General features: G+C 71.0%; 48 protein-coding genes and 1 pseudogene (2 of these 49 cut by a window edge). 23 read left to right on the forward strand and 26 right to left on the reverse strand.

Features of this window, described 5'->3' with window-relative positions; genetic code table 11:
• Window positions 1-12, forward strand: partial view of a GntR family transcriptional regulator gene (locus A3IC_RS0116670; protein ID WP_040876740.1) — the end only. Its footprint begins 675 nt before the window's first position; only the last 12 of its 687 coding nucleotides appear in the window; its start codon lies beyond the left edge, outside the window; the stop codon is at window positions 10-12.
• A gap of 64 nt (window positions 13-76) precedes the next feature.
• Here the strand turns inward: A3IC_RS0116670 and A3IC_RS0116675 are convergent, their stop codons facing one another.
• Window positions 77-1,348, reverse strand: a complete 1,272-nt coding sequence (locus A3IC_RS0116675) for an alpha/beta fold hydrolase (protein WP_020551186.1) — start codon at window positions 1,346-1,348, stop codon at window positions 77-79.
• A 301-nt stretch (window positions 1,349-1,649) separates the two neighbouring features.
• On the opposite strand from A3IC_RS0116675, the gene A3IC_RS0116680 reads away from it, so the two are divergent.
• Window positions 1,650-2,834, forward strand: a complete 1,185-nt coding sequence (locus A3IC_RS0116680) for a lactate 2-monooxygenase (RefSeq protein ID WP_020551187.1) — start codon at window positions 1,650-1,652, stop codon at window positions 2,832-2,834.
• 149 nt (window positions 2,835-2,983) lie between these two features.
• Window positions 2,984-4,162, forward strand: a complete 1,179-nt coding sequence (locus tag A3IC_RS0116685; protein ID WP_020551188.1) for a low temperature requirement protein A — start codon at window positions 2,984-2,986, stop codon at window positions 4,160-4,162.
• Between the two features lie 97 nt (window positions 4,163-4,259).
• Here the strand turns inward: A3IC_RS0116685 and A3IC_RS0116690 are convergent, their stop codons facing one another.
• Window positions 4,260-4,766 carry an Lrp/AsnC family transcriptional regulator gene (locus A3IC_RS0116690; RefSeq protein WP_020551189.1) on the reverse strand — a complete coding sequence of 169 codons (507 nt, stop codon included), beginning with the start codon at window positions 4,764-4,766 and terminating at the stop codon, window positions 4,260-4,262.
• A gap of 198 nt (window positions 4,767-4,964) precedes the next feature.
• Here A3IC_RS0116690 and A3IC_RS54875 point away from each other — a divergent pair, with 198 nt between their 5' ends.
• Window positions 4,965-6,233, forward strand: a complete 1,269-nt coding sequence (locus tag A3IC_RS54875; protein WP_040876741.1) for a trans-sulfuration enzyme family protein — start codon at window positions 4,965-4,967, stop codon at window positions 6,231-6,233.
• Window positions 6,234-6,388: 155 nt separating this feature from the next.
• On the opposite strand, the gene A3IC_RS0116700 is transcribed toward A3IC_RS54875, so the two are convergent.
• Together A3IC_RS0116700 and A3IC_RS0116705 are read right to left on the reverse strand one after the other, a co-directional pair.
• Complete coding sequence (locus A3IC_RS0116700; RefSeq protein WP_020551191.1) at window positions 6,389-7,681, reverse strand: M48 family metalloprotease; 1,293 nt, start codon at window positions 7,679-7,681, stop codon at window positions 6,389-6,391.
• Between the two features lie 224 nt (window positions 7,682-7,905).
• Window positions 7,906-9,060, reverse strand: a complete 1,155-nt coding sequence (locus A3IC_RS0116705; protein ID WP_026218354.1) for an FAD-dependent oxidoreductase — start codon at window positions 9,058-9,060, stop codon at window positions 7,906-7,908.
• A 182-nt stretch (window positions 9,061-9,242) separates the two neighbouring features.
• Between A3IC_RS0116705 and A3IC_RS0116710 the strand changes: the two genes are divergently transcribed.
• The gene (locus A3IC_RS0116710; protein WP_020551193.1) at window positions 9,243-9,827 is read left to right on the forward strand and encodes a TetR/AcrR family transcriptional regulator; all 585 of its coding nucleotides are present in this window, start codon (window positions 9,243-9,245) and stop codon (window positions 9,825-9,827) included.
• A 203-nt stretch (window positions 9,828-10,030) separates the two neighbouring features.
• Window positions 10,031-11,155, forward strand: a complete 1,125-nt coding sequence (locus A3IC_RS0116715) for a glutamate ABC transporter substrate-binding protein (RefSeq protein WP_079026483.1) — start codon at window positions 10,031-10,033, stop codon at window positions 11,153-11,155.
• A gap of 69 nt (window positions 11,156-11,224) precedes the next feature.
• Here A3IC_RS0116715 and A3IC_RS0116720 read toward each other — a convergent pair whose 3' ends face one another.
• The 5 genes from A3IC_RS0116720 to A3IC_RS67455 form a co-directional block, all read right to left on the reverse strand.
• A complete protein-coding gene (locus A3IC_RS0116720) occupies window positions 11,225-11,941 on the reverse strand; it encodes a response regulator transcription factor (protein WP_281174489.1) in 717 nt (238 codons plus the stop codon).
• A gap of 89 nt (window positions 11,942-12,030) precedes the next feature.
• Window positions 12,031-13,260, reverse strand: a complete 1,230-nt coding sequence (locus A3IC_RS54880; RefSeq protein ID WP_063744843.1) for a sensor histidine kinase — start codon at window positions 13,258-13,260, stop codon at window positions 12,031-12,033.
• Window positions 13,257-15,374 (reverse strand): MMPL family transporter, encoded by a 2,118-nt coding sequence (locus A3IC_RS0116730; protein ID WP_020551197.1) that lies wholly within the window; start codon window positions 15,372-15,374, stop codon window positions 13,257-13,259. The genes A3IC_RS54880 and A3IC_RS0116730 overlap by 4 nt, the downstream gene beginning before the upstream one ends.
• Window positions 15,375-15,684: 310 nt before the next feature.
• Window positions 15,685-16,395: a hypothetical protein gene (locus A3IC_RS0116735; protein ID WP_026218355.1), complete on the reverse strand. Its 711-nt coding sequence runs from the start codon at window positions 16,393-16,395 to the stop codon at window positions 15,685-15,687.
• 294 nt (window positions 16,396-16,689) lie between these two features.
• A complete protein-coding gene (locus A3IC_RS67455; protein WP_158695974.1) occupies window positions 16,690-17,670 on the reverse strand; it encodes an ADP-ribosylglycohydrolase family protein in 981 nt (326 codons plus the stop codon).
• Between the two features lie 102 nt (window positions 17,671-17,772).
• Here A3IC_RS67455 and A3IC_RS67460 point away from each other — a divergent pair, with 102 nt between their 5' ends.
• From A3IC_RS67460 to A3IC_RS0116770, 5 genes are all read left to right on the forward strand, one after another.
• On the forward strand, window positions 17,773-18,153 hold the full coding sequence (locus A3IC_RS67460; protein WP_158695975.1) for a hypothetical protein: 381 nt from the start codon (window positions 17,773-17,775) through the stop codon (window positions 18,151-18,153).
• 1,080 nt (window positions 18,154-19,233) lie between these two features.
• Window positions 19,234-19,749 carry a DUF6643 family protein gene (locus A3IC_RS54890; RefSeq protein ID WP_020551202.1) on the forward strand — a complete coding sequence of 172 codons (516 nt, stop codon included), beginning with the start codon at window positions 19,234-19,236 and terminating at the stop codon, window positions 19,747-19,749.
• Window positions 19,750-19,901: 152 nt separating this feature from the next.
• Window positions 19,902-20,714, forward strand: a complete 813-nt coding sequence (locus tag A3IC_RS0116760; protein WP_020551203.1) for an MOSC domain-containing protein — start codon at window positions 19,902-19,904, stop codon at window positions 20,712-20,714.
• Between the two features lie 342 nt (window positions 20,715-21,056).
• Window positions 21,057-22,154 carry an ABC transporter ATP-binding protein gene (locus A3IC_RS0116765; RefSeq protein ID WP_020551204.1) on the forward strand — a complete coding sequence of 366 codons (1,098 nt, stop codon included), beginning with the start codon at window positions 21,057-21,059 and terminating at the stop codon, window positions 22,152-22,154.
• Between the two features lie 91 nt (window positions 22,155-22,245).
• Complete coding sequence (locus A3IC_RS0116770) at window positions 22,246-22,836, forward strand: SUKH-4 family immunity protein (protein WP_020551205.1); 591 nt, start codon at window positions 22,246-22,248, stop codon at window positions 22,834-22,836.
• 191 nt (window positions 22,837-23,027) lie between these two features.
• Here the strand turns inward: A3IC_RS0116770 and A3IC_RS54895 are convergent, their stop codons facing one another.
• Window positions 23,028-24,857: a helix-hairpin-helix domain-containing protein gene (locus A3IC_RS54895; RefSeq protein WP_020551206.1), complete on the reverse strand. Its 1,830-nt coding sequence runs from the start codon at window positions 24,855-24,857 to the stop codon at window positions 23,028-23,030.
• A gap of 1,159 nt (window positions 24,858-26,016) precedes the next feature.
• Window positions 26,017-26,997: an aldo/keto reductase gene (locus A3IC_RS0116780; protein WP_020551207.1), complete on the reverse strand. Its 981-nt coding sequence runs from the start codon at window positions 26,995-26,997 to the stop codon at window positions 26,017-26,019.
• A gap of 316 nt (window positions 26,998-27,313) precedes the next feature.
• Between A3IC_RS0116780 and A3IC_RS0116785 the strand changes: the two genes are divergently transcribed.
• Window positions 27,314-28,363 (forward strand): LLM class F420-dependent oxidoreductase, encoded by a 1,050-nt coding sequence (locus A3IC_RS0116785; RefSeq protein ID WP_020551209.1) that lies wholly within the window; start codon window positions 27,314-27,316, stop codon window positions 28,361-28,363.
• A gap of 110 nt (window positions 28,364-28,473) precedes the next feature.
• Here A3IC_RS0116785 and A3IC_RS0116790 read toward each other — a convergent pair whose 3' ends face one another.
• Window positions 28,474-29,097, reverse strand: coding sequence for a hypothetical protein (locus tag A3IC_RS0116790; protein ID WP_040876742.1), 624 nt, complete (start codon window positions 29,095-29,097; stop codon window positions 28,474-28,476).
• Between the two features lie 222 nt (window positions 29,098-29,319).
• Window positions 29,320-30,294 (reverse strand): magnesium/cobalt transporter CorA, encoded by a 975-nt coding sequence (corA, locus tag A3IC_RS0116795; protein WP_020551211.1) that lies wholly within the window; start codon window positions 30,292-30,294, stop codon window positions 29,320-29,322.
• Window positions 30,295-30,520: 226 nt separating this feature from the next.
• On the opposite strand from corA, the gene A3IC_RS0116800 reads away from it, so the two are divergent.
• The 4 genes from A3IC_RS0116800 to mshC all read left to right on the forward strand — a co-directional run bounded on the left by A3IC_RS0116800 (window position 30,521) and on the right by mshC (window position 34,483).
• Window positions 30,521-31,246, forward strand: coding sequence for a histidine phosphatase family protein (locus A3IC_RS0116800; RefSeq protein ID WP_026218356.1), 726 nt, complete (start codon window positions 30,521-30,523; stop codon window positions 31,244-31,246).
• A gap of 352 nt (window positions 31,247-31,598) precedes the next feature.
• Window positions 31,599-32,168 (forward strand): DUF3090 domain-containing protein, encoded by a 570-nt coding sequence (locus A3IC_RS0116805; RefSeq protein WP_020551213.1) that lies wholly within the window; start codon window positions 31,599-31,601, stop codon window positions 32,166-32,168.
• Window positions 32,138-32,989: an SCO1664 family protein gene (locus tag A3IC_RS0116810; RefSeq protein ID WP_079026487.1), complete on the forward strand. Its 852-nt coding sequence runs from the start codon at window positions 32,138-32,140 to the stop codon at window positions 32,987-32,989. The genes A3IC_RS0116805 and A3IC_RS0116810 overlap by 31 nt, the downstream gene beginning before the upstream one ends.
• 267 nt (window positions 32,990-33,256) lie before the next feature.
• A complete protein-coding gene (gene mshC / locus A3IC_RS0116815; RefSeq protein ID WP_026218357.1) occupies window positions 33,257-34,483 on the forward strand; it encodes a cysteine--1-D-myo-inosityl 2-amino-2-deoxy-alpha-D-glucopyranoside ligase in 1,227 nt (408 codons plus the stop codon).
• Between the two features lie 314 nt (window positions 34,484-34,797).
• On the opposite strand, the pseudogene A3IC_RS70115 reads toward mshC, so the two are convergent.
• Window positions 34,798-34,917: pseudogene (locus A3IC_RS70115) on the reverse strand (class I SAM-dependent methyltransferase); the annotation flags it as partial.
• 436 nt (window positions 34,918-35,353) lie between these two features.
• Window positions 35,354-36,229, reverse strand: coding sequence for a TIGR04222 domain-containing membrane protein (locus A3IC_RS62350; RefSeq protein WP_020551217.1), 876 nt, complete (start codon window positions 36,227-36,229; stop codon window positions 35,354-35,356).
• Window positions 36,230-36,584: 355 nt separating this feature from the next.
• On the opposite strand from A3IC_RS62350, the gene A3IC_RS0116830 reads away from it, so the two are divergent.
• From A3IC_RS0116830 to A3IC_RS0116840, 3 genes are all read left to right on the forward strand, one after another.
• Window positions 36,585-37,913, forward strand: coding sequence for a M20/M25/M40 family metallo-hydrolase (locus A3IC_RS0116830; RefSeq protein ID WP_020551218.1), 1,329 nt, complete (start codon window positions 36,585-36,587; stop codon window positions 37,911-37,913).
• Between the two features lie 269 nt (window positions 37,914-38,182).
• Window positions 38,183-38,422, forward strand: coding sequence for a chaplin (locus A3IC_RS0116835; RefSeq protein ID WP_020551219.1), 240 nt, complete (start codon window positions 38,183-38,185; stop codon window positions 38,420-38,422).
• A 339-nt stretch (window positions 38,423-38,761) separates the two neighbouring features.
• Window positions 38,762-39,337 (forward strand): chaplin, encoded by a 576-nt coding sequence (locus A3IC_RS0116840; protein ID WP_020551220.1) that lies wholly within the window; start codon window positions 38,762-38,764, stop codon window positions 39,335-39,337.
• A gap of 84 nt (window positions 39,338-39,421) precedes the next feature.
• Here A3IC_RS0116840 and A3IC_RS0116845 read toward each other — a convergent pair whose 3' ends face one another.
• Window positions 39,422-39,607 (reverse strand): DUF5703 family protein, encoded by a 186-nt coding sequence (locus A3IC_RS0116845; protein ID WP_020551221.1) that lies wholly within the window; start codon window positions 39,605-39,607, stop codon window positions 39,422-39,424.
• Between the two features lie 117 nt (window positions 39,608-39,724).
• Between A3IC_RS0116845 and A3IC_RS0116850 the strand changes: the two genes are divergently transcribed.
• Entirely contained in the window at window positions 39,725-40,366 is a 642-nt protein-coding gene (locus A3IC_RS0116850) for a hypothetical protein (RefSeq protein WP_020551222.1), read from the forward strand.
• Between the two features lie 163 nt (window positions 40,367-40,529).
• Here the strand turns inward: A3IC_RS0116850 and A3IC_RS0116855 are convergent, their stop codons facing one another.
• Window positions 40,530-41,663 carry a baeRF3 domain-containing protein gene (locus A3IC_RS0116855; RefSeq protein WP_020551223.1) on the reverse strand — a complete coding sequence of 378 codons (1,134 nt, stop codon included), beginning with the start codon at window positions 41,661-41,663 and terminating at the stop codon, window positions 40,530-40,532.
• A gap of 271 nt (window positions 41,664-41,934) precedes the next feature.
• Between A3IC_RS0116855 and A3IC_RS0116860 the strand changes: the two genes are divergently transcribed.
• Window positions 41,935-43,488 (forward strand): ABC transporter substrate-binding protein, encoded by a 1,554-nt coding sequence (locus A3IC_RS0116860; protein ID WP_245599322.1) that lies wholly within the window; start codon window positions 41,935-41,937, stop codon window positions 43,486-43,488.
• Here A3IC_RS0116860 and A3IC_RS54905 read toward each other — a convergent pair.
• The 3 genes from A3IC_RS54905 to A3IC_RS0116875 form a co-directional block, all read right to left on the reverse strand.
• Complete coding sequence (locus A3IC_RS54905; protein ID WP_020551225.1) at window positions 43,460-44,869, reverse strand: MFS transporter; 1,410 nt, start codon at window positions 44,867-44,869, stop codon at window positions 43,460-43,462. The genes A3IC_RS0116860 and A3IC_RS54905 overlap by 29 nt on opposite strands.
• 196 nt (window positions 44,870-45,065) lie before the next feature.
• On the reverse strand, window positions 45,066-46,166 hold the full coding sequence (locus tag A3IC_RS0116870) for a fatty acid desaturase family protein (protein ID WP_020551226.1): 1,101 nt from the start codon (window positions 46,164-46,166) through the stop codon (window positions 45,066-45,068).
• Window positions 46,167-46,528: 362 nt separating this feature from the next.
• Entirely contained in the window at window positions 46,529-47,476 is a 948-nt protein-coding gene (locus A3IC_RS0116875) for a LysR substrate-binding domain-containing protein (RefSeq protein ID WP_020551227.1), read from the reverse strand.
• A 505-nt stretch (window positions 47,477-47,981) separates the two neighbouring features.
• On the opposite strand from A3IC_RS0116875, the gene A3IC_RS0116880 reads away from it, so the two are divergent.
• The gene (locus A3IC_RS0116880; RefSeq protein ID WP_026218358.1) at window positions 47,982-49,853 is read left to right on the forward strand and encodes an LVIVD repeat-containing protein; all 1,872 of its coding nucleotides are present in this window, start codon (window positions 47,982-47,984) and stop codon (window positions 49,851-49,853) included.
• 91 nt (window positions 49,854-49,944) lie between these two features.
• On the opposite strand, the gene A3IC_RS0116885 is transcribed toward A3IC_RS0116880, so the two are convergent.
• The 4 genes from A3IC_RS0116885 to A3IC_RS0116900 form a co-directional block, all read right to left on the reverse strand.
• Window positions 49,945-50,661: a hypothetical protein gene (locus A3IC_RS0116885; RefSeq protein ID WP_020551229.1), complete on the reverse strand. Its 717-nt coding sequence runs from the start codon at window positions 50,659-50,661 to the stop codon at window positions 49,945-49,947.
• A gap of 47 nt (window positions 50,662-50,708) precedes the next feature.
• A complete protein-coding gene (locus A3IC_RS0116890; RefSeq protein WP_079026490.1) occupies window positions 50,709-52,202 on the reverse strand; it encodes an MFS transporter in 1,494 nt (497 codons plus the stop codon).
• A 201-nt stretch (window positions 52,203-52,403) separates the two neighbouring features.
• Entirely contained in the window at window positions 52,404-54,533 is a 2,130-nt protein-coding gene (locus A3IC_RS0116895; protein ID WP_158695976.1) for an endonuclease/exonuclease/phosphatase family protein, read from the reverse strand.
• A gap of 165 nt (window positions 54,534-54,698) precedes the next feature.
• On the reverse strand, window positions 54,699-55,253 hold the full coding sequence (locus A3IC_RS0116900; protein ID WP_040876743.1) for an NADPH-dependent FMN reductase: 555 nt from the start codon (window positions 55,251-55,253) through the stop codon (window positions 54,699-54,701).
• Window positions 55,254-55,294: 41 nt separating this feature from the next.
• Here A3IC_RS0116900 and A3IC_RS0116905 point away from each other — a divergent pair, with 41 nt between their 5' ends.
• Entirely contained in the window at window positions 55,295-55,762 is a 468-nt protein-coding gene (locus A3IC_RS0116905) for a YbaK/EbsC family protein (RefSeq protein ID WP_020551233.1), read from the forward strand.
• Between the two features lie 242 nt (window positions 55,763-56,004).
• Here A3IC_RS0116905 and A3IC_RS0116910 read toward each other — a convergent pair whose 3' ends face one another.
• Together A3IC_RS0116910 and A3IC_RS0116915 are read right to left on the reverse strand one after the other, a co-directional pair.
• Window positions 56,005-56,667: a class I SAM-dependent methyltransferase gene (locus A3IC_RS0116910; RefSeq protein WP_020551234.1), complete on the reverse strand. Its 663-nt coding sequence runs from the start codon at window positions 56,665-56,667 to the stop codon at window positions 56,005-56,007.
• 137 nt (window positions 56,668-56,804) lie between these two features.
• Window positions 56,805-57,671 carry the 3' portion of a vWA domain-containing protein gene (locus tag A3IC_RS0116915; protein ID WP_020551235.1) on the reverse strand. 537 nt of this gene lie beyond the right edge of the window, so the window shows 867 of its 1,404 coding nt (coding positions 538-1,404); its start codon lies beyond the right edge, outside the window; its stop codon occupies window positions 56,805-56,807.

Genomic DNA, 57,671 nt, shown 5'->3' on the forward strand with positions numbered 1-57,671 from the left:
CGGCCGAGCTGAATCCGACCCGGCGGCCCGATCCGAGGGACTCGGATCGGGCCGCCGGTGCGATCGGTGGGGCCGGTCAGACCCGGCCGGCGACCATGTCCATCAGGCGGTCCAGGATCGCGCCGCCGGAGGCGTTGGAGCCGTCGTGCTCCCACTCGTTGGTGACCCACGCACGCACGTTGGCCACCCTGCGGGCGGTGTCCAGGGACAGGTCCGCGTCCACGTACATGTCGTCGAAGAACACCGCCGCCGCGACCGGGACCGGGTTGGTCCGCAGCCGCTCGACGTCGTACAGGACCGGCCAGTCGTCGTGGTGCGCGAGCAGGTCGGCGGCCTCGCGGAACGGGCGCAGCGCGGCTATCTCCTCGAACATCCAGGGGTACATCATCTCGCCGGTGAACAGCAGCGGATCGGCGGTCTCGGCGAACTCCGGCAGCCCCGCGTGCACCTTCTCCGCCGCCCAGCCGGTGGCGACCTTGCCCTGCCCGTAGATCGGCTCCTGGAGCACGGCCCACAGGGGCTGGTCGGTGAGCGCGGTGGCGTGCATCGCGGCGGCGCGGAAGGTGTCCGAGACCCGGTCCCCGTCCCACGCCTCGTCCAGCATCCAGTGCACCCGCTCGAATCCGTCACCCATGCCGAACACCTGGCCGATGAATCGGAGCCGGCGCGCGGTGAGCCGATCGCCGTCGGGCAACCGCACGTCGTTGGCGGCGAGGTGGTCGGCCAACCGCCTGACCGCCTCGACGTCGTCCGGATACCGGGCGTAGTACTCGGCGTTCTTGGCCCGCACCCGGGGATAGGTGCGGTGGTAGACGTCCTCCGCGGTGCAGTCCAGGCCGATCAGCCCACCGGTGACGTAACAGGACTTCAGACCCTCGGGCGCCCGCGAGAGGTAGGCGAGCGTGATGAAGCCGCCGTAGCTCTGCCCGAGCGTCTCCCACGGCTCGTCGCCGCACAACCGACGGCGGATGAACTCGGCGTCGGCCACGATCGCGTCCGCGCGCATGTGCCGCAGCAGGCCGGCGAGTGCCTCGGGCGCGGTGCGGGCCGCCAGGCTCGGCGTGATCGGCGTGCTGCGACCGGTGCCGCGCTGGTCGAGGAGAAGGACGCGGTGGGTGCGCAGCGCCCGCTGGAGCCAGCCGACGGCGCGATTGGGCCGTCCGGCCTTGCCGCCCGGGCCGCCCTGGAGGAAGCACAGCCACGGCCGTTGCTTGTCCGACGCCGTGGGGTCCACCACCTCGCGCGCGAACACTTCGATGGTCGGCCCGTCCGGACGGGAGTGGTCGAGCGGAACGGTGAACGTGTGGTCGATGAGAGCCATCCCCGGTATCCGGGTGATGCGGGTCATGCGGATTCTCCCCAGGCTGGTCGTGCGGTGGTCGGTTCCGGGTGACGGTTGTGTGTCGTGTGGCGTGTGTCGTGTGTCGTGTGTCGTGTGACATTTCATCGGAGAAATGGGGTTCCTGTCGCGCTTCCCGCGGAAGCGATATCCGCCGTCCGACGGGCGTTTCCGCCGGCCGGGCGGTAGAGGGGGCATGGGAACAGGTCTGCCCCGACGTGCGGGTGTCGACTCGTTCGGCCCTTCCGTACGCCCGACGGGTGCGAAAGGGTCGGGGATCCGGATTCCGCTCGGCGAAAGGTGTGCGGTCGTGGTCGATGGTGCCGACGCTGCCGGTCCCTATTCCGCGTTCCAGGACTCGATCTACCTGGACGGTCTGCTGACCGGAGCGACCCCCGCGTATCCCACGGACGCCGCCGCCCTGGAGGTGGCCGCCGGCGAACGGCTCGATCCGGGTCCGCGCGGCTACGTCCTGGGCGGCGCGGGCGGTGGGGCGACGATGCGGGCCAATCGGGCGGCATTCGAGCGGCGCCGGATCGTTCCGCGCATGCTGCGCGACGTGGGTACGCGCGACCTGTCCTGCTCCGTACTGGGCACCGAGTCGCCCGCGCCGGTGCTGCTCGGGCCGGTCGGGGTGCAGTCCATCGTGCATCCCGAGGGGGAGTTGGCGACCGCGCGCGCCGCGGCCGCGCTGGGATTGCCGATGGTGTTGAGCACGGCGTCGTCCCATTCGCTGGAGGAGGTCGCCGCCGCGTCCGGTTCGGGTCCGCGCTGGTTCCAGCTCTACTGGCCGAGCGACGACGACGTGACGATCAGCCTGCTCGCCCGGGCCCGGGCGGCGGGGTACACCACGCTCGTGGTCACCCTGGACACCTGGTTCCTGGGGTGGCGCCCCGACGACCTGGATCGGGCGTACCTGCCCTTCCTGCGCCGGGTCGGCATCGCGAACTATCTGAGCGATCCGGCCTTCCTGGCCGGGCTGAGCAAACCGGTCGCGGAGGACCCGACGGCGGCGATCGCGCACTGGGCGGGGATGTTCTCCGATCCGACCAAGACCTGGGGCGACCTGGCGTTCCTGCGCGAGAACTGGATCGGGCCGATCGTACTCAAGGGCATCCTGCATCCGGACGACGCGCGCCGGGCCCGCGACGCCGGTCTGGACGCAGTCGTGGTGAGCAATCACGGCGGGCGCCAACTCGACGGCGCCGTGGCCGCGTTGGACGCGCTGCCGGCCGTGGTGGAAGCGGTTGGCGAGAGCCTGACGGTGCTCTTCGACAGCGGCGTACGCACCGGGACGGACCTGCTCAAGGCGCTGGCCCTCGGCGCCCGGGCGGTCCTGGTGGGCCGGCCGTACGTCTACGGCCTGGCGCTGGGTGGCGAGGCCGGCGTCAGGCACGTACTGCGGTGCCTGTTGGCCGAGTTCGACCTGTCCATGGCCCTGTCCGGGCACACTCGCCCGGACGAGTTGCATCCCTCGGTTCTGACGTCGGACTGAGCGGCGCGGGCCCGAATGCCCGCTCGAAATTGGCCTATTTGCTGCGGGTGATTCCGATATTCTCCGCGCATGATCACGCCCGTGACGAGAGGAACCGCTCCGTGAGCGACTCCGCACGCCCTGTCGCTCCACACGCCATTCTGCGGCGCATGACCTCCCGCGACACCGCCGAAGAGCATCGCGCGTCCACCCCGCTGGAACTTTTCTTCGACCTGACCTTCGTGGTCGCGGTGGCCCAGGCCGGCAGCCGACTGGTGCACTCGCTGGCGGAGGGGCACCCCGGGCACGGGCTCACGGGCTATCTGTTGGTGTTCTTCGCGATCTGGTGGGCGTGGGTCAACTTCACCTGGTTCGCGTCCGCGTACGACAGCGACGACCCGCTGTACCGGGTCGCGACGCTCGTCCAGATCACCGGTGTCCTGGTGTTGGCCGCCGGGGTACCGCGCGCGTTCGAGAACAACGACTACGCGGTCGCCATCGTCGGCTACCTGATCATGCGCCTCGCGCTGACCTTCCAGTGGCTGCGGGCGGCCCACGACGAGACCGACGCCGCGGCCCGGCGCACCGCGCTGCGCTACGCGGCCGGGCTGGTGCTGGTGCAACTCGGCTGGGTGTTGCTGCTGCTCCTGCCGGACGCCGCGTGGACAGCGGGATTCCTGCTTCTGGTGGTCGCCGAACTCGCGGTACCGGCGATCGCCGAACGCGACCACCCCACCACCTGGCACCCGCGTCACATCGCCGAGCGGTACGGACTGTTCACCATCATCATGCTCGGCGAGAGCGTGTCCGCCGCGACCATCGCGATCCAGACCGCGCTCGACGACGAGGCCGCGTTGGACGAGCTGTTGCCGATCGCCGCGGGTGGGCTGCTGATCGTGTTCGCGGCGTACTGGATCTACTTCGCGGTGCCGATCCACGACTACCTCGCGTCCAACCGTCAAGCCTTCCTCTGGGGTTACGGCCACTACGTGGTCTTCGGTTCGGCGGCGGCGATCGGCGCGGGCCTGGAGGTCGCCGTCGAACAGGCCGTGGGCGAGGCGCACATCTCCCGGACGGCCGCGTCGGCGAGCGTGACGATCCCCGCGGCGCTGTTCCTGCTGAGCACGTTCGCGCTGCACTCCCGGCACCACAAGGTCGGCCCGGCCCAGAAGGCGACCCTGCCGACCGCGGGTGTGTTGATCCTCCTGTGCACGTTCCTGGGCGCGGCGGCGGTGCCGGCGGCGGGTGCGGTGGCGGCGCTGACGGTCGCGGTGGGCACGGTGTTGTCGGCCCGGCAGGGCGAGGGGGACGTGCGGCCGGGGCGCCGGCGGGCGACGGCGGATGGGTGAGGGTCGCTCGGGCTGGAGTGGGGGCCGGGTGTGGGTGTGGGTGTGGGTGCGGCGCTGCGGATGTGAGGCCGCGGGTGCCGGGCCGGGCTGGGCTGGGCTATCCCGCCGTCAGGCGTCGGGCCGGGCCCTGGGGCTCGGGTGGGAGCAGGGGGCCGCCCTGCCATTGCTGGAATATCAGCATGGTGTGTACCTGGGTCACCTCGGTGCGCGCCGTGAAGCCGTCCACCACCAGCCGTTGCAGCCCTGTCGCGTCGGCGACCGCGACGTGCACGAGGAAGTCGTCGGGACCGGCCAGGTGGTAGAGCGCACGGGTCTCCGGCAGCTTGAGCACGTGCCCCACGAACGGGTTGAGCACGACGCGGTGGTGCGGCCGCACCCGAACCGCGAGCATCGCCTGGAGCGGTCGGCCCAGCGCCGCCGCGTCGACCTCGACCGTCGCCCCCTTGACCACCCCGGCCGAGCGCAGTCGGGCGACTCGATCCAGGCATGTCGAGGGCGCGATCCCGACCTCGGCGGCGAGCGCCTTGTTGCTGATCCGGGCATCGTTCTGGAGGGCGCGGAGAATTCCGAGATCGATCGGATCAAGGGCGATGGATTGGCTCATCGGGCGATGATAGTTCGGCGGGCGGCCGGATTCTCCGGGGATCGGCGGACCATGACGGGCATGGATGACCTCCGAGTGGATCTTGACGGGCGTGCCGGGTCGACCGCCGTGGGTGGCGCGAGTGGTGCGAGTGGTGCGGGTGGTTTGGCTGCTTCGGCCGGCTCAGGTGGTGCAGGTGGTTGTGGTGGCGGGCGGCACATGTTCGAGACTCGTGCGGTGCATGCCGGCCGGGACGACCTCGCCGCGCTGGGTACGCACGCCGTGCCGATCGATCTGTCCACCACCTACCCGCTGCCGGACCTGCCGGCCGCGGCGCTCGCGCTCGACGCGTACGCGGAGGGGGAACTCCCCGACGGCTCGCCGATCTACGGCCGATTGACCAATCCGACGGTGCGCCGCTTCGAGACCGCGCTCGCGGAGTTGGAGGGGTGCGCCGACGCGGTCGCGTTCGCCAGCGGCATGGCGGCGGTCACCGCGTGCCTGCTGGCCGCCGCCGCACGCGGCAGGCGGCATGTGGTCGCGGTACGGCCGCTGTACGGCACCACGGACCACCTGCTCACGAGCGGGCTGCTCGGCACCGAGGTCACCTGGGTCGATCCGGACGGGGTGGCCGGGGCGCTGCGGCCGGACACCGGGCTGGTCATGGTCGAGACACCGGCCAATCCGACGCTGGCCGAACTGGACCTGGCCGAGTTGGCCGCCCGGGCCGGGGACGTACCGCTCCTGGTGGACAACACGTTCGCGACACCGGTGTTGCAGCAACCCGCTCGGTCCGGCGCGCGGATGGTCCTGCACAGCGCGACCAAGTTCCTCGGCGGACACGGGGACGTGATGGGCGGCGTGGTGGCCTGCGACCGGGAGACGGCCCAGGTGCTGCGGCAGATCCGGTTCGCGACGGGGGCGTTGCTGCATCCGCTCGCGGGCTACCTGCTGCTGCGCGGCCTCGCGACGCTGCCCATCCGGGTCGCGAAGGCGTCCGCGTCGGCGGCGACGCTGGCCGGACGACTGGCCGCCCACCCCGCGGTCGAGCGGGTGCGCTACCCGAGCATCGGCGGCGCCCTGGTGGCCTTCGAGCCGACGGGTGACCCGATGGAGCTGGTCGGCGCGCTGCGCTTGATCACGCCTGCGGTCAGCCTCGGCGGCACCGACACGCTGATCCAGCATCCGGCCTCGCTGACCCACCGCGTGATCGACGACGCGGCGCGTGACGAGGGCGCCATCGGGCCGAAACTGCTGCGCCTTTCGGTGGGGCTGGAACACGAGGACGACTTGTGGGACGACCTGTCGACGGCCTTGGAGCACGCTTCGGGGCAGGGTGCCGGGTCGGCGCGGGATGTCGGATCGACGCAGGGGGCAGGGGCGGCGTCGCCTGCCGGGTCGGCAGTCGAGTGGGTGGAGGCGACGGATGCGCAGGCGTCGCCTTCGGTGGTGACGCTTCGTCAGGAGCAGCCCGCGGCTCACGTTTGATGTGAGCGGGTGGTACTCGGTGAGGCTGGGCCGGTCCTCCTCGGGCTCGGCGGGGCTTGGTCGGGCATGGCGAGGCGTGGTCGGGCGCGGGGAGGCTCGCCGGGTGGCCCCGGCCGGGTCTCCGCAAGGATCCGGCCGGGTCACGCCGAGGCTGGTCAGCGGAAGTGATCGCGGATGACCTCACCGGCCAGGCGGCGTCGCGCCTCGGCGAGTTCGACCTCGATGGCGGCATTGCCGACGGCGTCGAGGCGGACTCGGCCCGGGTACCGTTCATCGGTCACCACGCGACGCCGGCGCAGATGGGTCGGCGGGTGCGTACTGTCCACGCTGTGTCCGCGCAACGCGCTGACCCGACGCAACCGTTCGTACTCACGCTCCGGGACGGCCTCGATGTGTGCCGCGAGGCTCGCCCACAGGCCCACCCCGGCGTCGTTGCGCGGCGCCGCCCGTCCGACCCGGGTGTTCGCCGCCACGGCCTGCCGACGAAGTTCGGTCTCGACGGACGCGCCGATCAGCAAACGATCCATCAGTTCGACGGCCGCCGCACTGGACCCGGCCTGGGCGGCGGTCCGGTCCGCGAGGTATTCGGCGTGCTGCGCGGCACCCAGCGTCAGCTGGTCGAGCAGCACCAGCATCCCGTACACAGCCCATCTCGGCACGAAGGTCAACCAGTTGACCACCAGCGCACCCGGGCCCGGGTGCGGGGTCGGTGCGAGCAGGTAGTACCAGACCCGCAGCGAGTGCAACGCGTTCCCGACGACGGCGCCGTGCCGGGTGTCGCCATGGGCGTAGTGTCCGAGTTCGTGACCCAGCAGGGCCACCCGCTGCTGCGGCGTCAGCACCTCCCACATGCCCAGGCCCAGGCGCAACATCCGACGCCGACGCAAGCCGTACGTGGTCACGCTCGCGTTGAACCGCGCGTCGATCACGATCACGTGCACGCCGGTGGTCCCGACCACCGCCGCGATCTCGTCGACCAGGGCGAACAGGGCCGGGGCCGCAGCCCGTTCCAGGACGGGCGCGTCCTTGGGCAGTGCTCCCCACCGCGGCCGGAGGATGTAGGCCACGGCCAACGACAGGGCGCCGACCACCGGTCCGAGCATCGTGCCCCAGCCGAGCACCACCAGCAGCACGCCCAGGACGAAGAGCGCGACCGTGACCCCGTGCACCGTCAGGGCCAGTACGTAGGTGAGCGCCCGGTACGAACTCCGAGGCGGTGGACGGTCCCGGCTCTGCTCGATGTCGGCGAGCAGTTGTTCACCGTAGCGATGTGCGAGACGACGCCGGGCAGCCTCGATCCGCCCCGGCTGCGGCTCCACCGCGCCGCTGGGATCCACGTTCCAGCCGCACTCCGCGCACCACGCGACGAACCGCTCCTCCTCGGGCACATCCGCACCACACTCCGGACACACCCGGAGCCGCTCCGAGCCGATCGCCGGAACTTCCATGATCCCTCCCCCGGTCGCCCCTCCCCCGGGGCCACCTCGATCACGCCGACACGAACGCGCCGACCAGGCAGGCAGGTTAGCCCCGGGGCCGGCAACAGGAACCACCGGCCGAACGGATGGTTGCGGCAGGGCAGTCGGGATGTGCGGTGTGATCGACGGTGGCGGCGGGCGGGCATGTGCCGAAGTGGCGCTTCCTGCTCGGGTGATGAGCCGGGTGGTCGGGGTCAGCGGTAGAGAAGGCCGGAGAGGCGCAGGGCAAGAGCGCGGCGTACGGCGGGGATTCGGGTGATCGTGCGCAGGATCGTGTTGCGCAGCGGGCGGAGCGCCGGGGTGATGGTGGCGATGCGGGTCATCCGGTCGGCGAGCTTGACGATCTGCTCGGCGATCGGGCGGCGGGTGGCGCCGTACGCGTCGAGCGCCGAGGTGGGGCCGCCGTCGAGGACCGAACCGAGTGCCTCGGCCAGCGTCACGGCGTCGAGGATGCCGGCGTTCATGCCCTGGCCGCCGGCCGGGCTGTGGACGTGCGCGGCGTCGCCGGCCAGCAGGACGCGTCCGGCGCGATAGGTGTCGGCGATGCGGTGATGGACCCGGAAGCGCGAGCCCCAGACGACCTCCTCGACCACCACGCGGCCGGCCGACGGGCCGCGCTCGTCCACGAGTTCCTGAACGAACGCGAGCGACGGCTCGTGCGGCGCCTCGGCCACCGGCGCGACGATCCGGTGCCGACCGCCCGGCAGCGGGGCGACCACGGCGAGCCCGGCGGGCGCGAAGTACAGGACCACCTCGTCCGCCGAGACGGCGCCGCCGAGCCGTACGTCGGCGAGTACGAACGATTCGCCGTAGGTGCCGCCCTGGAAGCCGATGCCGGCCTGCTCGCGAACGGTGCTGTGCATGCCGTCGGCGCCGACCACCCACGCGGCACGGATTCGTTCGCCGTGCTCGAAGGTCGCGATCACGCCGTCGGCCTGCTGGTCGAGGGTGGTCACCGTGTACGGGCGCAGCACGGTGCCGCCGAGCTCGGTGAGCCGATCGAGCAGGACCTCCTCGGTGGTGGCCTGGGACACCATCAGCGAGTACGGGTATCGGGTGGGGAGGCCGCCGAAGTCGATGCGGACGACCACGCGGTCACGGTCGCGGATGGTGAACGTCGGCGATCGCACGCCCTGCTCGACGAGCGGCCCGGCCACACCGAGCGGCGCGAGCACCTCCAGGGTGCGGGCGTGGACGACCGCGGCCCGCGAGGTGTGTTCGGCGACCGCGTGTGCGTCGACGACGGTGACATCACGGCCCTGGGCGACGAGGGCGAGCGCGAGGGTGAGCCCCGCGGGGCCGGCGCCGACGATCAGGACGTCCGTGGTGGCGGGAAGTTGTGGGGTCATGGCGAGCTCCTCGGGTGCGGCGATGCCGAGTGGGATCGGGGGTCGACGGCCGGCGGTCGACACACATTTGCCGGCCCGTTGGTCAACAGGCATTGGTCAACAGGCGTTGGCCAACGTTTGTTGACATAACCATGACCCTCCCGGCCGACCAAGTCAACAGGCGTTGGCCTACAATCGTTGACATGAGCACTCCGCGAAGGTCGTCGACCGAGACCAAGGCCGTGATCCTGGCCGCCGCGCGCGAACGATTCGGTGCCGACGGCTACGAGCGCGCGACGATTCGGGCGATCGCCTCGGACGCCGCGATCGATCCGGCGATGGTCATGCGCTACTTCGGCAACAAGGAGAAGCTCTTCGCCGCGGCCGCCGATGTCGACCTGCGGCTGCCCGCTCTCGATTCGGTTCCCCACTCACAACTGGGAGCGGTGCTCTCGGCCCACTTCCTGGACCGCTGGGAGGACGACGAGGCGATGATGATCCTGCTGCGCACCGGCGTCACCAACGAGGAGGCCGCGGAACGCATGCGCGCGGTCTTCGCGGAACAGCTCGCCCCACTCGTGGGCCGCGTCTGCCCGACCCCGATCGAGGCCCCCCGCCGGGCCGGCCTGGCCGCCACCCAGGTACTCGGCCTGGCCCTGTGCCGCTACGTCCTGCGCCTCCCGCCGATCGTGGCGATGACCCACGCGGAGGTCGTCGCCTGGCTCGGCCCTCAACTGCAACGCTGCCTGACCGGGGACCTCGGCGTGCCGGAGAACCCGAGCGGGTGATGGGCTGTCCTCGGGAGCGCCGGAGCGCTCGTGCCGAAGCCATCGCCAGGCCGGGGCGAACGGTCGCCCCATGAGAACGCGGGCCGGAATCGGGGGATTACCCCCAGTGGTGGCCCGGTTCGACCGGGTAGCGTCCCGAGCAGGTCCGAACCGGCCAAGCCGAGCAGCGGTGTTCCGCACGCCGCCAGCGGAGGTGACGCGTCATGCCCACGCACGCAGTCCGACCGAACCGCCCGGCCCGCCGTCCGCTGCGCGATCCGTCCCGGTACGCGTCCACCCGGTGCACGCCCGGCCGGCCGACGCGCCGCCGGGTGATGGTCGGGCCCGCCCTGGCGTTGCTGGCCGCGCTGTTCCTGTCGGCCTCCTGTACCTCCGCGACCTCCACCCCGCCTCCCGCGGCCGCGCCCACCGGCCCCGCGCCCACCGCCGAATCTCCGGGCGGCGGAAGCGATCCGAGGGCAGCCGGCGACCCGCCCCCCTCCTGCGGCGACCCGCTCGCGAGCCTGCGTCCCGGGTCGGGGCCACCGCGCGCCACCGACTATCCGAACGACGGCTCGCTCGCGCGGATCCTGCGCCAGGGATTCCTGACCATCGGAATCGACCAGAGCACCTACCCGTTCAGCTACGCCGACGTCGCCGACCACAATCGGCTCAAGGGCTTCGACATCGACCTCGTCCGGGAGATCGCCGCCGACCTGTTCGGCAGTGCGGACACGAGCCGGCTACGCTTCCGCGTTCTGCCCAACGACATCCGCGAACAGGCCGTCGCGAACGGCGACGTGGACATCGTCGCGAAGTCGGTCACCGTGAACTGCCGCCGCCGGGCGCTGGTCGACTTCAGCGCGGTCTACTACGAGTCGGGACAGCGCGTACTCGTCGTCCGCGACAGCCCGGCCGCATCCACCGACCACAACAGGGGCCTGATCGGCCTGCCCGCCGGAACCCGTGTCTGCACGGTCGGCAACACCACCGCCGCCGAGGCGGTGCGCGCGACGAAGGGCCTGGTCCCCGTCACCGGCGAGACCTGGGCGGACTGCCTCGTCCACATCCAACAGGGCCGCGCGGACGCATCCGTGGGCGACGACACCATCATGGCCGGCCTCCAGGCCCAGGACCGCTTCGTGCAATTGGTCGGCCCCAAGCTCACCCGCGAACCGTACGGCCTGGAAATCGCCAAGACCCACCCCGACCTGGTCCGCTTCGTCAATGCCTCACTGGAACGCATCCGGCGAGACGGGACGTGGCTGCGGCTGTACGAAACGTATGTGGCCCGCTACATACCGGAACCCGGACCGGTGACGGCCCCCGACGCGGTGTATCGGGACTGAGCACGGCAACGACGGCAACCCGGCCGGAGGCCGAGTCCGAGCCTTCACCCGTACGTCCACGTCCACGTCCTACATCTGTGTCGAAGGCAGGTCGTCCCCCGGCACGACCAGCCCCGACTCATAGGCCGTCACGACCAGTTGCGGTCGATCGCGTGCGCCGAGCCTGGTCATGATGCGGCTCACGTGGGTCTTGGCGGTGAGCGGACTCAGGCCGAGAAGCGTCCCGATCTCCGCGTTCGTCAACCCCCGACCGACCAGCGTGAGCACCTCACGTTCGCGCGCGGACAGGTCCGCCACCAGCACCGATTCCGGCTCACCCACCGTCCGCGCGGCCGGCATCCGCAGGACACGCGAGATCAGCCGCGCCGTCGGACCCGGCGACAGCAGCGCCTCGCCGGCCCCGATCGTGCGGATCGCGGCCAGCAGTTCCGCCGGTCGCGTGTCCTTGACCAGGAAGCCGCCGGCGCCGGCACGCAACGCGGCCACCACGTTCTCGTCGTCCTCATACGTGGTCAGTACCAGCACCCGGACTCCCGGCAATTCCGGATCGGCCGCGATCGACCGGGTGGCCTCGATCCCGTCCAGGATCGGCATGCGAATGTCCATCAGTACGACGTCCGGACGGGTGGCCCGGGTCAGTTCGAGCGCGGCCTGCCCGTCGGCGGCCTCACCGACGACCTCCATGTCGGGCGCCGAGCCCACCAACATCGCGAAGGCCGACCGCACCAGGTGTTGGTCGTCGGCGAGCAGAACCCGCAGCCTGCCGACCGTCACACGCTCCCCCACTCGTCGCACACCATCCGCAACCTCTCCCCGTCAGCGCGCACTTCACCGGCCCGTCACATCGCATGGCGCGCCCACACACCCTCACAGTGTCACCCGGCCCCCACTCGCTCGCCCATCGGCAACACCGCCTCGACCCGGAAACCGCCATCCACGCCGGGCCCGGCAACCAGCGTCCCGCCCACACTGCGCGCCCGTTCGGCCATCCCCACGATGCCGAACCCGGCCTCCTTCCCGGCGTCCCGCCCAGTGTTCTTCCCGGCCTCCTTCCCGGCGTCCGCCTGCGCCGCGGCCCCGGGGCCCCGTCCGTCGTCATCCACGGCAACATGCAAATTCGCCTCGGCGAGCGACAGTTCGATCCGGACCGAACGAGCCTGCGAGTGCTTCACCACGTTCGTCAGCGCCTCCTGCACGATCCGGTACACCGCCACCCCCACGTCGGGCGCAGGAGGCGGTCCGTCATGGCCGGTCAGGGTGACCTCGATGCCGGCGGAGCGGGCCGCGTCCGCGAGCGGCACCAGGCCATCGAGCCCGGCCAGGCCCGGCACCGCCTCGTACGACGCGGCTTCCTCGGCGTCGCGCAACACCGACAGCGTGGCGCGGAGTTCGTGCCGGGCGTCCCGACACGTCTCGGCGATCGTGTCCAACGCGCTCACCATGACCGCACGTTCCGCCGGTGGCTCCTGGGCCGCCAGGTGCGCGGCCACACCCGCCTGCACGCCGATCAGCGTAATGCTGTGCGCAAGCAGATCGTGCAGGTCGCGCGCGATCCGCAGGCGCTCCTCGGCGACCCGCCGCCGGGCCACCTCGTCCCGGCTGCGCTCGGCGCGCTCGGCTCGATCGATAATGGCGCTCACGTACGCGTGGTGGCTGTGCCACGCCTGCCCCGCGACCAGCGCCGCGAGCACCCAGCCGACCATCCCGCAGCGGTCCCGCCAGGTGGGCGCGTCCTGACCGCCGACACTCATCGCCACGAGCACCACGATCAACGCCGCGAAGCCCAGCGCGACTGCCTCCTCGCGCCGGATGTACGCCGCAAGGGTCCCCAGCGCGACCAGCGCCAACACGGCCGCGCTCTCGTGCAGATACTCCCGGTTGTGATACGGCACCGTCAGGATGAACGTCACCGACAGCACCGTGCCCGGGCTGGTCCGCCGCCAGGCCAACGGAATCGCCGCACCGAGCAGCAGCGCGGCACCGATCGGGTCCAGCGCGCGCTGCCCCGGCCACATCCACGCGGAAACAATCGCGCTCACCGCCAGGACGAGAGCGAGCAGGGCGTCCGCAAGGGATGCCCCACCCCATGTCGATCGCTTCGTCACACCGCCATCTTCCGGGACGGCGCGGACGGTTCCGCCGGCCGGGTCCCCGCCGGGTCCGGCACGGGCCGCCGGGACAACGGCCCCGGCCACCAGATCCGCCGATCAAGCGCCACGCTCGCGGCGGTGACCAGGAACGTCCGGACCAGGAACGTATCGATCAACACCCCCACCGCGACCACGAATCCGAGTTCCACCAAGGACACCAGAGGCAGCAGCATCAGCACCGAGAAGGTGGCGGCGAGCACGAACCCGGCCGACGCGATCACCCCGCCGGTTGTCTCCAACGCGGCCGGCGCGGCGATCCTGACCGAGTCCCCACGCAGCGCCATCTCCCGCACCCGGTGCATCAGGAAGATGCCGTAATCCACCCCGAGCGCGACCAGGAACACGAAGGTCAGCAACGGCGTTTGTGCGTCCACGCCCGCGTATCCGAAGCCGTGCTCGAAGATCAGCCCGCCGACTCCGAGCGAGGCGGCCCACACCAAGACGACCGCGACGACCAGGATCAGCGGCGCGACCAGACTGCGCAACAACACGATCAGCACGAGCAGTACGGCGAGGAGCACGAGCGGAACGACCACCCGGCGATCGCGGGCCGTGGTGTGCGAGGTGTCCATCTGCTGTGCGCTGGGACCGCCGACCCGCGTGTCCGGCACCGCCCGCAACCGCTCGATGGTGGCATGTTCACCGTTCGACTCCGGCCGATCCTTCGCGAAGGCCAAGATTTCCGTCCAGCCGCCTGCGGTTCGCGCCTGCCGGGCATGATCGACGCCTTCCGTCGCGGAGACCGCGGCGAGCACGGCAGCGGCCCGATCGGTACGCGCGAGCACCGATATCGGCGCACCCGACTGCTCCGGAAAGGCCGTGCTCAACATCTCCTGCGCGGCGATCGACTCGGGCTTCGCGGTGAAGCCGTCGCTCTGCCGCAACGGACCCGGCAGCGCGAACGCGGTCAACGCGCACGCCCAGAGCAGGACGACTCCCGCCACGAGCACCGCAATCGGCCGCCGGGACACGCCGGCCCCGATCCGGGCGTACGCGCCGCGGCCCCGCTTGGGCTCGCTGCCGAACGCGGGTACGAAGGGCCAGAACACCCGCCGCCCGAGCAGCACCAGCACGGCCGGCAGCAGCGTCGTCATCACCGCGAGCGCACACACCACGCCCACCGCGCCCACCGGCCCCATCCCGCGACTGCTGTTCAGATCCGCGGCGGTCAGGCACAGCAGCCCGACCACGACCGTTCCGGACGACGCCACGACGGCCGGCCCACACCCGCGCAGCGCCGCGACCATGGCATGCAACGGCCGTGCGTGAACGCGTAGTTCCTCGCGATATCGAGCCACCAACAGCAGCGCGTAGTCGGTTCCCGCACCGAACACCAGCACCGTCAGGACACCCGAACTCTGTCCGGTGACGGTGATCCCGAACGCCTTCACCAGCCCGTATACCGCCGCCGACGCGACCGCCACCGCCACACCGGCACACGCGAGCGGCACAATCCACAGGTAGGGACTGCGGTAGGTCAGCATCAACAACACCGCGACCACGAGGACGCCGGCCAGCATCAACGTACCGTCGATCGATCCGAACACCTCCTGCATGTCCGCCGTGATGCCACCGGGCCCACCCAATCGCACGGTGAGCCCGTCCGGGTGCCGATCGAGCACCTCGCGAATGTCGGGCACGATGTCGTCCGGCTCGGCACCACGCCGATCGATGGACAACGCGTAGCGCAACGTCGCGTGATCGACCGACTCCTGCGCCACCGGCGGGGGGCCGGCCACCAGCGGATGCCGCCCGGACACCTCGGCCACCTGACCGGCCGCCAGTTCCCGGTCGGCGGCGGTCAATCCGCCATCGCGGTGGTACACGAGCTGTACGTCCATCGCGTCGCCACCGGGCAATCCGGCCTGGACCTTCGCCACTCGGGTGGACTCGGCGTTCGCCGGCAGATAGTCGACGGCTTCGTTGCGCTGCACGTCACCGAGCCTGGCCGCGAACATTCCGGCCACCAGGACGACAAGTATCCAGCCACCGACCACAGCCCACGGCACCGCCCACAACCGCCCCCGCCGCGGCGCCGGCACGGCTTCTTCCTTCGAGAGTGTCTCCATGCCCCAAGGCTTCCGGCCGAGCAACCCGCAATCGTCCGGCCGACGGCCGATGTCCGGGTTACTCCGCACGACGTCCCGGGGCGAGGATTGCTCCCGCGGGAGTAACGCTTGGGAGTAGGGCTGGTGGGTTGCGTCGGGTCGGGGCCGGTGAGCCGGCGCGGGGACGTCTCGGCGCCCGGAGATCGCGTCTCCTCGCGGTGCTCGGAGAGTTGCGCGGTTCGGCGGCCTTGAGCACCGCGCTTGTGCGTGAGCCCCGTCGGCCCCGACGCGCCTCCGTAGGGCTTGCCCGCGTCGGGTAGCGGAACGGCTCTCAGCAGCCGGCCTGAAACCGCTTCCGGCCAGGACGCTTGAAGCGGTGATACGGCCGCCGAGCCTGGAACGTGATGTCCAACTCGGGCCGTCGCAACGAGTCGTCGGGGGGCAGTTCATGAGTCAGCGAGCCGACCAACGCCAAATATCCCTTGAGCACGCCGGGTTCGCGCGGACCTCGACCGGCGGCAGCCGCGAACTCCTGCGACGCGGCCGCGAAGACATCCCGGCTGCCGATCAAGAACGCGGTCCGCGCATACGTCACAGGCCGCAACCACTCCCGCGAATCGCGGTACCCGCTCTGCCTGAGCCAAGCAGCGGCATCCCGCTCTGTCCGGGCCTCGTTGGTCGCCACGGTGAGCGACGTGCCGACCGTCAACCGCCGCCTGATCCGCGGCCATGCGGTGGGCCGAATTCCGAGCGAATGATGCGCCAACACCAGGTCCACCCGACCGCCACTGGCATCGATGAACGCCTCATTGGCCAAGGGCACACCATCCCGAAGCGGGACGTGCACGACCGTGCGCCGCGAGTACGCCGCGAACGAGAACAACGCGGCCAGCCCGGACAGCCCGTCGTGATCCCCGATCACCACCCCGTACTCCCCCAGCGGATCGGCCAACGCCGTATGCCGCAACGGCGACCACGGTTGCACCACGCGATACTCCACCGTCCCGATTCGCGGCCGATACCGACGCAACCTCAACCGCATGGCCCCCCGCCCATCCCCATCCGCATCCCCTCGCCGCAACCTTTCCGAACCGACCCGGCAGCCCGACCGCAACAGCCCCCGAACAGGTCGGGCAAGGCATACCGGGACGTCCCCGATCCATCACGCGGCCCGGCTCACCGATCACCCGCCGCCGAACCATGCCGGCATGTCGAAGTGGAGCGAATCACCAGGCGTCTTCGTCCGAAGGTCCTCCTCCAACGCGCGCAGCCGTTGCACACCCGACGTCACCGCCCACCCGGCACGCACGGCGCGGGCGGGCGGCGGCCCCAGCCCTCACCGCAACGGCAGATCCACCCGGGTCACCGCGAGGGTGCGTCGCGCCAACTCCACCAGCGCGCACTGGTCTTGACCCGGCAGGCCGGTCCTGACCCGGGTCGCCGCCATCGACGGCCAACCCGCCTCCGCGCCGTGCAGGATCCCGGCGATCGAGCCCGTCATCGGCGCGGAGGTGTGGATGTCCCACCCTCCCCGCACGGTCAAGCCGATCTGCCGACACGGGTCGCCGTCACCCCACAGCAGCCCCGCCGCGACCAGGCAGGCGATACCCGGCGCGTCCCGCCGGGAACCGGTCCCGTACCGCTGGTGCACCTCGGCAGCCGCCCGCTCCCAGCTGTGACCACGGGTGTAGGCGACCAGGACGCCCTGAATCGCCCGCGACAACCGCGACTCGACCGGCACATGCCGCAACGAGACCCCGACCGCCTGCGCGGCATCCCGCGCCGTGAACGCCGCCGCCGCAAGCGCGGCGCTCCACATCGCCGCGTACAGCCCCTCCCCCACATGCGACACGACCGCGTCCTTGCGAGCCAACCGCGCCGCCCGTCGGGGATCGCCGGGTGCCACGTACCCGTACAGGTCCGCACGTGCCATCGCCTCGTCGGTCCCGCCGTGCGCGGTCTCCTCGGACGCCGTCGCCGGCGGCAGCGCACCGCTCAGCAGGGCCTGATACGCGGCCTGCTCCGCCGCGCCCTGACGCAGGAACGGCAGGGTCAGCAGCCACAACGCCCCGACCTGCGCGCTGGTGAAGCCCGGTCCGTACAACTCCAACACCCGAAGGCTCAACACCGAACGATCCATCGCATCGCTGCGATCCTCCGCGCGGGCGGCATCCGGCACCCCTGATCCGTCCGGAATGCGGGCCGCCTCGTAGGCGCCGAGACAACGGCCGATCCAGCCCCCGTGGATCCGATCCGGCAACGCCACGCCGGGCGGCGGCGGATCGATGGCACCGGCCGGCGGAAGCCCCTGATCCACAAGCCGATCGACGGCGTCGCCACGATCGTCGCGGCTCGGATCACCCCGACCCGGACCGCTCTGCCCCGGATCGTTTCGGATCAGACCATTCGCCGACAAAGCTTGTCGCCCCGGACCGCCTCGGCCCGGACCATCTCGGCCCGAATCGACCTGCCCGGCCCGCCCAGGCCACCCCCGCCCGAGGCGTTCACGCTCCAGGCGTTCTCGCTCCAAGCGCTCGCGCCGCTGACGGTCTCGGTCCAAGTGGCTCCGCCCCCACATGACTTGCCCAAGAGAATCTTCATCAAGACGCCCGCCATCAAGTCGGTCACGACCCGGACGGCCGCGATCCAGGTACGCCCTGCCCAGAAGGTCCCGCTCCAGACCATCTCGCCCGTGGCCGTCCTGCGCGCGCTCGCCTCGGGCCCGACCGGTCCGGGCGCCGGCACCGCCTATTCGATCGTCACCCGCCACGCGCTCGCGACCCGCGTCATCCGCGAGTGAATCGGCTTGCTTCGGACGGTCGGACTCCACGCCATCCGGGCGCCCATCGAACGGAGTTGAGCCATCATCGCCGGAGCCGATGTCCGCGCCGCCCGAATGCTCCTCCGCCAGACGATCGCGCCGTCCATCGCCTCGGTCCGCGACACCCGAAGCCGGAACCTCCTCGCCGGCCACATCAGCTCTTGTCAGCGAGCTTTGCGCACGACTTTCCTCGGTCGGACGTTCACCTTCGCTCGGGTGAGCCGAGCGCCCACGCACACGCCCGCCCTCATCGCCGTCGCCATCGCCCCGCCTGCGGTCCGGCCGCATTCGGCGCCCCGAATCAAAGTTGTCCGATTCCCGACCGTCCCGACCCGCCTCCGCCACGCGCGTCACCGCTCCTTCGCCGACCGACTCCGCCCCGAAACCGACCTCCGACCCACCGCCCACGCCCGACCCGAATCCGGCGCCGACCAGGCCGCCCGCGTCCGGCCCGCGCGGGCCGACCGGCCCCTCCGCCCCAGCCGGGTCATCCGACTCATCCGGCCCGCCCGGCCCGCCAACCACACCCCCGCCTTCACCCTCCGGCCGCGCCGCCGCGCCACGCTCCGCAGCCCGCGCCGCCGCGCCACCCCACCTACCGCCCCGCCGAATACGAGCCCGCTCCCGACCCCCATCACGGGCCCCATCGCGCGCCTGCCCATCCACTTCCACCTGCGCCTGCCCTTCGACGCGCCCGTCCTGCGCCTTCTGCGAATCGTGCGGCACCTGGTCCTCCCCGGCCGGGTGGGCAGGCCGGCGCCGACCGGCGGGCGGCGCTGCCCGGGACGTTGGCGGTTTCGACACCCGGAACCCGATCGCGACTCCGGGTGACGAAGGCCGCTCGTAGCGCATCATGCTCAGGCCGATCCGGGAAAGGCCAGACGCCCGAGACGGTTGATTCGACCCAAATGTGACGCCCTATCACATGCCCTGCGCAGGCTACGGAACTGCCCCGCTCCAGGCCATTGGCAAGCCTTGACGAAGTTCAGACGCAACCCGCTGAAATTCGTCACGACCCAGGGGGTTCGCCGGCGCCGCAAATCGCGTACCTTATCGGCCATGACCTCGGCTCGCGCCTATGACGGCGGCATCTACTCGCCGTATTCGGAGACCCCGATCTACGACCGGCTCGTAGCCGAACGGGGTCGACCGGAGATCGGCCCCTTCAACCTCCCCGTGCCGGACTTCGCCATGCACCCGCTCTTCGGCGAACGACCGGCGCTCCCGGCCCTTCCGGCCCTGCCGTCCTCGTACTCGTCGCCCGCCCCGGCATACGGGTCCGCGTACGGCTCGTCCGCTCCGGGCTACGGCTACAACGCTCCCGCCCCGATGCAGTCGCTGCCCGCCCCGCTGCCGGTTCCGGCGCAGTACGGCGGCGGCCAGTACAACAACGCGCCCATGTCCGGGTATGCGTCGATGGCCCCGGCCGCACCGCAGGCACCCCAACAGGCCGTACACCAGGCGCCGCAGCCCGGCGCCGGGCAGTACGCCGCGCAGTACGTTCAGCCGCCGCAGGTACCGACGCCCCGTGTGCCGAACATGGGCGAGCCGGGCCAGTTCCCGCCTCGCTACTGATCTCGCGGCAGCCGTAGGCCACCCCACGCGCCGCGCGCACGAGTCGAGTACCGAGTCGCACCACCCGCACGCCGTGCGACATCGTCCCGCACAGGACGGCGTCGTACCGATCCCCCGTCGGCTTCCCCGGGCCGGCGTGAAACAGTGAAGGCATGCACCACCTCGCCTCCTTGCACCTGTATCCGATCAAGTCCGCACGCGGTATAGACCTCTCCGAGGCCGTGGTCGAACCGTGGGGCCTTGCCGGTGACCGCCGTTGGATGCTCGTGGACGAGGCCGGCCGGTTTCTGAGCCAGCGCAAGCAGCCACTGCTGGCCACCGTGACGGTACGTCAGGAGACGAGCGGGCGACTGGTCGTGCGTGCGCCCTCGATGGACGAACTGTGGGTCGAGCCGACTGCCGAGGTACAGCTCGTCCCGGTGACCGTGTGGAACGACGAATTCGAGGCCGCTCTGGGCCCGGACGACGCGCACACGTGGTTCGGGAAGTTGTTGGGCATCGACGTCCGACTGGTACATCTCGACGACCCGACCCGACGGACTCCCGATCAGCGATACGCGGATGCGTCCGATCGAGTGAGTTTCGCGGACGGTTTTCCGCTGTTGCTGACGACGACGGGTTCACTCGAATCCTTGAACGCCGTCATGGATTCTCCGCTGCCGATGAACCGGTTTCGCCCCAACGTCGTCATCGACGAGCCCGAGGGCTGGGCCGAGGACCGCTGGCTCCGTGTCCGTATCGGCGATGTCATCTTCCGTGTCGTCAAGCCCTGTTCGCGCTGCGTGATCACCACGACCGACCAACGCACCGGCGAACGAGGCCCGGAGCCGCTCAGGGCGCTCGGAAAACACCGCCGGTTCGGCAAGAAGCTGATTTTCGGCCAGAACCTGATACCCGAACTCCCCTCGAACGGCACGGGCATCCTCCGGGTAGGCGACTCCTTCGAGGTCCTCGAAACCACCTGACGACCGACCGGCGACACCACCAACGGCGGTGGATCCCGGGGCCGTTCCGACGTACCTCCACATACGGCAGGCCGGATTCCACAGACATCCGGGCCCGTGCGACGCAGGCGAAGCCATCCGGACAATGAGTATGCGGACATTTCGCATAAGTACTGATAGCGACCAGCCGACCGGGCCGCACCCGAAAGTATTCCGAACGTCCACTTGGCGCAGGGGTCGTCACTCACGTGGGTGATATGCCCCGCGCGCCCCGACCCGGTGCCACTCGGCGCCCGGCACGCTGATGCCCCACGACCTCGGACCGTCCGGCACGTTCCTGCCGGGTGAGGGGACAGCGACATCATGGCTACCGTCACCTTCGACCGAGCCACCCGCCGGTACACCAAAGGCGACAAGCCCGCCGTCGACCAACTCTCGCTCGACATCGGCGACGGGGAATTCCTCGTCCTGGTCGGCCCGTCCGGCTCCGGCAAGAGCACCGCTCTGCGCATGCTCGCCGGTCTGGAGGACGTGAACTCCGGCACGATCCACATCGGTGACCGCGACGTCACGAACCTCGAGCCCAAAGAGCGCGACATCGCGATGGTGTTCCAGAACTACGCGCTCTATCCACACATGACGGTGGCCGAGAACATGGCCTTCGCGCTCAAGATCGCGCATCAATCGAAGGACGAGATCGCCCGCCGAGTCACCGAGGCAGCAAAGATTCTCGACCTGACCGAATACCTGGATCGCAAACCGAAGGCCCTCTCCGGCGGCCAACGTCAACGCGTCGCGATGGGTCGCGCGATCGTCCGCGAGCCCCGCGTATTCCTGATGGACGAGCCCCTGTCCAACCTCGACGCCAAGCTCCGTGTCCAGACCCGCATCCAAATCGCCGGGCTGCAAAGGCGGTTGGGTACGACGACGGTCTATGTGACACACGATCAGGTCGAGGCGATGACGATGGGCGACCGCGTCGCCGTACTCAGGGACGGCATCCTCCAGCAGGTCGCCACCCCGCGCCGGATGTACGAGCGGCCGATCAACGTATTCGTCGCCGGCTTCATCGGCTCGCCGTCGATGAACCTGATCGACACCGAACTGACCGGGGAAGGCATCCGCTTCGGTGACGTCCTGGTCCCGCTCACCCGCGAGGCGCACGCGACCAGCCGAGCGGAGAAGGCCGACCGGATCACGGTGGGCGTGCGCCCGGAGCATCTGGAGGTCGCGTCCGGCCCGGACGCACGCGGGCCGGCCATCACGGTGGACGTGGTCGAGGAACTCGGCTCCGACGCCTACGTATACGGCACAGCCCGGATCGAAGGTACGCCCACCACTCTGGTCGTCCGCGTCGCCGGTGATCGGGTCCCTCGCAAGGGCGACATCCTGCACCTCACCCCGCGCCCCGACGAGATCCACAAGTTCTCGACGTCCACCGGCGAACGCCTGGGCGACTGACGACTGCCGCGCGATGCCCCACCTGCGGCCGGCGCCACGACCGTGCGATTGACTGTGGTGCGAGAACGGAGCACAGGGGGTTCAGACACCGATGACGACAACCAACGAGACGCCTCGGGTCCCGGACGCCGCATGGCTGGAAGCCCGGTTCGGCAGCGGTTCGCTCTGGCGGCCGAACGAAGCCGACCTTCCCGAGGAACTGACCGACCGCGAGACTCGCGACTTCCTGACCACGACCGGCTTTCCGGCCGTCGCGATCGACCTCGTCGAGTTCGACTCCACGCACCTACGGGACGCCGACGAGCCGTACCTGTTCGACGCCGACGAACTGTACGGGCGCCGCTACCCCGACGACGACTCACCGCCCGAGAACTTCTGCTTCACGATAGGCATCCACTTCGACCAACAGTTGATGCTCGACACCGACCTCGGCGAGATCAACCACTACGATCCCTCCGGCTGGGACCACGGCGACGGCGACAAAGGCGTTGCCACCTCCTCGCTGCCGACACTGGCCGTACTCCTGGGCCTGGTCGTCGAACGACGTGACGCCCTCGAAACCGACAACGACGGAATCCGCCACGCGGCAATCGTCGAACTCCGCCACCACATGGCCGCAATCGAACCCGAGGTGGAGAACTCCCCCTTCTGGGACAGCGTGTTCGACCACCTTTCGGCCTGACCTCCACGGCAACCGCTGGAATACGCCGGGCGTCGGCTCCCGAAGAAAACCGCGGCCGGGAAACGGCGCGCCCCGGCCCGGCACCGGGGAGTCGTACCGAGCCGGCGTCGGGCATCCTTCCCACCGAGCTGCTGCCGACGCCGCGTCCGGGGTCGCCGGCGGCGACCCCGGACGCGGCGCCGGCCTTCCGCTCAGCTCATGGCCTCGCGCATCGCCTGCTGGAGATGGGTGGTTCGCCGGCGGGTCGGTTCGGCGGCCACCGCGGCGGCGAGGGCCGGTCCCGCCGCGTGGACGATCGAGACGTGGCGTTCGCCTCGGGTGACGAGCGTGTACATCAGGGCTCGGGTGTAGGCATCGGCGCCTTCGGACGGGAGTACGACCACCGCTCCCGGACGGCGGACGCCCAGGGATTGACGAGCCGTCAAGGCCCAGCCGTGGCGCAGCTCGGCCCCGTGGAGAGCTTCGGGGCCGGCGTCGCCGAAGGCCACCACAACTCGACCGTCCGGAAGGACGTCGCGAACAACTCCTTGCACCACACCGCCACTTGGGTCGGTCGTGGCCCGGATGACCCGGTCACCGACGTCGATCAGGCCGGTCCCGTCCTGGTCCCGCCGAGCCGAACTCCCGGCTTCGGGGCTCGATTCGGGGCTCGGATTGAGCCGTGCCTTGAGCGCGACGTTCAGCGCCGTCGCGCCGGCGGGGCCGGTGGCGAGAGGAGCGACCACGAGTACGTCCCGAGCCGCGATGCCGATCGCACGCGGAATCGAATCGGCGACCAGTTGGGCACATCGGTGGGCGGCCTCCTCCCCGGTGCGGGCCGGGATCAGTACGGCGCGGCGTTCCGGGTCCTGGATCGGCGGCAGCCGACCGTCACGGATCCCGTCGGCAAGTGCCTCCAGCGGACCCTCGGGGACGCTCGGAGCGACCAGGGCGCGGATCGTACCCGTCGCCGCGAGATCGGTGAACACCCGTCCCGGTCCGGTCGATTCGAGGCCGGCCGGGTCGCCGGCGAGGAGGAGCCTGGCACCATCCGGTACCGCCTCGAAGATTGCGGCGGCGGCGGTGACGTCCAGGAGTGTCGCGTCGGTGACCACGAGGAGGTCGAGTTCGAGAGTGCCGTCCGGGCCGCGCTCCATCGCGGCGAGTTCGCGGAGTCCGATCGTGCCCGCACCGAGCCGGTCCCGGCCGTCGATGGTCGGTGCGACGACGGCTACGCGCAGGCCGGCCTCCCGGGCGTGCCGGGCGACGGTCAGGATTGCGGCCGGGGGTTCCTCGCCGGGGCCTGCGGCGTACAGCAGGACTCCGTTGGTGCTCAGCGCACCATCGAGTTTCGTGTCGCCGGTCTCCGGCCACGGTTCGACCGTCGACAACAACCGGACGACTGCTTCGGCGATGGCCTCCTCGGCGAGGGCGTAGTCGTCGAGGGCGAGCAGGACCCCGCCGGCGGCGGCGAGTTCGTCGGGTTCCTCGAAGTCGTCCTCGAAATCCGCCTCGAAGTCGCGGTCGGATTCCTCGAATTCGTCGGAGTCGCCGATGTCCTCACCCGGTCCGGCCGGCGCGGCGGCGAAGGCCATCACCCGGCCCTCGGCGAGTATGGCCCGGAGCGCCGTGTCCGGGTCACTCACCTCGAAGTGCGCGAGCGCGGCCCGCGCGGCATCGGCCTCGATCGCGGTATCCCCCTGCCGGGCGGCCCGTCGCAGCAACCACAACACGATCCCGCGCACCCGTCGTGGGTCGTCGGCGGCCCAGCCGGCGCCGAGTGCTCCGCGGGCGAGCAGGTCGGCCTGTCGGGGTGTGATTCCGGGTACCGCGAGTAGCGCCCAGGGGTCTGCGGCCAACTGTTCCGCGGCCTCGCTTCCCAGAGCGGTGGCTACCTGAGGGGCCATGCGCTCCGGGGCGCCGGCGGCGGTCAGGAGCCGGGCGACGTCCGCGGCTACGGCGGCGAACGGTCGCCGGGCCTGGTCGGGTGGCGTGGCCGGCGCTGCCGCGGGCGCCGCGGGCACGGTCGGCGAAGCGTCCACGCCGGGCTCCGCCCAACGGCCGCCGCCGGTCCGACCGCCGGCTTGGGGCGAACTCGGCCCGGCAGCAGGGTTGTCCGAGGCGGGATCGACATGCGAGTGCGCCCGGCCCGCGGGTTGACGCCGCTCTCCATCGAGAGCACCGCTCTCGTCATCCGTAGCAGGCCCGACATCGCGAGGACGACGCACACCGTCGAGAGCACTGCTCTCGGAATCCTGATCCGGCGACGTGCCTGCGGCGAACGAGTCGGCGCGAGCACTGCTCTCGCCGGCCGTGTTCCCCGACGTTGCGTCGGCGGCGGGCGACGCATCGAGAGCACTGCTCTCGGCATCCGAACCCTGTACCGCTTCCGACGCCGCTGCCGACGCGTCATCCGCTTCCGCGACAAATGTCGGACCGGCGTCGCCCGACATTTCGAGAGCTGTGCTCTCGGCGTTCGGGTTCGTGGCCACGAACGTCGCATCCTCCGCGCCGGTGGCAGCTTCCGCGGCCGGCGCCGCGGCCTCTGCGACTTCGGCGGCTTCCGCAGCCAGAGCAGTACGTCTGCGGGCACGCTCGGCGCCGGCGGGGTGAGGGGGGTCGACGTGGGTGACGCCACCGACGACTGTCGGGGCTTCGCCGCGCGCCAATCTTGCGAGTTGGTCGCGCAGGAGGGCCACCGGATCGGGCTTCGGTCGGCTGTCGGACACGCCGGCCGAACCAGCCCGCGCGACGGAAGAGGCGGGCTCGACGGTCCTGCGTGCCGTCGCAGCCGCGGACCGGCTCTCGCCCTCGCCCCGGGGCCGGCCTGCGGATCGATCCTCGGGGCCGGCCTCGACCGGGGCCTCGGCCGAGGTTCCGGATCGGTCCTCGCGGTCGTCGGGCCCGGCTTCGACTCGGGCCTCGGGATGCGGCTCGGCCGGGGACGCCGGGGACGCGGCTCGGTCCTCGGCCGCATCCTCCGCATCGCTGTTCAAACCGTCGCCGTTCATGCCCACACCATCCGCTTCACCCGCACCGCCGGTGCCGTCTGCACCACTCGCGTCACCCACACTGTTCGCGCCACCCACACTGCCAGGACCACTCGTATCACCCACGCTGCCCCACACCACTCACGCCGTCCGCGTCGTCCACCTCACCGCGCCGCATCCCGCCGCGCCGCGCCGCGCCCGAAGCTCGCGCCTAAGCCTGGCTCCAAGTGTGGTCCGGGTAGCCCGTCATCGGTTGGGAGACGTCTTCGAGGGCGGAGCGGATCTCGGTGGGGAGGACGACGGTTTCGGCGGCCAGGGAGGCGCGGAGTTGGGTGGCGTTGCGGGCGCCGACGATCGGGGCGACCACACCGGGGCGGTCGCGGACCCAGGCGAGGGCCACCTCGATGGGCGCGGCGCCCAGGCCGTCGGCGGCGGTGGCGAGGGCGTCGACGATGCGGCGGGAGTGCTCGTCCAGGTAGGGGGCGACGAAGGGGCCCATGTGGGCGGAGGCGCCTCGGGAGTCGGAGGGCATGGCGTGACGGTACTTGCCGGTCAGCACGCCTCGGCCGAGCGGAGACCACGGGAGCAGGCCGACGCCCAGGTCGAGGGCGGCGGGCAGGACCTCGCGTTCGATGCCGCGTTGGAGTAGGGAGTACTCCATCTGGGTGCTGGCCACGACCACCCGGCCCGGAGCGGCGGATTGCCACGTGGCCGCCTTGGCCAGTTGCCAGCCGCAGAAGTTGGAGACGCCGACGTAGCGGGCCCGGCCGCTGGTCACCGCGAGGTCGAGCGCGTGCAGGGTCTCTTCCAGCGGCGTCGACGGGTCGTACGCGTGTAGTTGCCACAGGTCGACGTGGTCGGTGCCGAGGCGGGCCAGCGAGTGGTCGAGGGCCTGGAGCAGGTGTCCGCGCGAGCCGTCGAAGCGGCGTTCGCTGTACGGCACACTCGCGGCCTTGGTCGCGATGACCAGTTCCGAGCGCGGGATGTACCCGTCCAGGAGTCGGCCGATCATGTACTCGGCCTCGCCGTCGGCATACACGTCGGCGGTGTCCACGAGGTTGCCGCCGGCGTCCAGATATGCCTTCATCTGGTCGGCCGCGTCGTGCTCGTCCGTGTCTCGTCCCCACGTCATGGTGCCCAGGCCCATGCGGGAGACCCGCAGGCCGGTGCGGCCGAGATGTCGCTGCTCCATGGCACCGGAGACTAGTCGTTCCCTCCCCCGTGCCGCCGTTGGCGGGGCCGTTCGGGGGTATGCCGCCCGAGCAGGTTACCGGCGGGTAGGTCACACGATATGGTCGCCCGAGGCGACCTGCTCGGTTCGCCCGGATCGCCCGCCCACCCGGGCATCACGAACGACACCGAACAGCACGACGATCCACCCGACGAACACGGCGATGCCACCACGCGCAGCACCAGAACAGCACCGCATCACCACGCACGGCCACGCCGCACATCAGTCGAACCGCCTCGAATCGGTTCGAACCACGCCCAACAGGGGGTCCGCGAATATGCGACTCGGTATCAACCTCGGATACTTCGGTGCCGGCAACGACGCCGACAACCTGGCGGTGGCCCAGGAGGCCGACCGTCTCGGTTATGCGGTCTGCTGGGCCGCGGAGGCCTACGGATCGGACGCGGCCACGGTGCTGTCCTGGGTCGCCGCGCAGACCACGCGGATCGACGTCGGCTCGGCGATCTTCCAGATCCCGGCCCGGACGCCCACGATGACCGCGATGACCGCCGCGACGCTGGACGTGCTCTCCGGTGGTCGCTTCCGACTCGGGCTGGGCGTGTCCGGGCCGCAGGTGTCCGAGGGCTGGTACGGGGTCAAGTTCGACAAGCCGCTCGCGCGCACCCGCGAGTACGTCGAGGTGATCCGCAAGGCGATGCGCCGCGAGCGGGTCGACCACCAGGGTGCCAACTGGACGCTGCCGCTGCCCGGCGGCCCGGGCAAGCCGCTCAAGCTCACCGTGCACCCGGTGCGCGAGCACATCCCGCTGTACATCGCGGCGGTCGGCCCGAAGAACCTCGAACTGACCGGCGAGATCGCCGACGGCTGGCTCGGCGTCTTCTACGCGCCGGAGCACGCCGAGGAATCGCTCGTGCACATCCGGGCGGGCCGGGAGAAGGCCGGTCCGGCGATGACCGACTTCGACATCGTGCCCACCGTCCCGCTCGTGGTCGGCGACGACCCTCGGCAGGCGGCCGACCAGGTACGCGGCTACGCCGCGTTGTACGTGGGCGGGATGGGCAGCCGGGACCAGAACTTCTACAACCGGCTCGCGGTCCGAATGGGCTACGAGGCCGAAGCCAAGGAGATCCAGGACAAGTTCCTGGCCAAGGACTACGCGGGCGCCGGCGCGGCCGTCCCGTACGACTTCATCGACAAGACCAGTCTGCTCGGCGGCAAGGAGCGGATCGCCGAACGCATGCAGGCGTACGCGGACACGGGTGTGACAACGCTGACGATCGCGCCGAACGGCACCACCCTGGACGAACGGGTCGCCGCGCTCCGGATCGCCGCCGAAGCCCTGGAACTGTCCGGTACGGGTTCCTGACAGATCCGGCGGCCTGGCCCGGCCCGCCGGGCCGGCCGTCGCGGCCGAGCCGAAGCCGTCGAACGGCGGCGGGTCCACGCTTCGGGCCCGCCGGCCGACACACCGCCCGGTCAGCGCGGCCCCGGCACCCGGGCCGCGATCACCTCGGCGAAATCGAGGAGGCGGCGGATCTGCCCCGGTCCGCCGTCCTCCAGAGACTTGCTGAACCGGTACGCCTCCTGCCGGAAGCGGCCGGTGGACGCACCGTCCTCACCGCGCACGGTGGCCACCTCCTGGAGGGTCGGCGTGGCCAGGAACACGAACGCGCCGCGCAGTTGGCGTCGTCCGTCGGGGTCGGTGCCGACCAGCGTCCGTATCCCGACGTGCGACACCGAACCCAGCGGAATCACCTGCACGGAGGAATCCAACACGGTGCCGCCGGGGGCGGACGGGTCGGTCATGTCCTCGCTGTGCCACAGCACGAGCCGCCGGTCGTCGCAGACCGCGGCCTCCTGCCACACCGAGGTGCCGTTCGCGTTGATGTCCACGACCCGTTCGAGGGTGAATCCGCGCACCGGGCGCCGGCCGAGCACCGAGCCCAACGCCTCCAGCGCCACGTCCGGATGCAGCAGGTAGGACCGAACCGCGTCCTCCAGCTGGGTGTGCGAGGACCAGTCGGCCCCGGCGGCTCCGGCCCCCGGAACCTGGGCCGGGCGCGTACCCGATGTGCGCTGCCTGCCCGACTTGCCGAACATCCCCACCTGCTTCCGCCGCGTCTGTACAAGCAGAAGCCTACGAGAGTCCGGCGTGGGCGGCGCCAGGGTCCACCGCTTGATCGATCACGGAACGAAATCAGGCCGCGGCGGGGGAGTCCAGTGCGTCCCCGCCACGGCCGGTATGCGGTTCAACGACCGTGCGCGGCAAAGGACACGAAGAGAAACAGCGGAAAGCGACAAAGGCCACGTCCCGCCCCGGCGCTACAACCATCCGCTCCTGCGGAACATGCGATGCAGCACGATGCACGAGCACACCATCAGGGCGACCGCTCCCGGATAGCCCCATACCGTTTTGAGTTCGGGCATGTGGTCGAAATTCATCCCGTACACGCCGGCGATCATCGTCGGCACCGCGAAGATCGCCGCCCACGCCGAAATCTTGCGCATGTCCTCGTTCTGCCGGACGCCCACCTGCGCCAGGTGCGCGCCGAGTACGTCGGACAACAGGCGATCGAAGGACTCGATCTGTTCGGTGACCCTGGTCACATGGTCGGCCACGTCGCGGAAGAAGGGCCGGGTCTCCGCAGGTACGAAGGCGACGTCCGCCGTGGCCAGCTTGCGTATCGGCTCGATCAGCGGCAGCGCGGCGCGGCGGCACTCCAGGACCTCACGCTTGAGCAGGTAGATGCGCTCGGCGTCGTTCTCGCGGCTGGGCGAGAAGACCCGCGCCTCCAATTCCTCGAGGTCGGTCTCCAACTCGCCCGCGATCGCGAGGTAGGCGTCCACGACGGCGTCGGCCACCGCGTACATCACCGCGCCCGGGCCGTGCTTGAGCAATTCGGGCTGCTTCTCCACCCGACGCCGAACCGATTTCAGCTCCGCGCCCGGCCCGTGACGGACCGTCACCACGAACGAGTCGCCGACGAACATCATCAGCTCGCCGGTCTCCACGGAGGAGGTCTCGTCGTAGTAGTGCAGCGTCTTGAGCACGAGAAAGATGGAATCGTCGTACGTCTCCAGCTTGGGTCGCTGATGCGCGTGCAGCGCGTCCTCGACGGCGAGCGGGTGCAGCCCGAACTCGCTGGTGACCAGATCGAACTCGCTCGGCGTCGGCTCGTGCAGCCCGATCCACAGGAACGAGTCGCCGACCCGCCGGGCCTGGTCCAACGCATCCGAGAAGTCGGCGGGGCCCTGGGTCCGGCGGCCGTTGGCATAAATGGCGCAGTCGACGATCACCGGGCCATTTTGCCGGCTGCCCGACGGCGAGGCTGCCGGGCTCGAAAGGCGTACACCGGTGGGCCCGCTCCGAGGACGCTCTCGGAGGACGCTCGGAGGCATCCGCCCCGGGCGGCGGCACGCACCGACCGGGGGCGCGAGCGCGGCGCGCCGAGCCCGCCCCGTCCCGGGGTGCCACTTCCGACCGGCTCCGGTCCGTCCCGGGCCGGCGCATAGGCTTACGTCCATGACGACGGTGCTCTTTGTTCGGCACGGGCGGACCACGGCCAACTCCACGGGGGTGCTCGCCGGTTGGACGCCGGGGGTGTTCCTGGACGAGCGCGGCGAGGAACAGGCCGCGGCGCTCGGCAAGCGCATCGCCGAGGTTCCGCTCGCGGCCGTGGTGACCAGTCCGCTGGAGCGGTGCCGGCAGACCTCGGAGGCGGTGTTGGCGGCCCGGCTCGGCACCAAGTTCGCGCTGGACGCCGACGCGCAGGTGGACGAGCGGGTCGGCGAGTGTCGGTACGGCGACTGGACCGGGCAGAAGCTCGGGAAGCTCGCCGAGGATCCGCTGTGGAAGACCGTGCAGGTCCACCCGAGCGCGGTCACCTTCCCCGGTCCCGGCGGCGAGGCGCTGCGCACCACCCAGGCCCGGGCCGTGGACGCGGTGCGCGAATGGAACGCGCGGATCGCCGCCGAGCACGGCCCGGACGCGATGTATCTGGTCTGCTCGCACGGCGACGTGATCAAGGCTCTGGTCGCGGACGCGCTCGGGATGCACCTGGACCTGTTCCAGCGGATCCAGGTCGACCCGTGTTCGCTCACGGTGATCACGTACGGCGGGCAGCGGCCGAGCGTCGGCCGACTCAACGACACCGGCGGTTCGGTGGCCGGCCTGTTGCCGGCGCCCGACGGGCGGCACGCGTCCGGGTCCGGTGACGCGGTGGTGGGCGGCGGGGCCGGCGCGCCGTAGGGTGCCGGGGAGGGCGTACTCCCCCCGTGCGCCCTCGCCGACCCCGACCGGCGGGAACACCCGGACAAGATCGAACCCGGCAGGAATGGGCAGGATCACCCGGGAATACCGCCCCGGAGCCGGCGGATATAACCGTGCAGGATTCACGTCGGGCCCACGCAGGGCCCACACCGGGCCCGACCCGGTGCACATCCGCCGCACCGAAGCGCCCAACCATCCACCCGCCCACCCGACCACCCACCGGCCGAGCAGCGCTCGACCCGCCGACGGATCGCCACCGGCACAGCCACCGGCGCCACCCCGGCACCACCACCCACCCCGTCCCGCTCTCGACAGAAACACGGAGCAGCTCGTGCCCCGCCAGGTCTTCCTGTACGACCCCCCGGAGCGGTTCGTCGCCGGCACCGTAGGTGAGCCCGGCCAGCGAACCTTCTTCCTCCAGGCCTCCGCCGCCGGCCGCGTCACCAGCGTCGCCCTGGAGAAGACCCAGGTGTCCGTCCTGGCCGAACGCGTCGACGAACTGCTCGACGAGTTGGTTCGTCGTACCGGTGGCGAGACCGCCGTGCCGGCCGTGACCCCCGCCGAACTCGAGGACTCCGGACCGCTGCTGCCGCCGATCCTGGAGGAGTTCCGGGTCGGCACGATGGCGCTCGCGTGGGACGCCGACGACGAGCGGCTCGTGGTCGAGGCGCAGGCCCAGGTGCCCGACGACGACTCTCCCGAGGACACCCTGCTCGGCGATGACGACGACGAGGACGGCCCGCCGCTGCTTCGCGTCCGGCTCACCGGCGGTCAGGCCCGGGCGTTCGCCAAGCGTGCGCTGCTCGTGGTCGCGGCGGGCCGGCCCGCCTGCCCGTTCTGTGGGCTGCCGATGGACCCGGAGGGCCACATCTGCCCGCGCGCCAACGGGTACCGGCGTTGACCGACACGGTTCTCGACGCCGCGGCCGTCCCGGAGCTGTTGCGCCGCGGCGAGTTGGCGGTGCGGGCGCGTCTGGAGGATGCCTCCAACGCGACGCTGTACTGCGTGGCGACGCTGGACGGAGTGTCACTGCCGTGCGTGTGGAAGCCGGTCGCGGGCGAGCGGCCGCTGTGGGACTTCCCGGACGGGACGCTGGCGGGGCGCGAGGTGGCCGCCTACGAGGTGTCCGAGGCGCTCGGCTGGAACATCGTGCCGACGACCGTGTTCCGTGAGGGGCCGTACGGCGCGGGCATGTGCCAACTGTGGATCGACCACACGCCGGCCGACGACGAACCGGAGCCGGTGGCGATCCTGCCCGCGGTGGACCCGGGCCCGGCCTGGAAGCCGATCGCGCACGTGGTCGTCCCGGACGAGCAGGGCACGGAGCAGCCCGCCCTGCTCGTGCACGCCGCCGCCGACGCGCTGCACCGGATCGCGGTGTTCGACGCGGTGATCAACAACGCCGACCGCAAGGGCGGCCACCTGCTGCCCGGTCCCGACGGCCACGTGTACGGGATCGACCACGGCGTCTGCTTCCATGTCGAGGACAAGCTGCGCACGCTGCTGTGGGGCTGGGCCGGCGAGCCGCTGCCGGACGCCGCGCGCGCGGCGCTCACGTCGCTGGCGACCGACCTGGCGGGGCCGCTCGGCGTGCGGCTGGGCGAGCTGATTACACCGGACGAGGTGGCCGCGACCCGCGAACGGGTGAGAGTTCTGCTCACCGAGGACCGGCTCCCCAAGCCGGACGGCCGCCGACACGTGATCCCCTGGCCGCCGATCTGAGCACGGGCGAGGGTGAAGCCGGCTACGCACCCGGTCCGGCGGGGCCCGGACTCGCGCGCGGCGGGTCGGGGCCGGCCACGGGCTCGGCCCGCGCGGCAGTACGGATCGTCACCCGCTCGTCCCCGCGGCCGGGACGCACCCCACGCCCCGTCCCGGTGGTAGGACCGATCGCCGGCGCCGCGGCCGCGCGCCGTTCGGCAAAGACGCGGAAATAAGTCCGCCAACCCTGGAAGATCTTCCGCCCCCGCGGACGTTAGTCTCATACGTATGTATGCCTGGCCTGCACCCGAGCTCCCCGTTCTCCCTGGTCAGGGTGCGTCCCTGCGCCTGCACGACAGCTCTGTGCGCGATCTTGTGACGATCACCCCGGGACCGGTCGCGCGGTTGTACGTGTGCGGCATCACTCCGTACGACGCGACCCACATGGGGCATGCCGCCACATATGTCGCGTTCGATCTGCTTCAGCGGGTCTGGCGGGACGCCGGCCACGCCGTGGACTACGTGCAGAACGTCACCGACGTCGACGACCCGCTCCTGGAGCGGGCCGAGCGCGACGGCGTGGACTGGGTCGAGCTGGCGCAGCGCGAGACCGCGCTGTTCCGTGAGGACATGGCCTCGCTGCGGGTGCTCCCGCCGACCAACTACATCGGCGTGGTCGAGGCGATCCCGCTGATCGTGCCGCTGATCGAGGACCTGCTCGCCAAGGACGCCGCCTACTCGGTGGACGGCGACATCTATTTCTCGATCGCGTCGGACGAGAGCTTCGGCGGCGTCTCCGGCTACACCGCCGCCCGGATGCTGGAGATCTTCGGCGAGCGCGGCGGCGACCCGGAGCGGGCGGGCAAGAAGGACCCGCTCGACCCACTGCTGTGGCGCGCGGCGCGGCCCGGCGAGCCGTCCTGGGACGCGTCCTTCGGCGCGGGCCGCCCCGGCTGGCACATCGAGTGTGTGGCGATCGCGCTCAAGTACCTGGGCATGGGCTTCGACGTGCAGGGCGGCGGCAGCGACCTGGTCTTCCCGCACCACGAGATGGGCGCGTCGCACGCGCACGTGGTCACCGGCGAGGTGCCGTACGCGAAGGCATACGCGCACGCCGGCATGGTCGCGCTGGACGGCGAGAAGATGTCCAAGTCGCGGGGCAACCTGGTGTTCGTGTCCAAGCTGCGCCGCGAAGGCGTGGACCCGATGGCGATTCGCCTGGTGTTGCTGGCCCACCACTACCGCAGCGACTGGGAGTGGACCGACGAGGTCCTGGCGGACGCCCAGACGCGGCTCGCCACCTGGCGCGCGGCGGTCGGGCGCCCGGACGGGCCGGACACCACCGAATTGCTCGCCACGATCCGCGAACGCATGTCCGACGACCTGGACGCGCCCGGCGCACTGGCCGCGATGGACGCGTGGGCGGCCCGGCAACTCGCCGACGGCGGCGACGACATGTCCGCCCCGGGCGTGGCCTCACGCGCCCTGGACGCGATCCTCGGCGTGGCCCTCTGAACCGAGGGTCGCCGCAACTCGTCGCGAACGAAGGCCCCGACCGGGATTGCCCGGTCGGGGCCTTCGTTCGCGACGAGCCGATGCGAAACCGACTCCTTCGCGGCGGCGGATATGCGATCACCGCTCCACCCGGCCACACCCCCGCGACGGCCGACCGGAGCGGTTCCCCGTCCGCGCCCCCAGCAGATCACGTGCGCCACTCCCGGCACTTCAGGGGAAGCCCTCATCTTCCGAGGGGTCCGCGAGGGAGTTTCGAGTCGGCCGCCGTCCCGCGCCCGCGACTGCGCCCGCGATCGGGCAGCTCCCGCCCCCGGTCACGCCTCCATCAGCAGATACTGCCGCACGTCCGGATACCCGGACCGAAAGCCCGCCTCGGACCAGGACAGGTACAGGTTCCACATCCGGCGGAACACGTGGTCGAAGCCCAACGCCTCCCGACGGATCGGCCCGGTGTGTCGGCGAAGTGGTCACCCGCATCGAACCGGGCCGACGAGAGGGTGGCGGGTATGCCCGAGCGAGACCGGACCGTGAACGTCACCGGCAGTACGACGTGTTGCGAGAACAGGGCGAGAAGTCGCGATCACGGAGGGATCGACCGAGGGTGATGTCCGAGTCCCCGGACCGCAGTTCGGGTGGGGCGGTCGGACCGGCGAGGCCCGGTCCGATCACGGCGTGCCGCCCGGGCGCATCGCACGCGGCGGGCGGAAAGGCATCGGCCCGGCGGTCGGGTCGGCTCTGTCGCCGTCCCCGATCCCGCCGGGCCGATCACCTTGTCGGAGTCCGAGCACTCACGTGCGCCGTGCCGGATTCGCGTTGTCGTGTGGAGAGTTCGCAGCCGCGTGATGCACGGATGGGCGCGGATCGCGCGAATCAGCCGCCGCAGCCGCCGCCACCACAGCCACCACCGCCACCACAGCTGCTTCCCCCGCCACAGCTGCTCCCGCCGCCGTCCCCGCCGCTGCCGCCACCGCTGCTGCTGCCGCCGTAGGCCACCAATGCGGTCCTGGCGTCCGGGTCCGGGTGTGCGGCCATGCCCAGGCAGGCCACCGTGAACAGGCCCGCCAACGCGCCGGCGCCGAGCAGGGCCCCGGAGCTGCGGTCCGCGCGCAGCTGCGTGGTCAGCTCGCGCAGTGCCCTGCGGCCGGCCCTGGTGACCCGGAACGGCGTACTGACCACGCCCGTCAGGATGAAGGTGAGCACGATCAGCGGGATCAGGAATCCGATCGGCCTGCCGTGCGCGATGCCATTGACGAACCGGGCGATACCCACCAGCCCGAGCACCAGCATCAGCCGCGGCGGCACCTTGCCGATCCGCCGGGCCAACCGGGAGTGCACGAGTCCGCGCTCGACCAGGCTGCCCTCGATCTCGGCGAGCATGGTGCTGCGTCGCCAGACCCGCAGCAGCGCGAGCCGGGTGCCCCGGGTGGTGCGCACGCAGTCCATCACGGCCGCCGCGACCGGGTCGGTCGGCCGCGATCCGGTCGCGGCGGTGACCTGACCGGCGCGCTGTACGTGCACGTATCCCTCGGTGATCAGCGAGGCCACCGCGGTCTCGGCGACCCGGATGGGTCCGCCCGCGAGGTAGGCGGCGTCGTACGCGCCGAGCGGTGCCCGGCTCGCCTGACCTCGGATCGCCCAGGCCATCACGATCCGCAAGACGATCGCGAGGACGATCAGACCGGCGAGGATGCCGCCGTAGAGCTTGAGGAATTCGGGACCGGTCAGGCCCCACGCGGTGCCGTTCATGCGACGTCCCTCCCGATGGTCCGACTCGCGGCTTGCCGTGTCTTGTTCGAGTTGTTCGGCTTGTTCGGTGTTCGGCTTGTTCGGTGTTCGGCTTGTTCGGCCTGATCCGGAAGGTAGCAGCGGGTCGTTCCACCCGGTCAGAGGCATCTCCCTACGTTCGTACCGAGGCCGCCACCGAGGCTTTCGTCCGGCCCCTCGCCGCGGCCCCCTCGCGTGTCCGGCCGAGCCGATCGCCGTCCCACTCAACTGACTGGTCGTCAGAAGGCCGCCCGGGCCATGCCGGCTCCGCACGCGGGTGCAGGATGGTGGTACACCCGTACACACGTGCCGTTCCGCCTTCCCCGAGGAGCCCGTCATGACGGAGGCTGTCCGTCCCCAGCCCACCACCACCGCGGAGGACGAGGTCGTCGACCTGTGCCGCGATCTGATTCGGATCGACACGAGCAACTACGGTGACGGCTCGGGTCCGGGAGAGCGCGCCGCCGCGGAGTACGTCGCCGAGAAGCTCGCCGAGGTCGGCCTCGAACCGCAGATCTACGAATCCGAGCGCGGCCGGGCCAGCACCGTGGTCCGGATCGAGGGCACCGACCGGTCCCGGCCCGGGCTGCTGATCCACGGCCACTTGGACGTGGTCCCGGCCAACGCCGCGGACTGGACCTACGACCCGTTCGCGGGCGAGGTCGCGGACGACTGCGTGTGGGGTCGCGGCGCGGTCGACATGAAGGACATGGACGCGATGGTGCTCGCGGTGCTGCGCGACCGGGTGCGCACCGGCCGACTGCCCTCGCGCGACATCGTGCTCGCCTTCGTGGCCGACGAGGAGGCCGGCGGCCTCTTCGGGGCGCGGCACCTGGTGAACAACCACGCCGACCTCTTCGAGGGGGTCAGCGAGGGCATCGGCGAGGTCGGCGGGTTCTCCTTCACGGTCAACGACGATCTGCGGCTGTACCTGGTCGAGACCGCCCAGAAGGGCATGGACTGGATGCGGCTGATCGTGGACGGCACCGCCGGGCACGGGTCGATGATCGCCAAGGACAACGCGATCACCGAACTGGCCGAGGCGGTCGCCCGGGTCGGTCGACACAAGTTCCCGATCCGCGTCACCAAGACGGTGCGGGCGTTCCTGGACGAGATCTCGGACGCGCTGGGCATCGAACTCGACCCGGACGACATCGAGTCCACGATCGAGCGGCTGGGCCCGATCGCGAGCATCATCGGCGCGACCATCCGCAACACCGCGCAGCCGACCATGCTCAACGCCGGATACAAGGTCAACGTGATTCCCGGACAGGCCACCGCGCACCTGGACGGCCGGTTCCTGCCGGGTTTCGAGGACGAGTTCCACGCCGAACTCGACGCGGTCCTGGGTCCGCGGGTGCGGCGGGAGACGGTGCACACCGACCAGGCCCTGGAGACCGGCTTCGACGGCGCGCTGGTCGAGGCCATGTCGGCCGCACTGCGGGCGCACGACCCGGCCGCGCGTGCGGTGCCGTACTGCCTGTCCGGCGGCACGGACGCGAAGTCCTTCGCCGATCTGGGCATTCGCTGCTTCGGCTTCGCACCACTGAAGCTGCCGGCCGACCTCGACTTCGCGGGCATGTTCCACGGCGTCGACGAGCGGGTTCCGGTGGACGGTCTCAAGTTCGGCGTACGGGTGCTGGACCACTTTCTTGACAACGCATGAGCCTTGACAACGCATGAGCCCCGACAACGCATGAGTCTCGACAAGGCATGAGCCTCGACAACGCCTGGGTGCCCGGCGCGTGGTCGGGTCCGGGAGCGCTCCCGGCACCCCGGCTGCGCGCCGGCCCGGCCGCCGAGGCCCGGCATTCCCGGGATCGAGCCCGAACGGGTGAATACCTCGGTCGACGCGTAGCCTCCGCCGGATCCCCTCGTTTCCCCTTGTGCGGCGCGCAAGCGCGTCGTGGTGTCGACAAGGAGGACGAAAGAATCATGAAGAAGATGGGCAAGGTCGCGTTCATCGTCGCGGCCGGCGGTGGAATCGTGCTCGCCGGCGCCGGTGGCGCCATGGCGGACTCCGAGGCGCAGGGTGCGGCCGTCGGCTCCCCCGGTGTGCTCTCGGGCAACAACATCCAGGTTCCGATCCACATCCCGATCAACCTGTGCGGCAACACCGTCGACATCATCGGTGTGCTGAACCCCACCTTCGGCAACACCTGCATCAACGCCTGATCCAGGCCCACACGCTCGTTGGCGTGCGGACGGCCCCGAGACCTCATGGTCTCGGGGCCGTCCCGCTGTGTGGTGACCCGGGCTCGGCACACCTCCGCCGGGTGGCTCGCCGGCGCTCCGCGGGCACGCCTCGGCCGACGACGCCATCGTTCAGTCAAGCGCTCGACCGGGATGAAAAGTATCCAAAAGCGATCAATACCTGGTTGCAAAATGGATCCCGAAACTCAGCCGAACGAGCGAATCGATCCCGCTTCGGTGACCTCCTGTGTCGGCTCTCGTTGACGTCCGTGCGGGGTCATCGTCCCCCGCCCCTCGCGAGAGAGACACAGGGGTACTTACATGCACCAGTTCGCAAAGAAGGGGCTGTTGGTCGTCATCACCACCACGGGCGCGCTCGCGTCCGCGGCGGTAGGCGTCGCCAACGCCGGCAGTGCGGCCGATGGCGCGGCCGTCGGTTCCCCCGGCGTGGCCTCGGGCAACAACATCCAGGTCCCGATCCACGTTCCGGTGAACGTGTGCGGGAACACGGTGAACGTGATCGGCGCCCTGAACCCGGCGTTCGGCAACAACTGCGTGAACGCGTCGCACCCCACGCACCCTCCGCAGAACAAGCCGCCGACCCACAAGCCGCCGACGCACAAGCCCCCCACCACGCACCCGCCGACCAACCACCCGCCGACCCACAAGCCGCCCACCAAGAAGCCGCCGACCACCGGTGGCGTCAGCGGTGGCACGACCGGCGGGACCACGGGCGGCACCACGGGTGGGATGGCCGGCGGCAACGCCGGTGGGTCCACGGGCCGCGCCGAACTCGCTCAGACCGGTTCGAGCGCGCTCAAGGTGGCTCCGATCGGCGCCGCACTGCTGCTCGGCGGCATCGTGTTGTACCGGCGCTCGCGTCCCGCGCAGGACTGAGCACCGTCTACACAGCGCATGAATTCGAGGACTGCTCGCCCCTGGGAGGACAGGGGCGAGCAGTCCTCGTCGTTTGACGGCCCGTCACATGGTCCGCACCTGTCGGATGATCCGGCGCCGCAGGACCACTCGTCGGCTGCCGTCGCCGCGCAGGAGCAACCGGTCCAGCTCCCAGTAGCCGTACTCGGCCTGCTCGGTCAGGATGCGACACGCGTCGGTCCGGGAGGTGCCGCGCGGGATGTCCAGTTGCCGAAACTCGTATTCCGCCATGTTTCCGTTCCCCGGCGGCCGCGCAAAGACGCGGTGACCGGCCTTTTGCCGACTCTCCGACTCCGCCATCAGTGAACCATTGTGCGCGCGTGGGGGTCTTGCGGATAACGTCACCCCATGACCGGTGTTGCGCAGCCCACGCCAGAGCAGGTCCGTGCCGCCGCGGACGTTCTCAAATCGGCGATCGACGACCATTTGGCCGCCGTCGAAGCCCGCCAAGGCGAGAGCGACCCGGCCGTGTTCGCCGCGTACGACGCGCTCGCGGCCGCCGCCGAGGCGTACGACGAGTTGTTGTACGACGCCTACGACGAGGTCACCCCGTTCGAGGTGCCGAGCAGCAGTGAGGAAACCGAGTACGAGGGCCCCACCAACCCGGAGGCGGTCACCGTGCTGATCCGCCGGGACTACGCGATCAAGGACTTGATCACGCTCGTCGACCACGCCCGCCGGGCCGACGCCGAGGCCGGCGACGCGGAAGCGCCGGCGTCCCCGCGCGACACCGGCACGGACAGCGCGTCGAGCGCGGTCGCGGTGCTCTTCGACGTGTACGACCCGGACGAGATCGCCCAGCGCGCCGAGGAACTCGGCCTGGAACCTGGCGATTCCACCCTGTGGGTGTCGGCGATCGAGCCGACCGAGCCGGGTGAGTGGCTGGACGCCCCGTTCGACGACGCGGATCCGCGCAGCATCATCTATCGGTTCGAGACCAGTACCGCGTACGAGGACGACCTCGAGGCGCTGGAGCGGGACCTGCACTGACCGATCGACCGAGCCGTCGGCGGATCCCCGCATCACCCGTGTCGACCGAGTGCGGCGGCGGCCCCGAAGGGTCGCCGCCGCACTCGTCGTATCTCCGGCCGAGGCGTGGGCCCGCAAATCGGCCACTGCGACACGACCCCGCCGAGATCCGCCGGACAGGGCCTCAGTAGCGCAGTGCCAACGCGATGCCGCCGGCGTCCTTCAGCGTGTCGTCCGGCACGAAGACCACCTTGCCGTCCGCCTCCAGCGTCGCCTCGACCACGGTGTCCACGATGTCGTCCTCGGCTCGGCCGGCCAGTACCGCGTCCTCGGCGTGCGGCCCGGTGAGCACCTGGAGCGCGATCTCCCCGGTCCGATCGACCGTCACCAGTCGACCGGTCACCCGCAACCCCTCCTCGACCACCAGCAGCGCGCCGCGGCCGGCCCGGGCGGGCGCCCACACCTCCTGAATGCCACCGGAGTACCGCTTGCCGCTGCGCGCGTCGTCCAGTACCCGCAACGCGGCGGCGGTCGCCTCCGCGGCCAGCGCGGTCCGCGCCGGCGCGAGGATCTCGGCGAACTGGCCGGGCGTCGCCTCGCTCACGCCGCCGACCTCCAGCTCGGTCTCGGCCAGGTGCGCGCCGTTGCGGGCGCTCTCCCGGAACGCCTTCACCTGCGGTCGCAGACCGACCAGGACGACCTTGTCCTCGCGTCCGGCGAGCGCACGCGCCAACTGCTCGTCGGCCTCGTTCAGCAACCGCCGGAAGTCCTCGCTCACGCCCAGGCCGCCGCCCTCGCGCGTGGGCGGCCCGTCCCGCTCCGGACCGGCCGAGGTGATCGGGAAGCCCCCGTCGCGGACCTCGTGCACCTCGTCGCCGCGGCCGTGCCACAGGTGCACGTCGTGCTCGCTCAGCACCAGTGCCCAGTAGGGGGTGAGTCGTTCGGCCGCGGCCACCAGGTTGCGGGTGAGGTAGGTGGTCGCCAGCACCACCCGCTCACCGACCGGCGCCTGCACGGTGAAGGCGAAGTGCTCGTCGGCCGAGGCGTAGAGCACCAGACCGTCCAGGAAGTGCTCGGGATCCAGCTCGGCCGCCGCCGCCTTGAGCCGGTCGACGGTCTTGATCCGGGCCTCCCGGGCCACCTCCGGATCCGCCGCGAGCCGCTTCTCCGCCTCGGCCAACACGTTCCGCAGCCGGATGTGGTCCTGCTGGTTCTCCGGGCGGCGCCGGTGCGTGGGCAGCGTCAGGGACACCGCGGGATACGCGCGCGGGCGGCGCAGCTCGGCGAGCAGTTCCGGCGACAGTGCGGCGGTCGTCATGCGGTCTCCTGGCGTGCGTTCGGGCCTCATGGCATCGACAAACACAGCGTCCTATGCCCGATTCGACACGGAAATCGCATCAATCACCCGACCGGCCCGCAGCCGGCACCGCGCCCTCGCCGCGCCGCACGGTGATCACTCTGCATGGAACGGTTGTTGACGGTGAGTCAGGAGGGACCCTAGGTTGATCCCCGTTGATCCCCCAGACGCAGCATCCATGGAGACCCAGGGTCTGCCCGACCCAGGTGGGCCCATGCGAGGAGCGACCACCGTGCGATCCGTGCCCACCCGGCAGGCGGCCCTGTTCGCCGCGTTGACCGGACTGATCCTGACCACTGCCGCGTGCGGCTCCGACGACGGCGCCGGCGGCTCGGCGCGCGGCTCGATGACCGTCCTGGTCACCCAGGAGGCGCGCAGCCTGGACCCGATCGTGGCGAGCCTGTCCCAGATCACCGGTGGCACCCAGGCCGCGGCCGTGTTCGACGTGCTGCTGTGGATCGACCCGAAGACCGGTCGGGCCCAACCCCAACTCGCCGAGAGCGCGACCGCGGCGGAGGGCGGTCGGGTCTGGACGTTGCGACTGCGGCCGGACCTGAAGTTCTCCGACGGCACCGCGCTGGACGCCGAGGCGGTCAAGTTCAACTGGGAGCGGCACGCCGATCCGGCGAACAAGTCGCTGCAGGCGCGCGTGGTCGCCGGGCTCGGCATAGCCGCCACCGACAGCCGGACCCTGAAGGTCACGCTGCCGGCACCGAACGCACACTTCGACAAGGTGATCGCGCACAACCTCGCGTTCATCGGCTCGCCCACCGCGATCCGGGCCGACCCCAAGGGCTTCGGCGCCAAGCCGGTCGGCGCCGGGCCCTACCGGCTCAAGAGCTGGGTACGCGACCAGCAGATGATCCTGGAGCGCAATCCCAAGTACTGGCAGGTGGGGGGCCGGCCGCCGCTGAAGGAGTTGACCCTCAAGCCGGTGGTCGACCAGACGCAGCGACTGGCCATGCTGGCCGCCAACCAGGCCCAGGTGCTGACCACGGCTCAGGCCAAGCTGCTCGGCGACGCCCAGAAGGCCGGTCTGCCGGTGCTCACCGAGGGCAAGAGCGGCGGGTTCATGACGCTGTTCAACACCAGCCGGCCGCCGTTCGACGATCCGCGTGCGCGGCGCGCGTTCGCGTTGATCATGGATCCGGCGGCACGCGCGAAGGTGGTCACCGACGGCACCGGCAAACCGCTGAGCACCTTCCTGCGCCCGGGTTCGGATTTCGCCGCGCCGGAGGCGACGCTGCCGTCGAACAACCGGGTCGAGGCCCAGCAGCTGCTGGACGCGCTCGCCGCCGAGGGCAAGCCGCTGGCCTTCACGTACAGCACCTACAACAGCCCGGGCTCGCATCTGACCGCCGAGTACTGGCTCGCGCAGGTGGCCGACATGAAGAACATCACCATGAGGACCGAGTTCCTGGAGGGCACCCAATACCTCCAGAAGGTGCAGATCCAGCGGCAGTTCGACGCGGGTGAGTTCGTGTTGTCCTTCGACGACCCGGAGCCGGTGTTGTACAACTTCCTGCACTCCAAGGGCCAGGACAACCACATGCAGTGGAGGAACCCGGCGGTGGACCAGGCGCTGGACCAGGCGCGGGCCACCACCGACGCGGCGACCCGGCGGGCCGCCTACGCCGTGGTGCAGCGCGAACTGGTCAAGGACGTCCCGATGTTCGCCTACGAGCAGGCATTCACCGCGGCGATCCGGGCGAAGGACGCGAAGGTGGGCGACCTGACCGTGTTCGAGGACGGGCTGATCATGTTCGACCGGTTGGGTCCGGCGTAGCCGCGATGGCTCGGGGCTCGACGGCCGGAGCGGAGCCCGCCGATTCGGGCGGGATCGGCACGGCCGTCGGGCCGGCGGGCTCGGGAATGCACAGGCACGCGACGAGCGCGCAGCCGGCCACGACGCCGGCGATCACGAAGACGACCATGTAGGCGTGCAGGGTGGGCAGCACGTGGCCGCCGACGGACATCGTGTACGACGTGAGCACCGCTGCCACCACCGCGCTGCACACGGCCTGGCCGATCGTGCGCATCAGCGCGTTGATGCCGTTCGCGGCGGCGGTCTGCGCGGCGGGGATGGCCCGGATGACCAGCATCGGCAGCGCCGAGTAGCACATCGCCGTGCCGGAGGCGACGACGGTCGCGCCCATGATGATGCTCCACAACTCGTGGCTCGTGAAGATCCGCACCACGTAGCCCAGGCCGAGCAGGATCGCGCCGACGCCGAGGCAGAACCTGGGCCCTCGGGTGGCGGTCAGCCGGGTGGAGATCGGCGAGAGCACGACCATCATCACCCCGCCGGGCAGCAGGCACAGGCCGCCGATCGCGACCGAGACGCCCAGTCCGTAGCCGCTCTCCTTCGGCGTCTGCACCAGTTGGGCGGTGGAGAGGCTGTTCGCGTAGAACGAGAAGCCGATGAACAGCGCGGCGATGTTGGGCAGGAGCACCGCCGGTCGGGCGGTCACCCGAAGGTCGACCAGCGGGGTACTCACCCGCCACTGGTGCATCCCCCACGCGAGCACGATCAGCACGGCGGCAGCCGACAGGCTCAGCGTCCGGGTGCTCGTCCAGCCCCAGGCGGTGCCCTTGGACACCGCGAGCAGCAGGCAGACCAGGAACGCGGCCAGGCCGAGCGAGCCGACCACGTCGAACCGGCCGGGACTGCGCACCGGCGATTCGCGGACGACCAGCACGACCAGGCCCAGGACCAGCAGGGCGAGCGCGGTGGCGCCCCAGAACATCGCGTGCCAGTCGGCGTGGTCCACGATCAGGCCCGCCAGCGGCAGGCCGACGGCCGCGCCGATGCCCAGCGTCGAACTCATCATCGCGACGCCGCCACCGACCTTGGCCGGCGGCAACTCGTCGCGCAGGATGCTGATCCCCAGTGGGACGACGGCGGTGGCCATGCCCTGGAGGGTGCGGCCGACGATCAGGACGCCGATGTCCGAGGTCAGCGCGCACATCACCGAGCCGATCGAGAGCACGCTCATCGCCACGACCAGCATGCGCTTCTTGCCGAACATGTCGCCCGCCCGGCCGAGGAGCGGCGTGCACACCGAGCCGCTGAGCAGGGTCGCGGTGACCGTCCAGCTGACCGTCGAGGCCGAGCTGCCGGTCAGCGCGGGCAGATCCGGGAGCAGCGGTACCACCACGGTCTGCATGAGCGCGGCGACGATGCCACAGGAGCCGAGGACCGGTACCAGAAAACGTCGTCGCGGGTCCTGCGGGGTTGAGGCGGGGCCGGCCACGGAACGCGCTCCAGGGTGGGGAGGGGATGGTCGGCCCCACCCTAGGGATAGATGTAGAACACATCAATCGCCTTCGCGCATCTTTGCCCGCCACTTTCCGACGCGGCCCCTAGGCCGCGCGCCCGGTCTGCTCGGGCTGCCCGCCGTGCTCGGGCTGACCGGTCCGCTCGGCGCGCAGCGAGGCGCCCACGTCGTGCATGTGGCCCAGTGCCTGTCGGTAGGACCGCACCAGGCTCGTCTCCAGATAGGGCACGCCGAGCCGGTCGCAGTGCGCGCGCACGATCGGCTGGGCCTTGCGCAGGTTCACCCGCGGCATGTTCGGCACCAGGTGGTGTTCGATCTGGTAGTTCAGCCCGCCGAGCATCCAGTCGGTGACCGGGCCGCCCTCGACATTGCGCGAGGTCAGCACCTGACGCCGCAGGTGGTCCCACTTCACGCCCGGCTCGGGCGCCGGCATGCCCTTGTGGTTGGGCGCGAACGCCATGCCCAGGTGCAGGCCGAGCAGCGCGTGCGTGACCAGGACGAAGACCAGCGCCTTGACCGGCGACATCGCGATCAGCAGCACGGAGAGGTACACGGCGTAGTGCACGGCCAGCACCGAGCCCTCCTCCAGGCGCTCGCGCGGGGTCCGCTCCTTGAGCGCCATCAGGCCGGTGACCTTGAGGTTGAGCCCTTCGAGCAGCAGCAGCGGGAAGAACAGCCGGGCCTGGTGCCGGGTCAGCCAGCCCATCAGGCCGGTCCGCCCGGCGGTCTGGTCGGCATCCCAGACCAGCACACCGGCCGAGACGTCGGGGTCCTTCTCCAGGTGGTTCGGGTTGGCGTGGTGCTTGTTGTGCTTCGCGTTCCACCACCCGCAGCTCATCCCCATCAGCAGGTTGCCGTGCAGCAGCGCGAGCAGGCGGTGCGTACGGGCGGTGCGGGCGATCTGCTGGTGGCCGGCGTCGTGGCCGACGAAGGAGGCTCGCGTGGTGAACAGCGCGACCGGAACGGCCATGGCGAGCTGCCACCACGAGTCGCCGACCCACACGACCGCGGCCCAGGAGCCGAGCAGGAAGAGCAGGTTCAGGCCGATCATCCGGGCGTACCAGGCGGTGCGCCGCTCCAGCAGTCCGGCCGCCTTGAGGTCGGCGAGCAGCGGCGCGAAGTCGCTGCCTCGACGCGGCGGCGGAGATACCTCCGGATTGTCCAGGGTGGGTGCGGTCAAGGTCATGGGACGTCCCGGTATCTGGAAGAAGGGTGGTCGGCTGAGCGCGGTGGCTTGGCGCCATCTCGACGCTATTGACCGCCCGTCCGAGGGACGATCCGACAAGCCCCCCTATTGCGGGGGCAGGCTGCGCCCCCCGCCAGGGGGGTGGAGCACCATGGACACGCGCGGCGCGATCCGGTATGGGCCGGCACGGGTCTGGGCACCGTCGCCGCGTTATTCGAACTGTCGCATCTTGATCGGGGTGCCGGCTACCCGTTCCGCCGGCGAATATCCCGGAATCGACCGACCCGTACCGTCGCGCCGCCGACGTGCCGACGCGCCGCACACCGCACACCGGCCGACACACGCTTGAACACCCGCGACGCTCAGTCCGAGTCGAGCGCCGCCTCCTCGCCGAGGGCGGCCCGCAGCGCCACCGCCTGGTCGCCGATGCAGGCCAGGAACGCGCTCACCGCCGGCGTCGGCGTCCGGTCCGCCATCAGCGTGGTGCCCACCGTGCGGCGCACCGACTCCAGCGGCACCGGCAGCACCGCGAGCCGCTCGTCGCCGGTGACCACGAGCTCCGGCAGCGCGGCGATCATGTCGGTGGCCAGCAGCAGCGCCCGCACGGTCAGGATCGAGGTGCACTCGACCCGGTCGGCCGGCAGCGGCAGCCCGCTGCGGGTGAACAGCTGGGCCAACTCGCTGCGCAGCGCCGTCTGTTCGAGCGGCAGGATCCAAGGATGCGCGATCGTGTCGGCAAGCACGCGCGCGGTTTCCAGAAGCGGGTGACCGCGCCGGACCACCAGCCGGATCGGCTCGCGATACAGCGCGGTCTGCCGGACCCGCCCGGCGTCCTCGGCCCGGCCGAGCCGGCCGACCACGACATCGATCTCGCCCGCGAGCAGTTGCGGATACAGCACGTCGTAGGTGGCCTCGCGAACGATCACGGTGATCCCGGGCCGGTCCCGCTTGAGCGCGGAAACCGCGCGCGGCAGCAGCACGCTGGTGCCCGCGAGCAGCGTGCCGACGGTGACCGTACCGGTCTGTCCCTCGCGCAGGCCGGCGATGTGGTCGCCCGCCCGGCGCACCTCGGCCAGGATCACCCGCGCATGGGCGACCAGGGCATCGCCGTAGAGCGTGGGGCTCATCCCGTGCGGGCCCCGCTCGAACAGCGGAACGCCGACCATCGTCTCCAACTCGCGCAGGGTGCGGGTCGCGGCGGGCTGGGTCAGGTGCAGTGCCTCGGCCGCGCGGCTGACTCCCCCGTGCTCGGCGATCGCCGTGATCAGGGTCAGATGCCGAAACTTCAGGCGTCCGTCGAGCAGGTCCACGCAGGCTCCCGTGCCGGTTCGGTGCTGCGTACCGGGCGGGCACGCATACCTGTTTGGTGATGCAGTGGCGCCGGATCGGCATTGGATGGACATGCGCCGGCGCAGCCATCATGCACGTGGCGACGGCTTCTTGACGAGCCATCCGCCCGATGCCGCAGACACGGCATCGGGTACGGGTGCCGCGTCGAGTCCGGCACGCCGTTGTTGTTCGGCCACGACGCCGACCCGTTCCGCGCGGCGGAGCGATCGGTCCGTCGACACCGCGGTCCTCGACCAACGCGCGGTGACACCGGAGCATCCGGGGTCACCGGTCGGTTTCCATCGCAGGAGGTGCACTTCGCCTGCGAAGAGGTGACGAGGGCGGTTCGGCCGGTCATCGCGGCGCGCTCGCCATGTTGCCCGCCGGATCGGCGGCGGGCCGAACCCGTCTCGGCCCGCTCCCGCGCGACACCGCCACACGCAAGCGCACTTCCCCGTCATTGTCCCGTGTCGGAAGGTTCGTCAGATGCGCCGTACACCCACCCTCGGCAGCGGAGCCGGCAGATCCCGCAGATCCCGGAGATACGGCAGATCGGGCGCGGTCGCGATGGCCGCCCTGGTGGCCGTCACCGGCAGCACCTACCTGGGCGACGGCGGCCGCACCGCCGCCGGTTCCGCGCCGCACACCGCGAACGCCGCGGGCACCGCGCAGGACCCGAACATCCCGTTCGTCTGCCAGGAGCGCCGGCCGCAGCCGGCCGACCCGAACGCCTACGGCATGCAACTCGACGGCTCGTTCCTGGACCCCGCGTCCACCCCGCTCGACGAGGAGAACCCGCACCCCTTCCCGGGGCGCCGCGCCGACTACGACGACAGACAGTACGTGAAGAACATGAACGTCGAAGCCGCCTACGAGGGCTACGACTTCACCCCGGACTTCTTCCACACGTGGCAGAACATCGTCGACTTCGGCGGACGCCGGTACATGTTCCAATACGACCGTTCCGAGGGTCGCGTCTACGACATCACCGACGTCAAGCACGTCACGGTGGTGGAGAGGATGTCCCGCGAGGACGTGGGCGGCGACGAGCTCAAGGCCAACGGCACCTGGGCGGCGGGCGACTACTGGGGCGCGTCCACGATCCAGTGGAACAAGCGGCTGAACGCCTACGTGATGGTGCAGTCCTTCGAGGACAAGCGGCAGATCAGCGAACTGACCGACGAGCCGGGACACGACAAGTACGGCAACCCGGAGGGCGTGGCGAAACTGCGCGCCAAGCCCGGGCTCAAGGGCTTCAAGGTCTACCGCCTGGACGGGCCGAGGAAGGCGGATTGGCGGCTGATCTCGACCGTCAGCACCGACTCGACCCAGCCGAACCCGCTCGACAGCGACCCGGGCAAGGCCCAGCAGGGCTCCGGTTCGCTGGACGTGCCGTACTGGGACGGCGGCAAATACATGTTCATCGCCGTCGCGCCGAACGACACCTTCGCCAATACCGAGTACCCGACCAACCTGCACTCGGCCGGCTACCAGTCCTACGACATGTCCGACCCGACCAGGCCGAAGCTCCTGGACACCTGGCACCTGCCCGGTCAGGTCACCGGCGAGGAGGAGGCGTACGCGAAGAACCCGCGCTGCGGCAACCGCACGAGCTGGCTGGGCGCGCGGATGTCGCTGTTCGTCCCCAAGCCGGTGGAGCAGGGCGGCCGGTACGGCTTCGCTGTCCAGGGCGGTCTGGGCATGACCATCCTCGACATCTCGGACCCGGCGAGGATGCGTCAGGTGGGCCACGTGGACCTGCCGCCGTCGGTGGCGGGCACCGAGGGCGACAACATCGACGTGTCGCAGTACGAGAAGACCGGGATGATCTACCTCTCCGGCTATCCGTTGACCGAGGACTGCTACGAGCCGTACAAGCCGATCTACCAGATCGACGCGCGGGACGTGGCCAACCCCCGGATCGTCGGCCGGTTGCCCCGACCCACGCCGCCGAAATCGGCCGGGATCACCGACTACTGCCAGCGCCGGGGCAGCTTCGGGCCCAAGCGCACCGGCTACTACACCAACCCGGGCCGGCACGACGACGGCACGCTCGTGTACGGCTTCTACAACGCGGGCGCCCAGGTCTTCGACGTCAAGAACCCGGCCCGGCCGGAGATCGAGGCGTACTTCGTGCCCAAGGCGTTCGGCACCAAGACCAAGGATTGGCCCACCGAGGACGGCGCCTTCCCGGAGTGGGCGATGGGCAACCAGACGCACGGCGTCTACGTCGAGTGGGACCGCAACGTCGTGTGGGTGCTGACCAACCACGGCATCTACGCGCTGTCATCCAAGGACGTGCTCGGCAAGCCGAACCTGGGCAAGCCGAAGGAGCCGTTCCGCAACAGCGGGTTCTGATTCGGACCGAAGGATACGGCCGAGGCTCGACGTCCCGCGCGGGGACGCCGGGCCTCGGCGCGTCGGGTGCTTCCGGGCTCGGGCCGCCGGTTCAGGCGTCCGGCTCGTCCTCGTCGTCCTCGTCGCCGCAGACCACGTCGAAGAAGTACTCCATGTCCTCTTCCGTGCGCGCTCGGAACACGATCATCGCGCCGTCGTAGCGGGCCAGCAGATCGGGGCTCGCGAACCAGCGCACCCGGTTCCCGGGTTCGTCGCATTCGGGATACCCGGGGAACGCCACCTCCCGCATCTCCTCCGGTAGTCGGTCGATCTCTTCGGGAGCGAGTTCGATCGCCTCGACGAGTTCGTCGTCGAAGAGCAGGATCTCCGACAGCACGATCTCCACCGCCGCCATCGACAACCGCGGCAGCCAGGCCGACCAGGGGTCGGCCGGCTGCGCGGCCATGCCGTACCTCGCGAGCACCGCGGGATCGTCGCCGTCCGGCCGCACACCCCACCACGCGACGCCCTGGTTCTCCTCGCGGAAGACCAGCACGCCGTCCTCGACGTAGAGCCTGTCCGGCGCCAGCAGGACGTCGTGATTGCTCGTCAGGTCGCCACGCCGACCCAGAAGTTCGTACAGCTCCCGAAGCGCGGTCGGCAACCGCACGCCCAGTCGCGCGGCGCTCGCGTCCAGTTCCGCCGGGTCGTATCCGTCCGCGGCCCCGATCGCCTCGGTCCGGTCGGCGGCGAACGCGCGGATGAACTCCCAGGCTCCGGCCCGATCCGCGAGCGCCGCGGGCAACTCCGCGTGGATGTCGAAAGTCATGCCCGGACGCTACCGGGTCACGCGGACGTCCCCCGGGCGCCGCCGCGCTATCGGGGCATCAGGGTACGACCCTTGCGCAGGTCCAGGAAGGCGACCACGAACGCGGCGAGCACGAAGCCCACCGAGACCATCAGTCCCTGGCGCAGCGGCGCGGCCCAGTCCCGGCCCTGGTCGGCGGCCAGCCGGGAGAAGAAGACCGACCCGACCGCCGCGATCCCCATCGCCGAGCCGATCCGCTGCCCGGTCTGCAACACCCCGCCGGCGGCGCCGCCCTGCACGGGCGGCACCTCGGCCAGGGTCAGCGTCTGGTTGGGCGAGATCACCAGTCCACTGCCCAGTCCCGCACACAGCAGCGGCGGCACCAGTACCCAGCCCACCTGGTGCCCCGGCACCTCGAACACGGTCAGGATCGCGGCGACCAGACCCACCGCGACCATCAGCAACCCACCGGTCACCAGCGCGTGGCCGAACCGGTTCACCAGGCGCCCGCCGATCGACGCGCCGACCGCCGAACCGAGCGCGAACGGGGTGATCGCCAGGCCCGCGAGCAGCGCGCTGTAGCCCAGCCCGGACTGGAGGTAGAGGGTGAAGACGAAGAAAATCGAGGTGAACCCGGCGAAGTAGAACAACATCACCAACAGGCCGAGCGTGTACGAGCGGACCTTGAACAGCGCCAGGTCGACCAACGGTTTGCGGCCGCGCCGGCCCTGGCCGATCTCCCACAGGACGAAGACGACGAAGAACACCGCCGCGACCGGCACCAACAGCCACTTGGCGGGACCCTTCCACTGGCGCTCCTCGACCAGCGGCAGCAGCAGAAACACCACGCCGGAGCCGAGCAGCAACACACCGACCGGATCCAGATCGCGCAGGCAGGCCCGGCTCTCGTGGTCGGGACCGGGCAACAGCCGCAGGGCCAGCACGAAGGCGACGATGCCGATCGGGAGGTTGACGTAGAACACCCAGCGCCAACCCTCGTCGGCGCCGAACACCTTGATGATCAGGCCGCCGAGCAACGGGCCCACGGCCGTGGAGATACCGATCACGGTGCCGAACATGCCGAACGCGCGGCCGCGTTCGCGACCGGAGAACATCTGCTGGATCAGCGCGGACACCTGCGGCGTGAGGATGCCTCCCGCGATGCCCTGGAGGAGCCGGGCCAGCACCAGCCACTGGGACGTCTGCGCCGCGCCGCACAAGGCACTGGCACCGGTGAACAGGGCCAGGCCGGTCATGAACATCATCCGGCGACCGCGCGCGTCGCCGATCCGGCCGGCCGGTACCAGGGCGAGTCCGAAGGTCAGCGCGTAGCCGGACAGCACCCACTGGATTTCGCTCACGCTCGCGCCGAGGCCCGCGCGGATGGACGGCAGCGCGACGTTGACGATGGACACGTCGAGCAACGTGATGAACCCCGCGATCAGACAGACCGCGAGCGCCTGCCAGCGACGCGGGTCGGGCTCGTCGCGCTCGGACACCGTCCCACGCCCCTCCTTCGGAGCCACCCATGACGGTGGCCATCCGAAGGACGGTGCCCACATCGGGCGATGGCAAGGCCGCCGCGCGGGTGACCCCGGCGCCGTGCGCTCGCGTCTTGCGGCCCGAGCCGGCCTCCGGCCCGGTGCCCGCAAACGCCGGGCGGGCTGATTGGCGTGGCTCGCCGCGCGCTTTGAGCGACCCAGGCCGTTGCGATGGCGTGGGCTCGACGAGTGCCTGGGCGATTGCGATTGGGCACAGGCGCGTCAGTACATGAGGGTCACCGCGACCGGGAGGTGGTCGGATGCGTTCGATGGTGGGGAGTCGACGGCGGCGACGCGCAGCCTGGTGTCGACCAGGACCTGGTCGATCTCCTTGTTCGGCTTGTCTGCGGGGTAGGTTCGGATCGGGCGGGCACGGGCCAGTCCGTCCACGAGTCCGCGCCCGGTGAACGCCTTCATTTGCGGGCTGTCGATCGTCGCGTTCATGTCGCCGAGTACCACCACCGGCGCCGAAGCGCCCATTCGCGCGGCGAACTCCGCGGCGCGTTCGGCCTGTGCCCGAGGCACCTCGTCGTCCGCGTCCTGAAGATGTGTGGACACCACGGCGATCGACTTGCCGGGCGCCGCCTCGATGACCACGCCGAGAGCCTGCGCACCGGTCGGCGCACCACCCGCCGGCAGCTTGATCGACTCCAGGTGCCGGATCGGCTTGCGAGTGAGCACCGCGTCGCCCCACTGCGGATCGGCGGCGGGTGCGAACCGGTACGGCAGGTCGAGCCGCCGGGCGAGCAGCGTCAGCACGTCGTGGCCGCCGTTGAGGAACCAGGCCCGGTCCACCTCGTTCAGCACCAGCACGTCCGGCTTCAGCGCCCGGATCGTGTCCGCCGTGCGGTCCGGGTCGAAGCGACCGTCCACGCCGAAGCCCATCCGGATGTTGTACGTGACCACCCGCAACGTCCCCGCCGCCGCGTCCGACACCGGTGCCGATCCGGCGGCCGGCCGCAGCCCGAACGCGGCGAGCGCGATCAGTACGGGGAACACGGTCGCCAGGGCCGGCGAGGCGTGCACCCGCTCGGCCCAGGATGGGGGCGGCGGGACGTCCCTGAGCCGATCCGCCTTGCGGGCTCCGGCAGCGCCGGCCGCGGGCGCGGCGGGCGTACCCGGCCGGCTGCCCGCACGAGCGGGCGCGGGTTTGGCGCCGGGACGCGTGTCGGGCCGTCGACCGGGTCGTTGCGCGCCCCGACCGGCGCGGGGCCGACCGCCGAGCGGGACGTCGGACCGGGTCCCGCCGTGCCCACCACTGTGCGCGACCGTCCGGCCTCGGGCGCGCGCGGGCGCGGGCGCGGATTCGGCCGGAGCGGGGGCGCGCCCGTCCCGCACCGCCGCCAGGCCCGCCGGCACCGCGAGCGCGAGCACGCCCAGGAGCAGCACCCGGCCGCGGGCCAACCCGCCGATCTCGACGTCGTAGCGGGCGTAGTGCAGGAAGGTCAGCGCGAAGAAGCCGACCATGCTCCAGGCCGGCGCCCAGCGCACGGCGGGTCGCCCGCGCCCGGCGGCGTCGCCCAGGACCAGGCCCACGCCGAGCGCCCCCAGCGCCTGCCAACCGGCCGCGCCGCTCGGCGCCAGGCCGACGATCCCCTCGTGCGCGCTCGTCTCCAGGTAGCCCGCGCCGACCACGCCGGCCACCAGGAACACCAGGCCGAGCGGCAACACCCACGCGCCGCGCAGCCGCGACACCGGCACCGCGAGGGCCCACGCGCCGACCAGGACCGGTACACCCCAGCGCGGCTCACCGGCCGCCGCGTGCGCGACGCCGACGTTGCCGAACAACACGCCGGTGAGGAACAGCACGGGCCCGAGCACGGACCACAGGACCGGCTGCGGCGTGGGGACCACCGGCGGCGCGATCCACACCTGCGCGGCCACGAACACCACGGCGAGCGTGCCCAGTACGGCCCAGCCGCGCCAGACCTGAAGCCACATCGGATCCAGCGTGCCCAGCCCCGCGTGCAGCGCCACCGCCACCGCCGCACCGGCCACGACCCCGACACCCGCGTCCCAGCCGGTGTGCGCCACCGCGATCAGCCAGCACAACGCGGCGACCAGCGCCAGACAGGCGAGGTAGAGCTGCGCGTCACCGCCGTCGGTGAACTGCAACCACAGCCGCACCATCACCATCGCCACCCCGGCCGCAACCGCGACCGGCCGCCCACCGACCCGCCGGCACAGCGGCACCGCCGCGAACGCGACCGCGAACCAGGCGAGCGCGAACAGGCCCAGTTGTTCGGCGGGCGTGGCCCCGGCATCCCCGTACACGGTGATCAGAGAGGGCAACCACACCCGCAGGATGTCGACCAGAAAGACGATCCCCAGAGCGATCGCGATCACAGGCACGCGCAACCCCCGTCTCGATGGCGGGGTCAGCATAGAGCGGCGAAACACGCTTCGGGAGGCCACTCTTGACGATCGATCAGCCAATCCTGCGAGTGGCTCGGCGGGCCGCCGAGGACCGACGGAGCACGTCGCGGCGGCCGTCCGGGCGAGGCGGAACGGCCGTGCTCAGGGGTGGGTCACGCGGATCGCCTCGGCGAGTGCGGTCAAGGCGGCGGTGATGCCCTTGCGTACGTCGGGGTCGGCGATCAGGCCGTCCGGGCCCACCGCGTCGCGGGCCACGCCCACGTGTACGCAGGCCGCGTCGACCACGTCGGCTCCGGTGTAGCCGAGCACGACACGCAGCGACTGGTGTGCCTTGGCCGCGCCGCCCGGGTTGGCGGAGGCATTGATCCAGGCCACCGGCTTCTCGCTGGTCTCCACGCCGCCGACGGTCCAGTCGAGCAGGTTCTTGAACGACCCGGGCAGCGCGCCGGCGTACTCGGGAGTGGACAACAGCACCGCGTCGGCGGCGTCGATCGCGGCCCGCAGCTCCACGACGGCCGGCGGCAGCGGCTCGTGGTCCTCGTCCGGATTGAAGTGCGGCAACCGACCGAGCCCGTCGAACACGACCGCGTCCACGCCGGACGGCGCGACCTCCCGTGCGGTCCGGACCAGCGCGGAGTTGGTGGACTCCGCGCGAAGCGACCCACTGATCAAGAGCACCCGACGATTCGCTGTCATGGCCGGTCAAGGTAGCACCGCGAAAGCATTACCCTCACGTCATGAACACGCCGGTCGAGAAGGTCGCCGAGGCGCTGCGTGCGCTCGATGCCACGGGAGAGATCCGGGAATTCACCGAGACGGTGCCGACCGCGGCAGCCGCCGCCGAGGTACTGGGCTGCGACGTGGGCGCGATCGCCAACAGTCTGGTGTTCTCCGCCGACGGCCAACCGCTGCTGGTGATCACCAGTGGGGCACATCGGGTGGACACGCGGGTGGTCTCCCGACTCCTCGGCATCCGCAAGATGCGCCGCGCCGACCCGGCCTTCGTGCTCTCCGCGACCGGCCAGGAGGTGGGCGGGGTGGCCCCGGTCGGCCACCCGCATCGGATCCGCACCCTGGTCGACACCTGGCTGGCCAAGCACGACGTGATCTGGGCCGGCGCCGGCGACCACAACCACATGTATCCGACCACGTACGCGGAATTGTTGCGGATGACCGGTGGTCGAGCCGCGGACGTGGAGGCGTAACGGGTCAGCGGCCGGTCCACCGCGGTGCCCGCTTGGCCAGGAACGCGGCGACGCCCTCCTTCATGTCCTCGGACGCGGTGATCGCGGCGAATCCCTCCGCCGTGCCGGCCCCCGCTCGGCGGTCACCGTCATGACAGGCTCCTTCGTGGTCGATCGCATCCCGATGATCTCCAGTCCAGGTCGCTCGCCCCCGCAAGGGCGATGCCCACCTGCTCCGCGCCGGTCCGTGGCGGGACCGGTCCTCACACCGGCCTGCGCACGATGGTCTCCCAGTGCGCCCAGACCCCCGGCGGCGGATCGCGGCGCTCGGTGTGCTCCGCGCGCAACGGCAGCACCGGCTCGAAGTCACGAAGCAGCGCCTCCAGTTCGCGTCGCCCGTAATAGTGCACGGTGAGGCCGGCCTTGAAGCCCGCCAGGTAGCGGAAGGTCCGACCGCCGTCCGCGCCGGCGTCCAGCAGCTCGTGCGCCTCGACCGCCTCGGTGTCGGCGGAGGCGGTCCGCAGCGCGAACAGGCCGCCGGGCGCGACCCGGGCCAGCGAGCCGCGCAGGAGCGCGCGAGCGTCGGTGCGAGTACCGTGCTGGTGCACCTGGATGCCGATCACCAGGTCGTAGCGCCGACCGGGCGGCAGATCCTCCTGGGTGCCGTGCACGAGCGTCAATTGCGGTGCCCGGGTGGCGAGTTGGTCCAGGGCCGTACGGGAGGGGTCGACGCCGACCAGGTCGAGGCCGGCGCGGGTCAACGGAATCAGGTTGCGACCGTTGCCACAGCCGATCTCCACGCCCGAGGTGCCCGGCGCGGCGACCGCCAGGATGCGGTCCACGAACGCATCGGGCCCGACGTCCGCGTACATCCCGCCCGCATAGGCGTTGTCCCAGTAGTCCACGGCGATCCGATCCCGGTCCATGGGGTCGAGCCTGCCAGATCGGGCCCGGCCCTTCGCCGGCTTCGAGTCGGCGAGTCGGCGACGACGAACCGGCCACGTCCACACCCGCCGGAGGGGTGTACGACTTTCCCTCGGTCGTGCGTCGGCTTCTGCCGTGGTCAGGCCAACTCGCCGATGAATCGACCCAGCTGGGTCAGGTTGCGGCACTCGATCATGGAGATCTGCCGGCCGTACACACCGGCGATCGAGTCACCGGTGTCCCAGTCCCGCTCCGGCTCGGGATTGAGCCACCACGCGTGGCGGGCCGGCGTCACCATCGCCGCGAGGGCCGTCAGGGCCGGGTCCTGGTAGTTGTTCCGCGCGTCGCCCAGAATCAGCAGCGAGGACTTCGGGCCGATCACGTCGCCATAGCGCCGCACGAAGACGTTGAACGCGTGTCCGTAGTCGCTGTGTCCGCTCAACCGCACCAGATTCGCCTCGGCGGTCAACCGGCGCATCGCCTCGGTGACGTCGCCACCCGGCTGCTCGAAGAATCGGGTCACCTCGTCCACCGTGTCGATGAACGCGAACGCCCGTACCCGGGCGAACTGTTCACGCAGCGCGTAGGCGAGCATCAGGGTGAAGTGGGCGAAGGAGGAGACCGACTCGCTCGCGTCGCACAACACCACCAGTTCGGGCTTGTGCGGCCGGCGCGGACGGTGATGGGTGGTCAGGGGCACGCCACCCGTGGACAACGACGCGCGGACCGTCCGGCGAAAGTCCAGGCGACCGTGCCGGCCCGCCCGTTGCCGGATGGTCAGCCGGGTGGCCAGGCGCTGCGCGAGCGGTTGGATCTCCCGGCGCAGCGCGATCAGATCGGTCCGGCTCGCGCGCAGGATGTCCAGATTCTCCACGGCCGGTTTGACCGCGGTCTCGGCGACCCGCTCGATGCCGCGTTCCTCGGCGAGCCGGCGACGCACGTCGGAGAGGATGTGCTCGTTCAGCCGGTCCACCCGGGCCTGGATCATCCGCCGCGCGTTGCGTTC

Origin of the sequence: Embleya scabrispora DSM 41855 (assembly GCF_000372745.1) — a bacterium.
Taxonomy (GTDB): domain Bacteria; phylum Actinomycetota; class Actinomycetes; order Streptomycetales; family Streptomycetaceae; genus Embleya; species Embleya scabrispora.

Excerpts from the sequence above, each read along its gene's own strand:
- A3IC_RS0116675 (WP_020551186.1), bottom strand. The coding sequence starts at position 1,348 with ATGACCCGCATCACCCGGATACCGGGGATGGCTCTCATCGACCACACG.
- A3IC_RS0116685 (WP_020551188.1), top strand. The coding sequence starts at position 2,984 with ATGACCTCCCGCGACACCGCCGAAGAGCATCGCGCGTCCACCCCGCTG.
- A3IC_RS0116690 (WP_020551189.1), bottom strand. The coding sequence starts at position 4,766 with ATGAGCCAATCCATCGCCCTTGATCCGATCGATCTCGGAATTCTCCGC.
- A3IC_RS54875 (WP_040876741.1), top strand. The coding sequence starts at position 4,965 with ATGTTCGAGACTCGTGCGGTGCATGCCGGCCGGGACGACCTCGCCGCG.
- A3IC_RS0116700 (WP_020551191.1), bottom strand. The coding sequence starts at position 7,681 with ATGGAAGTTCCGGCGATCGGCTCGGAGCGGCTCCGGGTGTGTCCGGAG.
- A3IC_RS0116705 (WP_026218354.1), bottom strand. The coding sequence starts at position 9,060 with ATGACCCCACAACTTCCCGCCACCACGGACGTCCTGATCGTCGGCGCC.
- A3IC_RS0116710 (WP_020551193.1), top strand. The coding sequence starts at position 9,243 with ATGAGCACTCCGCGAAGGTCGTCGACCGAGACCAAGGCCGTGATCCTG.
- A3IC_RS0116715 (WP_079026483.1), top strand. The coding sequence starts at position 10,031 with ATGCCCACGCACGCAGTCCGACCGAACCGCCCGGCCCGCCGTCCGCTG.
- A3IC_RS0116730 (WP_020551197.1), bottom strand. The coding sequence starts at position 15,374 with ATGGAGACACTCTCGAAGGAAGAAGCCGTGCCGGCGCCGCGGCGGGGG.
- A3IC_RS0116735 (WP_026218355.1), bottom strand. The coding sequence starts at position 16,395 with ATGCGGTTGAGGTTGCGTCGGTATCGGCCGCGAATCGGGACGGTGGAG.
- A3IC_RS54890 (WP_020551202.1), top strand. The coding sequence starts at position 19,234 with ATGACCTCGGCTCGCGCCTATGACGGCGGCATCTACTCGCCGTATTCG.
- A3IC_RS0116760 (WP_020551203.1), top strand. The coding sequence starts at position 19,902 with ATGCACCACCTCGCCTCCTTGCACCTGTATCCGATCAAGTCCGCACGC.
- A3IC_RS0116765 (WP_020551204.1), top strand. The coding sequence starts at position 21,057 with ATGGCTACCGTCACCTTCGACCGAGCCACCCGCCGGTACACCAAAGGC.
- A3IC_RS0116770 (WP_020551205.1), top strand. The coding sequence starts at position 22,246 with ATGACGACAACCAACGAGACGCCTCGGGTCCCGGACGCCGCATGGCTG.
- A3IC_RS0116780 (WP_020551207.1), bottom strand. The coding sequence starts at position 26,997 with ATGGAGCAGCGACATCTCGGCCGCACCGGCCTGCGGGTCTCCCGCATG.
- A3IC_RS0116785 (WP_020551209.1), top strand. The coding sequence starts at position 27,314 with ATGCGACTCGGTATCAACCTCGGATACTTCGGTGCCGGCAACGACGCC.
- A3IC_RS0116790 (WP_040876742.1), bottom strand. The coding sequence starts at position 29,097 with ATGTTCGGCAAGTCGGGCAGGCAGCGCACATCGGGTACGCGCCCGGCC.
- A3IC_RS0116800 (WP_026218356.1), top strand. The coding sequence starts at position 30,521 with ATGACGACGGTGCTCTTTGTTCGGCACGGGCGGACCACGGCCAACTCC.
- mshC (WP_026218357.1), top strand. The coding sequence starts at position 33,257 with ATGTATGCCTGGCCTGCACCCGAGCTCCCCGTTCTCCCTGGTCAGGGT.
- A3IC_RS62350 (WP_020551217.1), bottom strand. The coding sequence starts at position 36,229 with ATGAACGGCACCGCGTGGGGCCTGACCGGTCCCGAATTCCTCAAGCTC.
- A3IC_RS0116830 (WP_020551218.1), top strand. The coding sequence starts at position 36,585 with ATGACGGAGGCTGTCCGTCCCCAGCCCACCACCACCGCGGAGGACGAG.
- A3IC_RS0116835 (WP_020551219.1), top strand. The coding sequence starts at position 38,183 with ATGAAGAAGATGGGCAAGGTCGCGTTCATCGTCGCGGCCGGCGGTGGA.
- A3IC_RS0116840 (WP_020551220.1), top strand. The coding sequence starts at position 38,762 with ATGCACCAGTTCGCAAAGAAGGGGCTGTTGGTCGTCATCACCACCACG.
- A3IC_RS0116845 (WP_020551221.1), bottom strand. The coding sequence starts at position 39,607 with ATGGCGGAATACGAGTTTCGGCAACTGGACATCCCGCGCGGCACCTCC.
- A3IC_RS0116850 (WP_020551222.1), top strand. The coding sequence starts at position 39,725 with ATGACCGGTGTTGCGCAGCCCACGCCAGAGCAGGTCCGTGCCGCCGCG.
- A3IC_RS0116855 (WP_020551223.1), bottom strand. The coding sequence starts at position 41,663 with ATGACGACCGCCGCACTGTCGCCGGAACTGCTCGCCGAGCTGCGCCGC.
- A3IC_RS54905 (WP_020551225.1), bottom strand. The coding sequence starts at position 44,869 with ATGCAGACCGTGGTGGTACCGCTGCTCCCGGATCTGCCCGCGCTGACC.
- A3IC_RS0116870 (WP_020551226.1), bottom strand. The coding sequence starts at position 46,166 with ATGACCTTGACCGCACCCACCCTGGACAATCCGGAGGTATCTCCGCCG.
- A3IC_RS0116880 (WP_026218358.1), top strand. The coding sequence starts at position 47,982 with ATGCGCCGTACACCCACCCTCGGCAGCGGAGCCGGCAGATCCCGCAGA.
- A3IC_RS0116885 (WP_020551229.1), bottom strand. The coding sequence starts at position 50,661 with ATGACTTTCGACATCCACGCGGAGTTGCCCGCGGCGCTCGCGGATCGG.
- A3IC_RS0116890 (WP_079026490.1), bottom strand. The coding sequence starts at position 52,202 with ATGTGGGCACCGTCCTTCGGATGGCCACCGTCATGGGTGGCTCCGAAG.
- A3IC_RS0116900 (WP_040876743.1), bottom strand. The coding sequence starts at position 55,253 with ATGACAGCGAATCGTCGGGTGCTCTTGATCAGTGGGTCGCTTCGCGCG.
- A3IC_RS0116905 (WP_020551233.1), top strand. The coding sequence starts at position 55,295 with ATGAACACGCCGGTCGAGAAGGTCGCCGAGGCGCTGCGTGCGCTCGAT.
- A3IC_RS0116910 (WP_020551234.1), bottom strand. The coding sequence starts at position 56,667 with ATGGACCGGGATCGGATCGCCGTGGACTACTGGGACAACGCCTATGCG.